This is a genomic window from Ruegeria sp. BF12 (genome assembly GCF_056538705.1).
The window spans coordinates 56,410-113,444 of the sequence record NZ_JBQFTP010000014.1; the positions used below are offsets into that span (position 1 = coordinate 56,410).

The following is a 57,035-nucleotide window of genomic DNA, read 5'->3' on the forward strand; positions in this document are numbered from 1 at the left end:
ATAGCGCCGGAGCGATCTTCCACGAGGCAGTCGCGGTCGGGAAGTTCCACGGGCTGATGATGGCAACCACGCCGACAGCCTCACGTCGCACGTCGATCTCCACGTTGGGGCGGACACTGTCGGCATTTTCACCGATCTGGCGCAGGCACTCGGCAGCGTAATAGGTGAAGAACTGACCGGCGCGATAGACCTCGCCTTTGCCTTCGGCCAGCGGCTTGCCCTCTTCGCGGGACAGCAGGGTGCCCAGCTCTTCGGCGCGCGACATCAACTCATTGCCGATGCTCATCAGGACAGCTTGCTTGCGCTCGGGCAAATAGGCTTCCCACTCCGCCTGCGCAATGCGCGCCTGATCCAGCGTTGCCTCGAGTTGATCGGCGCTTGCCTGAGCAAACATACCGACCAGATCGCTCAAGTCCGAAGGGTTGCGGTTTTCAATCTCGGATTCACCCGCCAGCCATTCGCCGGCGATCAGGTTCAGTTTGGTCACGATGCGCCCCAGAGTCATAAAATAGGTCTGGCGCAGGATGGCTTTATTTGATGATATCAGTCAAACTCAAATAAATTGAGCAAACTTCAGAAAAGGTGAAGCTTGGCGATCAAGATCGAGACATTGCGGTGTTTTTGCACCGTCGCCCAAACCGGCAATCTGGTCGAAGCTGCCGACAGGCTAGGCCGCACACAGTCGGCGGTATCAATGACCCTCAAGCAGTTTGAGGAACATCTGGGCAAGAAGTTGTTTGAAGGAGAGCGCAAAAACCAGCTGTCTCCGCTGGGTATGCAAGTCTTTGAGGCAGCACTGAAACAGGTGCGGCAGTTCGACCAGACTATTCTTGAGATTGAGGCGGCCGCCAAAGCCGAACACGGCCTGCTGCGCATCGTGTCGGTGCCATCGGTCGCCGCGTTAGTGTTCCCAAAAGTGTTGGCGCACATCACCCAACGCTTTCCCGGCGTGAAGGTCGAGCTGCGCGACACTGACACGCAGCAGGTTCTGGACGCGTTGGTCGAGGGCAAGGCGGATATCGGTATCGCATCGGGGCAGCACGCGCTAAACGGTGTCCGGTCGATTCCCCTGTTCCAGGACAGGTTCGGTCTTGTCTGCGCGTCCGATCACCCGCTGATGACGCAGCCGGTGCCTCCGACAATTCAACAAGTTCTGTCGACACCGTTCATCCGAAATGCGCTGTGTGAACATATCCAGTCGCCGCGGTTTCACGAGTCTGAAGCGCAGGCAGACGTAACCATTCACAACACCCATTCCTTGATCACGATGGTCCGGACTGGGGATTGGGTCACTGTTCTGCCGCAAACGGTTGCCGATTTCATTCCAGAGGCGACGGCGTTTCGCGAAATCGAGGACTTGCCTGATCAACGTCAAGTCTGTCTTTATGTAAACGAACGCGCGCGGTTCAAACATCTGACCCAAGAGACAGTTAGTTACATTCTGGAAAAGGGCACCGTTTAACAGCAAACTTCCTGCGCTGGTTCCTGATGTGACGCCTGCTCAGTCGCAGTTCCGGAAAAATCGAAATATTTCTACGATAATCTCGAATACAAGGGTCTGATGGACGTAACTCTTGATGGGTGGCGCGTCTGCGTGCTTCAGTTTTCTGGCCAGCTTGGCGCATCGCGCCGGTGGCCAATAACAGGGGAAGTATCGTCTTCCCGACTTGGTTTGCAAGGTGCACCAATGCCCACGGGTAGAACTTCAGCACCGCGGACGCCCAACATGGAGACACCAAATGAACAAACTAGCCACGTTACTGGGAGGCGCGTCCGTTGCGATCGCCGGACCAGCTCTTGCCGCTGATATTGTGATCGGTGTGCCGAACTGGCCTTCGGTAAACGCGACAGCGCATATTCTGAAGGTTGCGATTGAACAGAACCTCGGGCTTGAGGTTGAACTTCAGAACGGCACCAACCCGATCGTGTTCGAGGCGATGGACTCCGGTGCCATGCATGTTCACCCCGAAGTGTGGATGCCGAACCAGCAGAACCTGCACGACACTTACGTCACAGACAAAGGAACCGTCGCGTTCAACCCCAACGGCGTCGAAGCCTTTCAGGGGATGTGCGTGGACAAGGCGACTGCGGATGCCAATGATATCAGGTCAATTGACGATCTGACCAATCCGGACATCGCGGCGCTGTTCGACAGCAATGGTGATGGACAGGGTGAGCTGTGGATCGGCGCGCCGGGCTGGGCCTCGACCAATGTCGAGAAAATCCGGGCCAAATCCTATGGCTATGATCAGGTCTTTGAACTGACCGAGATCGATGAAACCGTTGCCTATGCCAACCTCGACAACGCGATCAAGGCTGGCGATGCGTGGGTTGGGTTCTGCTATACCCCGCATTACGTTTTTGAATTGCATGAGTTGCAGGTGCTGGAAGAGCCCGCCTATGACGCGGCGAAATGGAACGTGTTGCAACCGACCGATGATCCGGACTGGCTGGAAAAATCCGAGGCCGGTGTTGCCTGGGATCTGGCCTATTTGCATCTGCACTACGCAAAGTCCCTTGAGGAAGAGTACCCCGAAGTCGCCCGTATGCTGTCCAACATGAAACTGGATACCGATACGGTTTCGGCGATGACCTATGCTCTGGTGATCGACGGGAAGGAACCGGCGGCCTACGCAGAGGAATGGGTTGGCGCAAATGAAGATGCCGTTCTGGGTTGGATGTCCGAGTGATTGACGCCCTTCGGAACTGAAACTCGGACAGGCCGTCGGGAAAGCCCGGCGGCCTGTTTTGCATCAAAGGGATGAAAATGACCGAAACAGTCGTTAAACTGACGGATGTCTGGAAGGTCTTTGGCGCCCGAGCCGAAGAAGCCATGGAAGCCGTCCGGAACGAAGGCATTGGAAAGCCTGAAGTTCTGGAAAGATTCAATTGTGTGGTAGGCGTTCAGGGCGCGACCTTCGAAGTGCCAAGGGGCGAGATTTTCTGCATCATGGGCCTGTCGGGTTCAGGCAAATCTACGCTGGTGCGCCACGTCAATCGCCTGATCGAACCCACCGCCGGAAAGATCGAGATTCTCGGGCATGACGTGTCCAAGATTTCCGAGGCCGAACTGCGCCGCATCAGGGCCATGCAAATCGGGATGGTGTTTCAACATATGGCGCTGATGCCGCACCGCTCGGTTCGGGATAACGTGGCCTATCCGCTGGAAATTCGCAGAGTTTCCAAGTCCAAGCGCTGGGCGGTTTCTGACCACGCCTTGGGGCTGGTGGACCTGACCGGTTATGAGGACCGTTTGCCCAAGGAACTGTCGGGCGGTATGCAGCAACGGGTAGGGATTGCCCGTGCGCTGGCCTCGGACCCTGAAATTCTGCTGATGGATGAGCCATTCTCGGCGCTCGACCCATTGATCCGGCTGCAGCTGCAGGACCAGTTCAAAGCGCTGGTGGCGCAGTTGCAAAAGACCACGCTGTTCATCACGCATGATTTGGACGAGGCCATTCGCATTGGCCATCGCATCGCCATCATGAAAGACGGTGTAATCGTTCAGATCGGTACGCCCGAAGACATCGTTATGAACCCGGCAGACGACTATGTGCGTGAATTCGTTCAGGGTATTTCCAAGCTCAAACTGGTCAAGGCGCATTCGATTATGGAGCCGATCGAAAGCTACTCTGGCCCCACCGAAGGCGCGCCACGCGCAGATGAAGGCGCAGATCTGGACCAGTTGATCGATCTTGCCGTCAATACGGACCTGCCGGTCATCATAACCGATTCAGGCAGCGACGTGGGGGTCGTAACAAAGCCGCGTCTGCTGCGCGGTATTCAGGGGGGCAAAAATGACTGATGCAACAATGGAACTGAAAGTCACAGCCGCCTCGGACATCGAAGTCGACCGCGATGCGCTGGACCGCTCTATTCATGAGTTCGTCGGGCCGAACGGTGACTATTACGTCAAAGCGTTTCACAAAATTCACGATGCGACCAGCGGAGTGCCCAACACGTTCAATTTTTGGGCGGCTGTATTGGGGCCGTTCTGGTCCGCCTCACGTGCGATCTGGGGAATGTTTTGGACGTTCCTGATCCTGGAAATCATCGCCTGGGTTCAAATTGGACGCGGCGCCTGGGGAAATCCCGGTGCTGACCTAGCAGAACGCGCCGCGCGTCAACAAGCGCGCGCGGACGAGTTGTTGGCCCGCGCGGCGGACGCCACGGAAAAAGCGGATATCGACCGTTTCAACAAGCTGGCGGCGAACATCCAGAAAGCAGCGGATTCCAGTTTCGAGAAAGCGGCGGCGGCCCAGTCCGAAGCATTGGGCATCATGATCACCGGCCTGCTGATGCTGCTGGTTTTCAAGCTGGTGCAGGGGTTTTACGCGGACCGTGTATACGAAAAGCAGTACTCGAAGTGGCGTATCGATCCTAACAGTACTGAAAGCGGCCGTTCAACCCGCAACACGGTTCTGGGCGCGGTGCTGATAGCCGCCATTGGACCGTTGATCGTCTACAAGTTCACCGTAAACGCCTCACTGCCGTTGCTGGACGCATTCCCCGAGCAACAAGTATCCGAGATGATATTGGGCGAGGGCAACGGAACTTTGTTCTCAAGTCTCGCTAGCTGGATGGAGGCCCAGATCGACGCAGCGGCTGCGGCCGGGGGTGACGTATTCGACGGGATCGTTGCGGGCGTGCGTTCAGTTCTGGATGCGCTGACGGTCGCGCTGATCGGCTCTCCGTGGCCGGTTGTGATGCTTGTGATCTGCGTGACCGCATGGCGCGCGGCTGGACCGAGGGTGGCGATCTTCACAGCTTCGTCTTTGGCCTATATCGCGTTGCTGGGTTACTGGGACGTGGCGATGGAAACCGTGGCTCTGGTCGGGGCGGCGGTGTTGTTGTGCGTTGTGTTCGGTATCCCGTTGGGTATCTGGTTCGGTAAATCCAAACGGGCGTATCGCGCCGCCGAACCGGTTCTGGACCTGATGCAGACGCTTCCGGCCTTTGTTTACCTGATCCCGATTATCGCCTTCTTTGGCACGGGCAACCCGCCGGGCATTCTGGCCACGATCATCTTTGGCATGCCGCCGGTGATCCGCCTGACGGCCTTGGGGATGCAAGGCGTTCCTGAAAGTATCAAGGAGGCGGCGGTCGCATTCGGAGCTTCGAAATGGCAATTGCTGAAGGATGTCGAGATCCCGCTGGCGCTGCCATCGATCATGACAGGTGTGAACCAGACCATCCTGATGTGCCTGTCGATGGTGGTTATCATCTCGCTGATTGGCGGCGGCGGATTGGGCAAGGAAATCCTTGAAGCCCTGCAATACGCCGCCAAGGGGCCGGGCCTGTTGGGCGGGTTTGCAATCCTTTTCCTGGCCATGGTCATGGACCGGATCGTGCAAGGTGCCTTCCGGCGGGAAGACGAAAAAATCTGAACATTTGCGCCCCGGTTTAGATCGGGGCGTTTTCTTTGATCGAGGGAAATCATGACCGACCTTTACGAGCAATCCATGATGGACAATCTGTATTGGTGGGGTGTACCCACCTTGTTCCGTTGCCCCAATGTCGGACCTAAGGGACAGGATATCGCGCTGGTGGGGGTGCCGCATTCGACCGGTAATGGCACGACCGAAAGAGATCAGCATCTGGGTCCGCGCGCCTTGCGCCACGTCTCGGCCGTACAGCGGCGGGTGCATTCGGTATTCGAAATCGACCCGTGGAACAGCGCGCGGATCGCTGACGTGGGCGATGTCCCGTTTCCGAAGGCTAACGATAACGAGGACTGCATCGAACGCATCACCGAATTCTACAAGGATATCGATGCAGCCGGCGCGCGCCCCGTTTCCGTTGGCGGAGACCATTCCATCACCGGCGGGATCGTGCAGGCGCTGGGCCGAGGCCAGATTGCCGGTGGTCAGCCGGTCAGTTTTCTGCACCTTGACGCACATACGGATGTGTTCACAAAGGTCGACCATTTTCTGGGCGCCAAAAAGTCGGCGGCCCATTGGGGCGCGTATCTTGCCGATCAGGGGCAGGTTGATCCGACACGATCGATGCAGATCGGGTTGCGTGGCCATCCGCGCAGCCTGGACTGGCTGCAACCGTCTTACGACTATGGTTACAGCATCGTCACCATGCGCGAGTTCCGCCAGCGTGGGCTGGAGGACGTGGTTGCTCAGACCAAAGAAGTTTTGGGTGATCGTCCGGTCTATATCACGTTCGATCTGGACTGCCTCGACCCGACCGTAGCACCCGCTGTGTCCAATCTGGAGCCCGGCGAGAAGGGGTTCGATATTGATGAAGCTGTTGGCATCCTGCGCGCGGCGCGCGGGTTGAATATTGTGGGCGGCGATGTGGTCTGCATGATGCCGACCAAGGACAGTCCGAACAACATCACCGCGCTGACCGCAGCGGCGGTGATGTTCGAGATGATTTCGATGATCGCAGAGAACGTCGCCGCGAGTTAAGCTCGCCGAGCGTCGACGGCCTGTGCCAGAACGCAAAGCAATTCAAACATCAGCGAAATGCCCAGCCACGCGGTGCCTCCGTTCGGATCGAACGGGGGTGAGACCTCGACCAGATCGGCACCAATCAGGTTCACACCGGACATCTGGCGAATGACCTGCTGGGCCTGAAAGCTGTTGGGGCCGCCGATTTCCGGTGTGCCGGTGCCGGGCGCGTATGTCGGATCGACAAAGTCGATATCGTAGGTGCAATAGGTGGGGGCCGTTCCGACGATACCGCGCACCTCGGCCATCACGTCGTCGATGCCTCGATCAAACAGCTCTTCGATGCGGATGATGCGAATGCCCTGCGCCTCGCCCCACTCGATATCTTCGGTGTTGTAGGCAGTGCCGCGAATGCCGACCTGCACAAAGCGTTTGGGGTCGACGAGACCTTCTTCGACCGCGCGTCGGAACGGAGTGCCGTGAGTGAATTTATGGCCGCCGAAATAGGTGTCGAACAGATCTGTGTGGCTGTCGAACTGGATCAGGCCGACAGGGCCCGTGGCGGCCAATGCGCGCAGGACGGGCAGGGTGGTCAGGTGATCCCCGCCCGCGGTCAAAGGCGTGATGCCTTTGGTGTGCAGGGTCGAGTAATAGTCAGTGACCCGGTTTAGGGTGTCTTCGATATCGACCGGATTGGGCGCGACGTCCCCCAGATCAGCGCAATTGACCAACGAGAACGGCGCGACTCCGGTAACGGGGTTCATCGCCCGGATCATCGTGGAATAGTCTCGCATCTGCCGTGGACCATGCCGCGCGCCGGGGCGATTAGTGGTGCCGCCGTCCCAGGGAATACCGACAAGACCCAGTTCGACATCAGATATGCGTTCGTGGTCCAGATCCAGACTGGGCAGGCGCATGAAAGTGGGGATGCCGGCAAACCGGGCCAACTCCATCGCCGATACCGGCTGAAAAAATGAATCGGTCATGGGCCTATCCTCCGCAGGTTTCCTCGGGTGACCCTAGCGGGTCATCCACTAACTGGGAATGCCCTGTGGTTTTCAGATCAAAATGCGAAACCGTCTGCGAATTTCGGCGTCCTGTTCGGGCGTAAGATATTCTGGGTGATGGGTGGCCAGAACGTCCTTGGCGGCTTGATTTGCCGACGACCATGCATCCTTGGCGCCATCGTCTTGCCAGGTGCGCGGTTCCTGACGGTCCGCAAGTTCGGGATAAAAATAATCCCGTTCCATCGCAGCATAAGTGTGTTCGCTACCCAAAAAGTGCCCGTCACCCAGAACCGATTGGCAGATGGCGTCAAAGCCAAGGTTCTCTTCGGTAACTTCGATCCCGCGCAAGGCGCGATAGGTGTGCGAATGCATTTCGTTGTCCAGAACAAAAGCCTCGAAACTCGCGCCCAGCAGCGATGCGGTCATGCCCGAACTCTCGTAGATCAGATTGCCCCCGGCCAGCGCGGCGGCAAGTGACGTCATCCCCTTCTCAACCCCGTATTGCGCGTCAATGGCTTTGGCGTCCGTCATCGAGGCCGCGACGCCGGAAGGCAGCCCCATCCAATTGATGATCTGCGCGGATGCTGCGTTGAGAATCGCCGTTTCGCCGCTGCCTCCGGCGAATGACCCGGTTCTGAGATCCACGATGAAGGGCCAATTGGAAAACACCATAGGAAAGCCGGGTTTGATTGTGTTGACCATCACAAGGCTGGCCAGTGTCTCGGCCAGCGATTGCGCCAGAAATCCGGCCAATGTTGCCGGGGCCGTCGCCCCTGCCTGCGCGGCCGTGATACAGGACATCGGTATGTTGTGAGCAATGCATTCATAGACGACGTCCACCGCATCCTCGCCATATCTCAGCGGAGAAATGACCGGACTGATATGGGCTTTCAGAAAGGGTCTTTTGGCAAATTCACCTGGCCCTCCAGCCACGATATCCAGCATTTCAATGATTGGGCCAACGTGTTCGGCCAGTGTGAACGAGGTGGCCACCGGCTTGGTCGTGTTGCGCACCAGCGCGTAGACCGTGTTGACGTCCAGATCGACTACGTCGGGCACGTCGGTCGCCACGCAGCACCGGGTGAACCAGCTGACATTAGCCAACGTATCCTGCAGTCGCGTGAAGTCATGCAGATCGGCCAACGTGGACGGGCGGTAAACCCCGCTGTCGATGTCCAGCGTCTGAACCGCGGCGCCTCCGGTGCCGAAGAATACGCGGTCACCACCCACCTCGATCGAACGGCTTTCATCCCGACCGTGGAACACGAAATTTTTGGCGGCCGAATTGATCGCGCGCTGGACCATCGCGCGCGGAAACACCAGGCGGTCCTGCGCAACAGGTTGAGCACCGGCAACTAGGAGATCTGCAGCAAGCCGTTCCGGAACGCTCCCCATGCCCAGCTGCTCAAGCAGACGCAGGGCGGTGTCGTATATCTGCTCGATTTCCGCCGGGCTCAATGGCTTGAACGCGCCGCCTTTCTGACCGGGCGGGCAGGGATCGACAACCGGTTTGGCGGCACGCTGTGCATGGCGCGCTTTTCGACCGCTTCGTTTCGTACCCTCCGATGTCATCCGGCCCAATTCCCTTACTCTGTTTTCTGCACCGTAAGACGCAGAACGAGCCGACATCAAAGCGGAAACGCCATTTTCAGAATCCGAAATCGCAGTTTCGATTTTCCAGCACCGGCATTTGCGCGGTTGTCGCGGTAACCTGTAATTCCGCAAGACTTGTCCGGGACCTATGGGAGCAAAGCCAATGAAGTCACGGACCAGAGCCGTTGTGATCGGTGGCGGGATCGCAGGATGCTCGACACTGTATCACCTGACCCAAGAGGGGTGGAGCGATGTGGTGCTTGTCGAGCGGGATGAACTGACCTCAGGCACAACATGGCATTCTGCTGCGCAGGTTACCAATTTCGGCATGAACCAGACAATGGTGGGCCTGAAATCCCATTCGATCCGATTGTACAAAGAGCTGGCCGATGATCCGGACTATCCGATCAACTACCATCACGGGGACGGTGGGATACGTCTGGCCAATACCGAAGGACAGATGCAGGGCTATCGCCATTTCGCCTCAATGGCCCGGGGAATGGATGTGCATTTTGAGGTGATTGATGCCGATGAATGCGCACGCCGCCACCCATTGATATCGACCGACAACCTGATCGGCGGTTTGTGGGACCCACTGGACGGAGACATCGATCCTGCGCAATTGTGTCAGGCGCTGGCGCGCCGCGCGCGCAAGGCAGGGGCGGAGGTTTATCGAAACACGCCCGTAACCGGATTGACGCAGCACAGCGATGATACTTGGACCGTACATACTCAGCACGGGGATATTGACTGTGACGTCGTGGTCAACGCCTGCGGCTACAGGGTCAATGAAGTTGGCGCGATGATGGGGGTCCATCATCCCGTGTCGTCGATGGAGCATCAGTATTTCCTGACCGAAGAGATACCCGCCATACGCGATGCCGATCACCGGATGCCCCTGCTTCGGTGTCCGATCAGCGACTATTACTGTCGGCAGGAAAAGAATGGCCTGCTTGTTGGGTTTTACGAACAGGGCTGCAAAACTTGGGGGATGGACGGGATCGATCCGAATTTCGTCAACGCATTGTGCCCTGACGATCTGGACCGAGTGACGGATGTGTTGGAAGGCGCCTTCGCTCGTATGCCTGCGCTGATGGAGGTCGGCATTCACACGGTTGTTAATGGGCCGATCACCTACACAATCGACGGGGCGCCACTGGTCGGACCGATACCCGGCAAGCGCAACGCGTATTGCATTATCGGTTTGCGCGCGGGCCTTGGCGAAGGCGGGGGTCACGGTTGGCTGCTGGCCCAGCAAATCGTGCACGGAGAAGCGTGTTATGACACCTGGTGCCTCGACCCGCGGCGGTTCACGGGCCACGCCAATGTGGAACTGACAGCGCTCAAGGCGGTTGAGGATTACCAGAACGAATTCCGGTTTCACTTTCCCCATGAGCACCGTCCCGCCGGCCGGCCGGCCAAGACAACCCCTCTAACGCCTGTTCTGGCATCCGAAGGGGCAGAGTTCACTGTGGTCAACGGGTGGGAGAGGGTGGATTACATCAAACCTTCCCCTGAATTCTCACCAACACACAGTTTCGATTTTGACGAAACCTTCGATCTGATTGCTGCCGAGGTTCGGAATGTTCAGACCGGCGTTGGGTTGGCCGAAGTGAACGGATTCAACAGGATCGAAATCACAGGCTCGGATAGGCACGCGTTTCTGGACCGGATGTTTTGCGGTGCCGTGACCCGGCGCGAGGGGCGCGTCGGGCTGGGCTATCTGCTGAACCATCACGGAATGGTCAAGGCCGAGGCAACGGTGGCCAATCTTCCCCGCAGTGACCGGGGGCCGGGTCGTGTGTGGTATGGCTCGGCCGCCGCAAGCGAGTTTCACGACATGGACTGGTTGCGGACGCACTTGCAAAGCGGCGAAGACGTTCACCTGCGCAGTCTCACAAATGATCAAACTATTCTGGTATTGGCGGGCCCCAAGTCGCGAGAGGTATTATCGGGTTGTGCCAGAGGGGACTGGTCCGCCCATGCGTTCCCCTGGCTCAGCGTCCGTGAGTGTTTCGTCGGCATTGCTCCGGTTACTGTCATGAACCTCAGTTTCTCGGGTGAGTTGGCCTACGAAATCCACGTGCCCAACGCCTCGCTCTATGCGGCCTATCTGGCGCTGCGGCGGGCTGGCGAAGCGCACGGTTTGAAACTGTTTGGCGCGCGGGCCGTTGAGACGATGCGCATGGAGAAGAGCTTTTTGCATTGGAAAGCCGACCTGATCACTGAGTTTGACCCTTATGAAACAGGCCTGGAACGGTTTGTGCGACTCGATAAGGGCGACTTCGTCGGGCGCGAAGCGTTGCTGAAACGGCAGTCGGAGGGGCCGCGCAAAAAACTCGTTTCGCTGCAAGTTTCCTCGACCCGTGGTCCCGCGCATCCAGGTGCGTCGCTTATGCTGGGCGACAAGGTCGTTGGCACGATCACCTCAGGTGAATGGGGGCATCGAATCGGTCTGAACCTGGCGCATGGGTTTGTTGATCCTTCGGCAGCGGAGGTAGGCTGTGAAATGGAGCTGGACAGCTGCGGCCAACGCGTTCGCGCAAGTGTGATCCCGCCCTGTCCATACGACCCGGGTTTCGAGAGGATGCGGGCGTAGGCCCGGACCCGACCGCCAAATTCATCATTGCCGTAGAGGCAAATCTTTGCTTCGCTAGTTTCGAACAAATCGAAACAATGGTCGAATGCTGTGTCAAAGTCTTTAAGCCTGAGATGGCTGGAAGTTTTCCAGCTGATCGCCAAATCCGGATCAATCCAGCAGGTCGCGTCCGAAACGGGCTTGTCGATCAGTACGGTCTCGAACCATCTGCGCAGTTTGGAAAGTGCGCTGGGCATCGAACTGGTGGATCACGGTCGCAGACCAATGGGTCTTACACCGGCGGGCGAAGTGTTCGCGCGTTATGTCCGCGACGGCCTGACTGTTCTGAAGCGTGGTGAGGCGGAAATCCGCACGGGCAACTGGCAACATGCGACCGACCTGCGATTGGCGCTGATTGACGATTTCGATAACCAGATCGCACCTGACCTTGTTCGGTTTCTGGCGCAGGCCCTGCCGCGCTGCAATTTTCGGCATTTCACACGCCCAAGCCACGAAATCCTCGCCAAGCTGCAAGAGCACAAACTGGATGTCGGCGTCGCCACAAGACCACCGGGGCGTACCGAGGGGCTGATCGAGTATCCGCTTATGCGCGATCCGTTTGTAGTTGTGTTGCCCAACAGCTTTGAAGGCCGTCCCGAAGAGTTGTTTACTCCGGACGCGGATTTGCCATTGCTGCGCTACTCGCGCGATTACGTGATCGGAAAACAGATCGAGATACAATTGGCGCGCAGCAAGTTCAGCCTTCCGAACCGGTTCGAGTTGGAGTGCAATCAGTCCATCATCGGATTGGTCGCCCAAGGCAGTGGCTGGGCGATCACCACAGCGGCATGTTTTCACCGGACCCAGCGGTTCCATAACAGCGTCAAGGCCATGCCGTTTCCGGGCAGCAATTTTGTGCGGACCGTGTCGCTGTTCACTACCGAGGTGTACCCTGTCACGACCTCGGAATTGATTCAGAAGGTTATGGGGAAACTGATCCGGCAGCATTTCACGCGACCCATGTGCGCAAAGTACTCCTGGTTGAAAGACGAATTCCGCACCATGGAGTCAGAAGCCGCCTAGCTTTGGGGGGGGCTGCCCAGCGAAGGGCGATTCACGACGCGTGTCGCCAGCCGCTCACCAGTGCCAGTCGTTTGATTTTCGACCATCTCAATCAATTGCAGGGCTGCTTTGAGCCCCATTTCTCGATGCGGGACATGGACGGTCGTTAGTGCAGGGCTGACAATCCGGGCAAGTTCGATATCGTCGAAGCCTGTGATCGAAACATCGCCGGGTACGTTCAGCCCCAGCTCTTGTGCCTGCCGCAAGGCACCAGCGGCCAATACGTCGTTGCCACACAGGATTGCGGTCGGCGGTGTGTCCGTATTCATGAGATCGCGGAACGCGTTGGCACCATTTTCGATTTCATAGGGCGTTTCGATAATTTTCAGATTGCCGGTCTCGAGACCGCAGTTTCTGATCGCATCCCGAATGCCCTCAACCCTGAGGCGCGCACGATCATTGCCCTCGACGATGCCAGAGATCACTGCGATCTGTTCATGCCCTAGTGAGATAACGTGATTTGCCAATTCGAACATGGCCGCGCGGTTGTCAAATCCAATGGAGGGGAGCCTTGAACCGGGCAAAAAGGACCAGGCGATCAAGGCCGGGACTTTCTGTTGGTTCAAATAGTCATAGATCTTGGGATCGCGATCATGACCGATCAGCAGCAACCCATCGGCACCACGGGCAATCAGTGTCCGGATCTGCTCTTCTTCGATGTCGGGTTTGTACGCTGAGCTGGAAACCAAAAGCGTGTAGCCGCGGTGGTGCAACTCTTCCTGAAAGGCCTGAAGGCCGCGTGCAAAGATTGCGTTTTCCATGGTTGGAATGATTGCGCCAATGGTGAATGACCGCTTGGCTGCCATGACGCGAGCCGCAAAGTTCGGTGTATATCCAAGGGCGTCAACGGCGGATTGAACACGCTTACGCGTGGCTTCTACCACCCGGTCCGGATTGTTGAGGCAGCGTGACACGGTTGCCGTCGAAACGCCGGCCATTTTGGCCACATCATCCAGTGTCGGCGCGGACCGAAGTTTCGCCATTTTCAAACTCGCAATTTGCTTTTTTCAATAAGTGTAAACCTAACCGCACTCAGAGGAAAGCAGTTATGTAAGCGCTTGCATTTTGAATGTAAGCGCTTACAAATGACATCGAACCGATTCCAAAGGGAGTCCAAGAGATGTTTCTGGCTGCATCCATAATCGTGTTTGTCGTCTACTTTGCAAACGTGGCTTTGGGAGCATTTGCTGACAACGCCTTTCTTGGGGATGTCGGAGAGATGTTGGTTCTGTTCGCGGCCTCGATCCTGTTCGTTGTCGCAATTCTGAAAAAAGAGGCTGATCGCGACGCAGAAAGCGACGGCTGAATTTTTCCAATGGGAGGGCACTAAATGAAGAACGACAGAAACGAACTGGCGTCAGAAGAGCGCCGCAATTTCCTGAAGCTCAGCGCCAGCGGCGCATTCACGGCCGCTCTGGTTGCCGGTGCCGGGGGCGTCCTGTGGTCGTCCGAGGCTGCCGCGCAGACGGCAAAAGAAGAACGTGAGCGTGAGCAAGCGGCAGACCACGTGATGACCGTCGCTACTGCCTATGTGCTGGGTGCATCGCGCAGTTATCCGATCATGCAACTGGATCTCAAGGAGAACATCCAGAACGCAACGAACGGCAAGGTCTATGTAAAGCTGGCTCCGGGTGGTCAGTTGGGGGCCGGTGGGGCGCTGGTGCAAAAAGTGCAGGGCGGCACCATTCAGGCCGCGCAGCATTCGCTGTCCAATTTCGCACCGTTTGCTTCGACTGTGGACCTGATCAACATGCCGTACCTGTGCGGTTCGAACCAGAAGTTCACCAACCTCGTGCATTCGGGCACGTGGAAGAACGAGGTTCACCCGAAGGTCGAGGCCGCCGGGTTCAAGGCGTTGTTCTATGTGGTGATCGATCCGCGCGTTGTTGCGGTACGTCAGGGCGGTAACGCCATCGTAACGCCGGGTGACATGAGCGGTGTGAAGTTCCGCGTACCGGGATCAAAAATGCTGCAGCAATACTATCGTATGGTCGGCGCGAACCCGACGCCTGTTGCTTGGGGGGAGACCCCCTCGGCCATCAAGCAGGGGGTCGCAGATGCGCTCGATCCGTCGGTGGGTGCGCTGTATGTGTTCGGGTTCAAGGACATCCTAAGCCATGTGACCTTCACGCAGGCCGTGCCTGACAGTCAGGTCTATTCGTGCAACCTCGAATGGTTCAACTCGATGCCGCCGGACGTTCAGGAAGGCATCATGTGGGGCTCTGAAATGACCAGCCATCAGAACCTTGCCAAAGTTCCCTCGGCCCGTGCCTATGCCATGGCCGAGCTGAACAAGGCTGGTGTGGAGTTCCATTCGCTCAGCGCGGACCAACTGGCCGAATGGGAAAGTGTTGGCGGGTATCAGAATGCCGACTGGGATCCGTTCAAGACTGAATTGGCCGGGTCGATGGACGCCTTCGAGAAACTGGTCGAGGCGGCCGGTACGCAAGGCCAATACTACGTCCACGACGCCTGATGCCATCGCTGCGAGCGCTTCTCAGGCGCCCGCGGCACACTCAATCAGCCGGGCCGGAAAAAGCATAAATCCGAAGGCACTGGCTTGGCTGTCCATTCATCGAGGGAACCGATGACCTTACTGCAAAACATAGACCGCAACGCCGAGCGCTGGCTGCTGCTGGTGTTCTACGTGATGCTGGTCATCACAATGGCCATCGAGGTTCTGCGGCGTGAGATCTTTGCCTATTCCTCGATCTGGGGCGAAGAGATCGTCCGGTATTCGTTCATCTATTTGGCCTGGATCGGAGCCGCAGCGGCGGTCAAGGAACGCGCCCATATTCGCATCGACGTGATCATGCACTACCTTGGGCCGCGCCCCAAGGCGGTGCTGTATATCTTCGGCGATCTGGTGATGTTCTTGGTCGCGATCATCGCTCTCTATTGGTCGTATGAGGCGGTTCATGTCTCGGCCAAGTTCGGATCTGTCACCGACGGTTTGCGCGTTTCCAAGGTCTGGTTCTTGATGGCGGTTCCAACCGGCTTTGCGCTGATGATCTGGCGCCTGATCCAGTCATTCCTACGTGATCTTAAATCCCTTCGTGACGGCACTCCCGTCTTCGAAGGCGACAAGCTGTTTGACTGAGGGTGAGGCGGATGCTCTGGAACTCTCTCAATCAAACCGTGGAGCTGGGGTGGGATTTCTATGTCCCGGTGATCCTGTTCGTTGCACTGATTGCCATGGCGGTTCCGGTTTGGGCTGCGATTGGATCGGCGGCAATTGTCATGCTGGTCATGTCTGGCGATCTGCCTCTAAGTCTTGTGGGCGAGAGCCTGTTCACCGGCATTGACGCATTTGCCCTGACCGCTGTGCCCTTGTTCATCCTGACCGGTGACGTGCTGGTCCGCACCGGCCTGTCGCGCAAATTCTTGGATGTGGCCGAAGCTCTAACCTGTTTCGCTAAAGGCGGTTTCGGATCGGCCACGGTACTGGTCTGCGGCATGTTCGCGGCGATCTCGGGATCGGATGCGGCCGGCGCGGCGGCCGTGGGACGCATGACGATCAACCGATTGGTCGAAAGCGGCTACCCGCGTCCCTACGCCTGTGCACTGGTCGCGGCGGGGGCCTGTACTGGTATCCTGATTCCACCGTCGATTGCCTATATCATCATCGGCCTCGTGCTGGGAATATCTGCCTCGACTCTGTTCCTCGCCGCGCTGATCCCCGGTCTCGCCATTCTGGTTTCCATTCTTATCACCAACATCATCATGAACCGCCTCTACGCCTATGAGGGCGGCGGCATGATGACCATGGGCGAATGGCTGGCAAATTTAGGCAAAGCGCTGAAATCCGGCTGGTACGCTTTCATCGTACCCGGCATCATCTTCTATGGCATTTTCTCGGGCCGCTTGACACCGACCGAGGCCGGTGCGACCGCAGTGGTCGTCACCATCATCATGGGCTTCATCCTGCGCACGCTGACACTGGCCGATTTCCCGTCGATGCTGGTCAGTTCAGCCAAGGTGAACGGAGTTATCCTGCCGATCATCGCCTTTTCGGCCCCTTTGGCTGAGGCACTGGCGATCATGGGAGTGCCGCAGGGCTTTGTTGCTTCGGTCACGGCTATGACAGACGATCCGTACCTTTTGATCCTGCTGATGATCGGCATCCTGATCGCTGCGGGCTGCGTAATGGAAACGACGCCAAACATTGTTATCCTCGCCCCGATACTGAAGCCACTGGCCGACAATATCGGCATGAACGAGATTCAGTTCTGCATCATGATGATCACCGCGCTGGGTGTTGGGTTCATCACTCCACCGCTGGGCCTGAACCTGTTCGTCGTATCAGGCATTACGGGCGAGTCCATCCTCAAGATCGCAGCCCGTGCCGTGCCTTTTGTTTTGACAATGCTGATCGTGGTTCTTCTGATTGCGTATGTGCCCTCGGTTTCGACCACTCTGCTTCCTGAAATCTACCAATAGGACTTACCGAATATGCCGCGTGACTACCTGAAAAAGGCAACTTTGACACCGCAATCCCATGCCACGGAAGTGCATGACACGGTCAAGACCATCCTTGCCGACATCGAGGTCGGCGGCGATGCCAAAGCGCTGGAATACGCAGCCAAGTTCGACAAGTACGAAGGCAATGTCTTGATGAGCGCAGAGGAGATCGAAGCCGCCATCGCGTTGGTGCCGGAAAAGCTGAAAGCCGACATCCGCTTTGCACATGACAACGTACGCCGCTTTGCCGAAACGCAGAAAGCTACAGTTTCCGATGTTCAGATGGAGATCGTGCCGGGTTTCATCGCCGGCCAAAAGGCCATCCCGGTGGACGCGGCGGGGTGCTACGTGCCCGGAGGGCGCTATAGCCACATCGCCAGCGCGATTATGACCGTAACCACGGCCAAGGTCGCTGGATGTCGCCATATCACGGCCTGCTCTCCTCCGCGACCGAATGAAGGCGTGGCGCCCGCGATTGTCTATGCTGCGCATATCTGCGGGGCCGACAGCATCCTGGCGATGGGTGGCGTACAGGGCGTGGCCGCTATGACTTACGGCTTGTTCGATCTGCCGCGCGCGAACATCCTTGTGGGCCCCGGCAACCAGTTTGTGGCCGAAGCCAAACGTATTCTCTACGGCAAGGTTGGCATCGACATGATTGCGGGGCCGACCGACAGCCTGATCCTTGCGGATAGCTCGGCGGATGCGCATGTGGTTGCGACCGATTTGGTCAGTCAGGCGGAACATGGCTATAACTCGCCAGTTTGGCTGGTCACCGATGACCGCGACCTTGCACAAAAGGTAATGGATCTGGTGCCAGTGCTGATTGACGATCTGCCCGAGTTGAATCGGGAAAACGCCGCTGCTGCATGGCGCGATTATGCCGAGGTTATTGTGTGTTCTGATCGAGAAGAAATGGCGGCATGTTCGGATGAATACGCGCCTGAACACCTGACCGTTCAAGCCGAGGATCTGGATTGGTGGCTGGGTCGGTTGACCTGCTACGGCTCACTATTTCTGGGGGAAGAAACCACAGTTTCCTATGGTGACAAGGCAACCGGCACGAACCACGTGCTGCCAACGTCAGGCGCGGCCAGCTATACCGGCGGGCTGAGTGTCCACAAATACATGAAGATCGTCACCTGGCAGCGGGCAACACGCGAGGGTTCGAAATCCATCGCTGAAGCCACCGCGCGCATATCCCGCCTTGAAGGGATGGAGGGACATGCTCGTGCCGCGGATATTCGTTTGGCAAAATACTTCCCCGACGAACAGTTCGACTTAACCGCCGATGGATGACCCCCGCGCGTTGTTTGATCTGACTGGGCGGGTGGCCTGCGTGACCGGGGCCAGCTCCGGCCTTGGCCGGCGGGTGGCGCTGGTGTTGGCCGCCGCTGGTGCGCACGTGGTCGGCGTGGCGCGTCGGGCTGAGGCGTTAGCCAATTTGCAGGCGGAAAGCGGCGATAACATAGATACCGTCGTCGCAGACATAGCCGAACGGTCCCGGGTTGCGTCGTTGGCCAATCAGGTCGGCGCCAGATTTGGCCCGCCGGATATCGTGGTGCATGCAGCGGGGGTCAACACCCGCGAACCGGCCGACGAAGTGACTGCTGACGGCTGGGACCAGACCCTCGCCTTGAACCTGAGCGCGCCGTTCTTCCTGAGTCAGGCATTGGTGCCCGCGATGAAGGTCAAAGGGTGGGGACGGATCGTAAATTTTGCCTCGCTGCAGACAACGCGCGCCTTTCCCGGCGGGGTCGCTTACGGAGCCAGCAAAGCCGGTATCGGACAGTTGACGAGGGCCATGGCCGAAGCGTGGTCATCTCACGGTATTACCGCCAATGCCATCGGTCCGGGGTTTTTCCCGACCGAGCTGACACAGGCCGTGTTCGACGACCCTGAACGCGCTGCCCGTAACGCTGCACAGACCTGCATGCACCGAAACGGGCAGATGGCGGACATCGATGGACCGATCCTGTTCCTGTGCTCACCGGCGTCAGATTATGTCACCGGGCAGGTTTTGATGGTTGACGGAGGGTTCACAGCGAAATGAAAGCGCTTGTTTACCAAGGTGTTGAGCAATTGACCTATGAGGATGTTCCCGATGCCTCGCCCGATATCGGTGAACAACTGATCCGGGTTGAGGCTGTCGGAATCTGTGGCTCGGACATGCATGCTTATCTGGGTCACGATGCGCGCCGTCCAGCGCCTCTTATTCTGGGCCACGAGGCCGCGGGCATCATTGTTGGCGGGCCACGTGACGGTACGCGAGTGACGATCAATCCGTTGGTAAATTGTGGTGAATGCCCGGCTTGCCAGGCCGGGCGCGAAAACCTGTGTATTGACCGCCAGATCATCTCGATGCCTCCGCGCGAAGGGGCATTCGCGCAATACGTCGCTATGCCAGATTCCAACTTGGTAGAGGTTCCGGATCACGTGACTTTTCAGCAGGCGGCGCTGGCCGAACCACTTGCTGTCAGCTGGCACGCCGTCCGGTTGGGCCTTGAGGCGCTGCACCCTGCAATGGGACGGCAAGCGCTGGTGATCGGAGGCGGCGCAATTGGTGTGGCTGCCGCGTTGGCATTGAAGGCTGCAGGTATCACAGACGTGACTCTTGTCGAACCAAACGAGCCGAGGCGCGTGTACCTGCAGGAGCTTGATGCTTTCAAAACCCGCGCAGCCACGACTGATAACTACCCTTTGGTGATCGATGCCGTTGGCTTCACAGCAACCCGTGCTGCCGCTTCGCAGCTTGTTCAGCCGGGTGGCGTGGTAGTGCATGTTGGGCTGGGCGAAGACACAGGAGGTTTGGACATACGCCGTATGACCTTGCAGGAAATCACATTTATCGGCACCTATACGTATACGGTCGAGGATTTTCGAAAGACCGCGCAGGCGATTTTCGATGGTCGTCTGGGCGCGTTGGACTGGGTGGAGGAGCGGGCGTTGCCCGACGCTGCCGCCGCGTTTCGTGACCTGCGGAGTGGTGTGGTCGCCGCGCCAAAGATTATCCTCGCTCCCTGGGTCTAGGCCCGGCAGTAACGGAGGTATTCATGTATAAAAAAATTCTCGTACCAATGGCGTTGGATCACGGAATTTCCCAACACACTTTGGAAGTTGCCCGGGCGTTGTCGGCAGAGGGTGCCGAAATCGTGGCCTTGCATGTCTACGAAATGCCCCAAGGGTCCGTCAGCGCCTATCTCGACAAGGATGTCGTCTCCGAAGGGTTCCGCGCGGCGCGTAACCTGTTGAGAGACAAGGTTTCAGGGCTCGAAGGTGTACAGGCAGAAATCGTCAAGGGACACACGGCCCGTACGGTAATCGATTTTGCTACTCAAAACGACTTTGACTGCATTGTCATCGGTTCGCACAAACCCGGCATCAGCGACTATTTTCTTGGATCGACTGCGTCGCGCGTCGTCCGTCATGCGCCCTGCGCCGTGCATGTGCACCGCAGGCTTTAACCCGTAAATCGCGCCACGCGCGCCCCATACAGGACTGACAAAACGGATATGAACATAGACAAAAAAATCACCGACGATCTGGTGGCCAACGATATTTCGTTTGTCACCACCGTTCCGTGCAAGCAGCTGGCCGGGGTGATCGAAGAGATCGACGCGCGCGAAGGGATCTATCACATCCCTTCCAACAAGGAAGATGAAGGAATGGGCCTGTGTGCCGGTGCATGGATGGGGGGTAAACGCCCCGCCATAATCATGCAGAACACAGCGATCGGTGTGACGATCAACACGCTGGCGACGTTGATCCAGTATTACCGGATTCCTTTGCCAATGCTGATTTCTTATAGGGGCGAATTGCGTGAACCCATCGCCTGTCAGGTAGAAATGGCAGTGCATACCAAGGCGCTGTTGGCGCAACTTAACATCCCGACCTACCACTTCCATAACCAGTCAGATGTCGAGGAATTGGACGCGATCCTGAAATACACCTTCATGTGCAACAAGCCGGTCGCCATTCTGACTGACGCCAATTTCTGGGGAGGCTATGGCGACCAATGATCCGTTCTGAAATCCTGAAAGAAATCGCGCCGATCCTCCGGGATCAACTGGTCGTCTGCAATATCGGCATTCCCAGTCAGGAACTGCACGCCATCGACGACCAGCCCACCAATTTCTACATGCTGGGCACGATGGGTCTGGCCTCGTCCATCGGCCTGGGGTTGGCTTTGTCACAGCCGAAACCGGTGATCGTGATCGACGGCGACGGGTCGGTTCTGACCAATCTGGGCACCTTGCCGACCATCGCCAACAATGTGGCCGACAACTATATCCTTTTGATTGTCGACAACGGCTCTTACGGGTCGACCGGGGATCAGCCGACTTATGCCGGCCAAAAAACCTCTTTGTCCAAGATGGCGGAGGCGGCAGGGTGTGAGCGCGTAATCGAGTGTCGCGCCGAAGACACCGGTCGCGTTTTGCAAGAGGCTCTGGATGCCAAGAAAATGACGATCATCGTCAGTAAGTGTGAAAGCGGCAATGCCAAGATGCCGCCGATTACAATGGACCCCGTTGTTATCCGCGATCGCTTTATGAAAGCAGTGCAAGGCACTTAACGCATTCCGCCGAGTAAACCCCAAACAAACGCCGCCTGTCACAAGGCGGCGTTTTTCGTTGGCGGGCAAGGGTCGGTTTGGTGCAAAGAATGCGATGTGATATTACGTTGGGTAAGGTGCATTTCTAACCGCAGTTTTTCCGAAGTTTCATCACATGGGGGGAAGGCTATGAAACTCAGCAAAATTACTCAGATCACATTGACTGGCGCAGCCCTGATGGTCTGCGGGCTGTCGACGGCTGAGGCTCAGAACCGCGAGGAAAGTCAGGGTATGGTGCTGCTGCGCGGGCTGCCGACGCTGGATACCAAGCACAGTGTGGCAATTGTCGAGCTGGATCCGGAATCCGACCGTTTCGGAGAGATCCTCAGCGAGGTTGAACAACCCGACATGGAACACCCGCTGCATCACCTGTACTACAGCCCAAATGGGCGCCTGTATTCGACCGGGCTGGACCCGTCCTGCAGCCTGGCCGAGATTGGACTGTCCCGTGACGCCAGCGGGACGCCGGTGATTGAAGGTTTCACCTGCCTGGACACCAAGGGACAGGTCGTTGGCGAAGACATCATGTGGACGACCTCGAACGGGCAGGAGTACATGTTCGTGACCTTCATGGGCGGCACGGGCGGAGATGATGGCGGTTCGGTTGGTGTGTTCGACACGCAGACCAACGAAGTCGTCAAGATCATTGAAGCCCGCAAAAGCCAGATCGGCGAGGGCGAGCCTTACATCATGTACCCGCACGGTATTTCCGCGTTCGAAGACCGGATGGTGGTCACCTCGACGATACATCCGGACATGGCCACCGGGGTGGGAAACGTATTGACGATTATCGACCTCAATACGCTCGAACCCATCGAGAATATTCTGGTTGAAAACGAGAAGCCGTTGGATTTCCCATCTTCTCCGGTCGAGGTTCTGTTTGCGCGGCCCAGCATGCATGCGGACATCGAACCCGCCATTCTGGCTAATACGATGTTCGGGTTTGAAACCTGGAAAGTGCCTTATGACGCCAGCTCCAAGACTTTCGGAGAGGCTGAGGTCATCTACAGCGGTGTCTCCAATGAAACCGCAGTTCCGCTGGAGTTCTACGGCACCGAGGACGAACTGTTTATCTCGCACGCCCTGCCGGGCGTTGTGAAACGCTATGAATTGGCGGCACTGCCCGAGTTGGTTTCAAGCGGGCCGGATATCGTCGCCGACCCGGGTGCGCATCACATGATCTTTTTCACGTCCGCGTCCGGTAGGGATCTGATCGCCATTCAGAACAATCTGCTGAATCTGGGGAACGCGGCCGACGAGGACCCGACCGATGTGGATTTCATCGCCGATCTCAACGCCCACACGATCACGATTCATGATCTGGCCTCAGGTGAGCGCATTGCCGAGGTGAATTTCAAAGAACGCTACAACAAAGGCGTGGACAACGTCGAAGGGCTGTTCGGATCAGGTTTCGTGCACCACCATTAATGCTCTGGAGGCGCTATGCTTCGAGTGTTTTTGACAATTACCGCTGCCGCATTGATTGCGGCGGCGTGGGTAATGTGGGACCGCGCGCGTGGAACGGTGCCGACGCCCATCGCGGATTTCTCAGCACCCTTCGTATTTGGGCGCTTTGCCGTCCCGCCGGACAATCCGTTGACCGAGGAAGCCTTTGCCCTGGGCAGGCACCTATTCTACGATCCTATTCTGTCCGGCAACAATAAGGTCGCGTGCGCATCGTGCCATGTGCAGGCTTTGGCATTTACCGACGGGCTGGCAAAGTCACCTGCGTTGTCAGGTGGCGAACTGAACTTCAGTTCGATGAGCCTGGCCAACCTGCTTTGGGGGCAGGAGAGGTTCTTTTGGGATGGGCGCGCAGCATCGTTGGAGGAGCAGGCTTTATTGCCAATCCAGCACCCGGATGAGATGGGTCAGGACCTGGACGCGTTGATTGGCGAATTACAGACGTCAAGCACGTATCGAAAGATGTTTCGCCAGGCATATGGCGAGGTCAGCGCCGAAAATGTCGCACGCGCGCTGTCGACATTCATGCGCATGTTGATCTCGTCAGACTCGAAGTATGACAAGTACCTGCGGGGTGAGGCGCGATTGACTGCGCAGGAAGAACACGGGCGCAAACTGTTCATGGCGCATCCGGATACAAAAATTTCCTTGCGCGGTGGGAACTGCATCGACTGTCACAGCCAGTTTCTGACGTCCGGGTTCCGCGATGCGCTGGACGGGTTTTCAAACAATGGGCTGGATTCAGACGAAGACCTGCCTGATGGCCTGATGGCCGTAACGGGTAACCCGGCGCACAAAGGCTTCTTCAAGGTTCCAACACTACGCAACATCGCGGTGACTGCGCCGTACATGCACGACGGGCGATTTGAGACGTTGGAAGATGTCATGGTGCACTACAATGACGGTATTGTCGTCAGCGATACGCTCAGCCCATTGATCCTTGAGGCAGACAATGCTCCGGAAGCCGGACAGCAAACTGTCGGCCTGCGCATGACGCCCGAAGAAATTGAGGCAATCATCGCCTTTCTGCATACGCTGACCGATGATGCCTTTCTGACAAACCCACGGTTTTCCGACCCGTTCGAAGGAGACACCTGATGCGACGTTCTCGGGTTTTTTGGGGGATTGCGGTGCTGCTGATCCTGATCGTTGGAGGCGCATTGCATGTCGCGCTCAAGCCTGAAGGCAGGACTTCGATCACTCTTAGCTTTCATGCCAAAATGGGCGATACCCCTCTGGTATATGACGAATTTGTCTATGAGAATCCCGGCGGGTCCGGCACATTCAGGGTTCGCGATTTTCGGTTCTATCTTAGCAATTTGACCTTATCGCAAGAAGGAACGCCGTTCGCCCAGCCCGATAGTTATCATCTGCTTCGGTTCGACAATCCCAACAAGTCGCATTTGATTACATTAAATGATGTGCCTCTTGGCGCCATTGATCACGTGCGCTTCCTGATCGGCGTGGACCCTGATGCCAATGGCTCGATTGAGGCGCGGGGCGATCTGGACCCCAACAGCCAAATGGCTTGGAATTGGGAAGTCGGTTACAAGTTCGTCGTTTTCGAGGGCGCGTTACGTGTCGGCGATAACGTGTCGCCGCTGGTCTACCATGTGGGTTTTTCCGAAAACGCGCGCGAGGTTGCGTTTGCTTTACCGCCGGGTCTTTCGGCCAATGATGGCACTGCGGTGCATCTGACCGTCGATCTGGCGAAACTGTTCGACGGTCCAGTGCAAATCGACATGGAGGCGCTGTCATCGGTCAAGTTCAACCGCGCCGACGCCAAGATACTGGCTGATAACTATGCGACCATGATCGACCCTGCGTTCTAGCAGGATCAGATCATGCCGGGCGCGGCGGAGTTCTTAGAACCGGTAGGTCGCGCCTATCATGGGCCCTGACTGGGAGAACTTGAAATCATTGCCGTTGATCTCATGATCGAATGAGATGTAGCGATAGCCGCCTCTGATCAGCCACCTTTCATTGATTTCGTAATCCGCGGTCAACAACACCTGCCATGTCTCGCTGTCACTGCTGAACCCGCCATAGTCGAAGAATCCTGTGCCTGACCATCTGTCATTGAATGCGACGCGGGCTCTGAAACCGATGACCGGGTCTGTCCAGCTTTCATCAACATTGATGGACCGGCCCGGTGCCGTCCCCGGCAGAACGATGAAGTCCGTCTGAGTGCGGAACCAGCGGAAGCCACCAACCAAATCCACGAAACTCGTGTCAGTTGTGTAGGCCCTGTATCCGACATAGCCGCTGAAAAACTGAGTGGTGAGAGAGGTTTCCAGCCCTGAACTTGCTTCGCCCGGTGTGTCTGTGCCGAAAGAAACATCTGTGTAATTGTAGTCCGCGAGTAGGGACCAGCGCCCGTTGGTGGCCCCAAAGGCGCCCATGAAGGCGAGATCAAGGTTTGAAAGCGCGTCCGAGAAACTGAGCGTCCCCTCCACTGTTCCACGGGCCGTTTCTTGGGAAACCTCGGTCTCTGGCATAAACAAATATACTGTCGCTTCGTAAGACCAATCGGATTGCTGTGCAGAAGCAATCGGCGCCCATGACGCCAATGTCAGCGCGGCGGTTGCTATCGCCCTCTTAAAACCCATAGTAACTCTCCCTTTAATCCAAAATGGCAGTTCGATCCGACCACCCTTGTTATTCTGCGGCTTCACCAGCCTGAACCGAGCGCTGTCCCACGCGGTTGATATCCGTTTCCGGAAAGAACTCGGACCAGACGTGCCAGAACACACCAGCGCGCAGGGTTTCAACCCTTTGCAGTTTGCCCTGATCCGACATTCCCCAGAAATCGCAGCGGGTTATAGGCTGGCCGCTGTCATTGTACCAGACGCCAAGACTTTCATATTTCGGGTCGAGGCTCACAACAACATCTCGCCCGCCTACATTGGCGTTTACAATCCAATTGTTCTCGACCACGAAGTCATCGGTCCAGCATGTGGCGTCGTCGCCGATCGTGATCCCCCAGACATAGGTCTTGTTGGGCAATCGCCCGTCCGACCTGTCCATGTTGTCCATGACTGGCGCGTTTTCCTGATGTTGGCGCGCGATCCCCCAGCCAAACGTGATCTCTGTCACCATATCCAACAGGCGCAGGATAGGGTTGGTGGAGGGTTTGTTCAGATACACTTCGCCGTCCGGAAAGGCCTTTTGAAATCCGCGGAATGTCATTCGGTATGTCGGCCACGGCTGCATCCGTGCTTCGGGGCGCAGCGGGCAGGCGGGGCCGTTCGCGTCGGGGTCCCGATCCGCCTCGCGAAATCCGTAGATCTGCTGGATCGGTTCGCCGGATTCATTGTCTCGCAGGATCAGGTTGTTCCCATGTTGCGCCAACACCTCCAGATTCAGCCGGTGACCTTCGATGCGGGGTGCGTAGCCCTGTCCAAGATTTGCCATCGCACAAAAGGTCATGACGATGTCTTCCCCGCCCAAGCCGTCGGCGTTGCCTGCCAAATGGGGGCGCATGATCTGGGCATCCGGGTGCGCACGGGCGTGGCCGTTGTTCTCTATCACAATGACGGGCGCGGTTGGGCCGATGTATTTTTGCGCCTCGGAAATGGGAAAGAACGCGGCATCGTTGAGTTGATTTCTCAGCCCCAGATGGACCCAAACATACGGAAACCCATACAGCAGCAACACCAGAAATGCTGCGACAAGCCACAGCCAGAACGGACCGACACCCAGAATGAAATGCGCAAGCGTCGCGACTGCGAAACCGCCCAGTCCGACAGCGATCAGACGGTATTCGTGCCGGATAAAACGCACCATATTTTTTCGCTTTACCTTCAGCACCATCTGCGAAATGTCGCCAAGATCGCGAAAGTATACGAAGCCGATGCCAAGCGAAACAGCCAAGCCGAGTATGAATATTAGGGTTCCTGCCATTTGGACCACCTGATGTTGGAACGCGAGCGGCGCGCCCGAAGTTGGCTATTGCTGGGGCGAGGCACGTTTTGTCAAAAACGCATCGACGGCGAGTTGGGTTTCGGGTCGGATATTCTCGATCCCTTCGTAGGGCACGCCATAGGCGGGTGCGGTGTCGGGGAATTTCTCTTTGCGGGCCATGTGGCGGCCAAGGATGCGCGCGAATTCCTGCCCGCCCCAGGCACCAACCTCTGTTGAGACCGAATATTCTTCGCGCGTGTCCCGGTAGAGATCAAAGAACTTCGCCAGAATAGCGCTTTCCCCCGGTCCCGGCAGTTTCAGCTTTAGCTGGTCTTTCACGACCGCCTCGGGCTTGTTCACCGAATAGACGATGACGTGATCGCGACGGGCCTTGGATTCGTCGGAAAACAGTAGGGCAGCAGACTGGTCCACCCCATCCACCAGCCTATCCCGCGGAATGTACTGATCTGCCCCGGCAAAGCGCGACAGCGTCGTGTAGAGGTCGGAGACATGGATGATGCTGTTGAGCAATCCGTCTGCCTCGATCATGCCGGGCCAGCGGATGAAGGCATCGACACGGATTCCGCCCTCGGTCGTGTCACCTTTGCCGCCAGCATAGATCAGCGGGGTGAATCCGGATTGCGGCGCGTATTTGGTGAAATGGCCGTTGTCGCCCATGACTACAACCACGGTGTTTTCCGTCAGGCCCAGCTCTTCCAGCCGCGCAAACAAGTCGCCCAGCCACTGATCGAGCAACTGCATTTTGTCCACATATAGACCGCCATTCACGCTCTCTGGTCCCGACCGTCCGGCGCGGGTGTTGTCCAGCGGGATCATCGGCCAGTATTGCAGGAAAAACGGGTCTTCCCCACTTGCAAGACGATCCAGTTCTTCCATTGTCTTGTCCTGAAACGCCTGGTTCATCTCATCGTATTTCGCAGCGTTCCAGCGCTCGCCCGGTTCCATGCGGATTTCGCGTATCGGCCCACCGGTTTCACCTTCGATTACGGTCATCATCGCGGCAGCGTCCGGTCGGAACCAACCGTCCAGCGTGTATTTGTCGTCATAGTCCTGGATCGCGACCGAGACCTGCTCTTTGATCGCGTCGTCGTTGAAGATGGTCAACTGTCCCTGCTGGTGGATGGCGTGCTGGGCATAGTCAAATCCCTGATTCATCGCCCAGCTTTCTGCGATATCGCCCATGTGCCATTTGCCGACATGACTGGTAGCGTAGCCTGCCTGTTTCAACACCTCGGCCAGCGTTACCTCATCGCTGGGCAAACCAAAGCCCGCGATATCCACGGTCGTATCGCCCATGCCCATTCGCACAGGCAAACGCCCGGTCATCTGCGCAACGCGGGTCGGTGTGCACGAAGGCTCGGTGTACATCCGCACCATCCGCAGTGCCTGATCTGAGAAATCGTTGATGTTCGGAGTCTCATATCCCCGAACGGCGTTGAGCTCGGGAATTCCCATGTCGCCAAAGCCCATATCATCGATCAAGACACTGATGATGTTCGGGGGATTTCCTCCGTTGCTTTCCCGAAACGCGGCCAGCGCGTCATCGACGGCGGCATCATCCTGCGCCCATTGCTCGCCATGCTGTGCTTGCAGGATGTAAAACTCCGCATCGTGTTGAATCGGGTTTTCCTGCGCATGTACCGATAAAGCGGTAAAACTCATCGACACAAGCATCAAAAAAGGCAACTTCATTCCAATTTCTCCCCAAGTATTCTGAGACCGAAGTCTCAAAACCCCATCATATTGAAACATTACTATGTTTGTTTGGAAATTTCTACGCGCCAACACCGTGCCGCTCGGGTTAAGTCAAAGCCTGGTGTGAGAAATACGTGAGTGCCCGCAGAGGACTTGCGACATGTTGCGGTCATTTCAGCCAATCATCGACAGCAATTACACATCAGTATGGTTCAGAACTTTGGGGAAAGAACAGATGGGCACAAGCAATATCGCGACTTGTTCTGACCGTGGCAGCAGGCCTAAAAAGCCGCCGGAATGGAAGCCAAACTCATGACGCGTTCTGAAACCAAAGACCCCGCCACCACGCCCCGAACCCGAGCGAAAGCGCGGCACATTCTGGACAATTACTACATCGGACCTTGCCGTGACGATGGAGTGTTGGAGATCTGGGGGTACACTGATCGCATGACCTATGCGCCGGGCGATCAGGTGGAGTTGCGGGTTTCAACGACGGCTGAAAGCTGGGATCTCGAAATTGGCCGGGACGGTTTGCGGTACGAACCGGTTCTGCACGAAGTTGGGTTGGAAGGGGTGCACCAAACGACACCCGAAGATTGCTCGGTCGTCGGATGCGGTTGGGATGTCACCTATGCGTTTACCATCCCCAAAGACTGGCAGGAGGGGGGTATCTGGTCACCCTCAGCGCTGGACGGGACGGCGACCGGGTCGAAGAGCATCATCTGTTTCTACTGCGCCGCTCAGCGGACAAACCGCCTGCGCCCTATATTCTGATCTGTGCCACCGGGACTTGGCTGGCCTACAACTGTTGGGGTGGGTCCAACCACTATGAAGGGATCACGGGCCCGGACAGAAATGCGTTCTCGCCCGTCGTATCCACCCAGCGGCCCTGGACGCGAGGATTCTGCAAACTGCCCGAAGGCGCACCGCGCGCAGTTCCGGAAGTGCCGCACGTGCCAGGAACCATGGTGCGGTACCCGTACATGGAATGGGCCTATGCCTACGGCTATTCCAAGAAATACGCGTCGGCAGGATGGGCCAGCTACGAGCGCCATTTTGCGCGCTGGGCTGAGGCACAGGGGTTCGAGTTCGACTTTGCCACCCAGCACGATCTGGACGCAGACCTGGACCTTTTGGCATGCTACAAGTGTGCGGTATTCGTTGGGCACGATGAATACTGGAGCGCAAACATGCGCCATGCCGTCGACCGCTATGTCACCCAAGGCGGAAGGGTAGCTCGGTTCGGCGGCAATTTTCTGTGGCAAACTCGGATCGAAGACGAAGGTCGTACGCAGGTTTGCTATAAGTATGCGACCGGTTCCGATCCCCTTGTGGGCACAGATCAACAGCATCTTGTGACCACCGCTTGGGAGGTTGCTCCGGTCAGTTGGCCTGGCACCGAGACATTTGGGGTCAATGGGCTGAAAGGTGTGTACGCGGGTCTGGGCCGGTGCGTCGGGCAGGGCGGCGGTGGATTTACTGTTTATCGACCCGGCCATTGGGCGTTGGACGGCACGCAACTGGGGTACGGCGATCAGTTGGGAGCTGGTTCGCGGATTTTCGGCTATGAGGTCGATGGGCTGGATTACCAGATGGAAGATGGCCTGCCCTTTCCAACCGGCACGGACGGAGCCGACCCGGCAATTCAGATATTGGCATTGGGGCTGGCTACGAATGTCGAACCGACGCACGGCGTCTGGGGCGAGACGGCCTATATCGGCGACGCGGATGCAGCCTTCAAAGCTCAGAGCCTATTCGGAGAAGTCACCGAGGAGACGTTGGATCGAAGTACCCGTGGGAATGGCGCAATCGTGCACCGGCAGCGCGGGCAAGGAGAGGTGTTCACCGCCGGAACATGCGAGTGGGTCATGGGGCTGACACGCTCCGATCCACAAGTGGAGCGGATCACTCGCAACGTGCTGCGCAGGTTTGGCTCAACAGATTGAGGAATTGCTTCGGCACCTCCAGGCTCTAGCGGTTGGGTCCGAAAACCGACCATCCGGTTGCGCGCACCAATTCCTGAAATGCGATCGTTGCCAGATGAGAGTTGCCTTTTGGGTCCAGCCCGGGGCTCCATGCAGTGACTGCGGCAATGCCGGGCACAATGCAAAGGATACCGCCGCCGACGCCGCTTTTGGCCGGAAGGCCTACGCGGAAGGCGAACTCGCCGGAGGCATCGTACGAACCGCACATCATCATCAACGCGGTGACCCTTCGGGCGCGCTGGGCCGACAGCACGGTAGAACCATCCGCCGGATTTTGGCCTGCGGCGGCAAGGTAACGGCCGGCTACGGCCAATTGATGACAGGACATGGCGATGCTGCATTGGCGAAAGTACAGTGACAGAACCTCTTCGACCGGTGCCCTGAGGTTTCCTTCGGCCTCCATAAAATGCGCAAGTGCCCGGTTTCGTGAACCGGTCCGCATCTCAGAATCCGCAACCGCATCGTCCACCTGAATGGAACTGTCTTCTGCGAGATCCCGGCAAAGCGCCAACACATCTTCGACGGCTTCGTCGGCCGTTTTGCCTTCCAGCAGAACGTCAGCCACAACAATTGCCCCGGGATTAATGAACGGGTTTCTGGGGATTCCGCGCTCGTGCTCAAGCTGGACAATCGAATTGAACGGATCGCCCGAGGGTTCACGGCCTACTCTTTGCCACAATGTTGCGCCGACGCGTTTGAGGGCGACGGTGAGCGAGAATACCTTGGAAATGCTCTGAATGGAAAAAAGCGTGTCTGCGTTCCCGGCCGATACCGGGGTGCCGTCTACAGGCGCAACTGCAATGCCAAACTGGTTCAGATCAACGGTGGCAAGTTCCGGAATATACTGCGCGACCTTCCCTCGGTCGGACATACCGGCCACTCGGTCGGCGATGTCATCCAGAATTACCTGAAGCTCTCCGCTTTCAATCACGCTGGGGTTCGGCATATTCTTCCTCCGACCAGACGTCATGATCCACACCTTTACCGAATTCCGGGAACTTGCTTGCTATAAAGCGGGGCTCAAGATTTTGCCGTCGTTGAGAAAAGTAATCCGCAGTTAATTTGTACACAGTGCCGGACAACAGCAGTATTGCGACCAGGTTGATTGTAGCCATTATTCCCATGGCAGCGTCCGCAAAATTGAACACCGTACTGACAGCCTGCATCGCGCCCCAGACGACCATGGCAAGGCACCCGAGGCGCAAAATGTAGATGGGCACTTTGCCTTCCAGCTTCAGAAACGTCATCGCGTTTTCCGCGTACGAGTAATTGCCGAGAATTGACGTGAAACCGAAAAAGACGATTGCGATTGCGATAAAGTGGCGGCCAATCTCACCCAGGTGAACCGCCGCCGCATCCTGTGTCAGGCGCATTCCAGTTGGGCCATCCAACTCGATTGCGCCGGAAAGAAGGATCAGCAAGGCGGTCGCCGTGGCGACCAAAATTGTGTCGACGAAGCAGCCAAAGGCCTGAACGAAACCCTGGCTCGACGGGTGGTGGGGATCGGGTGTGGCCACGGCCGCGATGTTCGGGGCCGAACCCATTCCCGCCTCGTTGGAAAACAGCCCGCGTTTGATACCGTTCAACGCTGCCGCCATAATACCCCCGGTAACGCCCCCGGCGGCTTCTTGAAGGCCAAACGCTCCGGCGACGATGGACCATAACATGGCTGGCACCTGAGGCAGGTTAAGTACGACAACGACGCAGGCCAGCAGCAAATACAGCCCGGCCATCAGCGGAACGACGATTTCGGCAAATCTGGCAATGGTTCGGATGCCGCCAAAGATGACCACCGCCGCTGCGGCCGCCAGTGCCAGACCCGCAATCAGCTTGTTTAGCCCAAACGCACCTTCGAATGCTTCTGCAATCGAATTGGATTGCACCGCAACGAATACCAGGCCGAAACTGACGATCAGGCAGATCGAGAAGATCACACCGGCCCAGGGCGCATTCAGGGCGTTGGCCATGTAGAAAGCCGGACCTCCTCGGAACCGGCCATTAGAGGACGTCACCTTATAAAGCTGCGCCAGCGTACTTTCGGAATAAGCGGTGGCCATGCCAACCAAAGCCACGATCCACATCCAGAAGATTGCCCCGGGACCACCCAGGGTCAAAGCCACCGCAACGCCCGCCAAGTTGCCGGTTCCAACGCGCGAGGCAAGGCTGACTGTCAGCGCCTGAAAAGGTGAAATACCCCGTTTGTCTGTGGATTTGGCCGACGTCAGAACGCGGATCATTTCACCAAAGTGAAGGAACTGCAGCGCGCCGAGACGAATGGTGAAAAACACTCCCGTCCCCAATAATCCGTAAATCAGGACGTAGTTCCAAAGAATCGAATTAATGCCGTTAACAAGTGCTTCCATTGTCCGCCTCCTGAGAAATCAGACAGTTCGCGACAGCAACTAGAATACGTTGCGCATTCTCATCATGCACGAAAGGCGGGTAATCGAGTCAAGCTTCAAACCCGAATTTGCACCGAATTTACTGGCATATGCGATTGATTTACCGTCAGGAATCTGAGCCACGGACCGTTCGAAGCGGAATTTAGGTCTGTGAATGTCCGGAGTTCTGCGCTTCAAATGGACTTGAATGGAGGCGGCGCTCAATCAGGTTATTGGGGGCGAAACGCCGCCCCCTTTTGATCAAGAAGTGCCCGTGTTTTCGTCAGGCGTGCCAGCAAAAACAGACTGCGCCACACTATTCGTCGATCACTCGGCGGCCATTTGTGCCGAGGGTGTAGACATCGAAATCGCGCGCTCTTCTTCCGTCATATCCTCTTCAATTCCATCAAAGAGTGGTGTCGAAAGGTAACGCTCACCTGTATCAGGCAACATCACCAGCAAGACAGCACCCTGCGGTGCCTGTTCAGCCACTTTCATCGCCACAGCAAAGGTCGATCCGCCGGAAATTCCGGTAAATATACCTTCTTCTGAGGCGAGGCGTCGTGACCATTCAATTCCTTCGCTTCCCGGGACAGGGATCATTTCGTCATAATATTTATTGTCGATCGCTTCTTGCAGAACCCACGGAATAAAGTCGGGTGTCCAGCCCTGGATCGGATGTGGCTCGAAATTCGGGTGGCTTTCGGTCGGCTGATGACTTTCGTTGCGTGTGTTTACGTAGCCGGACGAAACAATTGCCGCGTTGGAAGGTTCCGTCAGAATGATCGTCGTGTCGGGGCGTTCTTTGCGAAGAACGCGTGCCACGCCTGAGACGGTTCCCCCCGTCCCATAACCGGTGACCCAATAGTCCAGCCGCTCATTTTCGAAATCCCCAAGGATTTCGCGCGCGGTTGTATTCTCATGAATATCCGCGTTGGCAGCAGTCTCGAACTGGCTGGCCAAAAACCAGCCATTCTGTTCGGCCAGCTCCTTGGCTTTGGTGTACATACCAAAGCCCTTTTGCGCCCTCGGCGTCAGCACAACCTTTGCACCCAGAAACCGCATCAACCTACGCCGCTCGACCGAGAAACTATCGGCCATCGTAACCACAAGCGGATACCCTTTGGCGGCACATACCATCGCAAGGCCGATCCCGGTATTGCCGGACGTGGCTTCGACAACGGTTTGGCCGGGTTTCAACCGCCCGTCGCGTTCAGCTGCTTCGATAATGTTAAGCGCCAACCGGTCCTTGACCGAGCCCGCAGGATTGAAAGCTTCGAACTTCACATAGACCTTCACATGCGACGGGGCGATCCTGTTTATGCGAATGCAGGGCGTATCACCCACGGTGTCGAGAACACTGTCGTAGAGGCGTTTGCGCCCCTCGGTCTGCCGAATTCCCATGGCGATAATCCTCTCTCTGCTGACAACGTCTGATGCAATGTAAATCACGTTGGTAACTGTTTGGCGATCTGTGTTTTTGATGGCGCCCATACGCTGCGAGGGCGGGTTTACGCAGGCGAGTATTTGCGTGCGCTTCTGTCGATGAGGTTTCAAATTGAAATTCAAATGGGAAAACGGCGGCTGCGGGGCGGAAAATTTTGTGTTTGGCCGGAGTTGCGCTTGACAGCGGCTTTAATTAGTCGACTAAAAAGATCAGATTATTAAGTCCGATAAAAATTATTAATAATAAACGCAAGGGACATCCCATGCAAAAGCCCAATCTCAAACTCACCACGGCACTTGTCGCTGCAACATTGTTCAGCGGGGCAGCGCTCGCGGATCAGGCATTTGGCCCGTTTCCGGTCACCGTGAAAGGGTATGAGGGCGACAAGACCAACTCTGTTTCCTACTCTGGTCAGATTGCGCGGCACGTCCTGCATGACAGCCTGAAAAAGATGGCGGGCAAAGGCGACCGCGGGAACAACGCGGCCGAAGTCGAAGCGCTCATGCTGCCGTACTTCAATGGGACCGGAGAAGATCTGGCAATCATTGCTCCGGCGTCGAAAGACGGCTTCCCGGTCAAGCAATCGACCGTGAACGAGATTTCCAAAGGCGTGAATATCTCGGGCAAGTTCGACAACGGTGCGATGCCGGCATGGCCGGGGAACCAATCCGGTGTGGACGTCGCGCTGCAAATGATCAAACTGGCAGCCGCGTCTGAACAGGGTTACGATCCGGTCAACGGTATGGACCGGGGTCAGCTGATCTCGAAATTCACGCTGGGCGAAATGGCGTACAACCAGGCGGTCGACAACTACCTCGACGAGAAATTGGACGCCGATAACAAACCTAATGACAAGCCATATCAAGAAGGCGCGCATTACACCGGCAAAGAGCATGTCTGGGATGAGGTGTTTGGCTATTTCGGTGCAGCGGCGCATTCCGCGACCCTGACGCCCGAGCAGAACTATGCCGTGTCCAAACAAAAGGACCAGGCCGCTGCGGACGCCAACGGTGATGGTGTCATCGACCTTAAAACCGAGGGGGGGGTTGGTCCGGCATACTATGCCGCCGGTGCAGAAAAGGGCGGCAACAATAACACCCAGTACATGGCGACCATTTTCAACGCTTTCCGGGATGGTCGCGCCCTGATCGCATCGCAAAAGGCGAAGGTCTGACAGACGACCAGCGCGCCGAAGTGAAGAACTATGCCGATATCATTGAGGCCAACTGGGAAAAAACGCTGGCAGAAGCCACGTTCAAATATGCCGGATCTGTCTACAAAGACATCGACAAGATCAGATCGGGTGAGGACTCCGACAAAGCGCTGCGCAACTACGTCAAGCATTGGGGTGAGTTGAAAGGCTTCTCGATGGCCCTGCCGTCCGGCAGGAACAACCTGGGCGCAATGGCGATCGACCTGAATTGGCTGATCGGGTTTGGCCCAGCGATGCCCGATGGCAAGATGGTGTCTGACATCGACGCGGCGGCAACTTTGTTCGTGGCCGCGAAATGACGCTGGGCGACTATCAGGTCAACATGCTGAAGGTTCAGAAACTGTTGATCGACACGTTCGACATTGAATCGCGCGCCAATGACGCAACCGCTGAACTGGCCGCGCTGGCTGAAAAGCTGGGCGAAATTGCCTCGGCGGAAAACGACTAATGGTCCTTTGATCCTGTTCCGGCGGTGCGTTATTTAGTGCGGCCGGTTATCAAGCCGAATGGCAATCCTTGGATATACTCGAGCACAGAGACGCTGTCCTTGCAGATTTCTCCAACCCCAAGAAGCGCGTCTTTTTGGGGTATTTGTTTCTGACGGTCCTGATTGCGCTGGTCTGGCTTGTGGCGGTGCGCAGGCCCTCGCTTAAGCGGGCTCTGCATCAGGTATTTGACCGCGAGGTTTTGTTCTCGGCTTCCGCTAAGGCGGATTACAAGAATTTTGTGATAAATCGCGTATTCACGCTGTTCGTTTCACCGCTGCTGGTGTCCCAACTGGCGATTGCAACGGATGTTGTTTTATGCGTTGCACGACGTGGATTTTCTGCAAAAAGGCATGTTTTCCGCCGCTCCAACTGGCGTGATTGTCGCACTGTTCACGATCACCATCTTTATTGTCGATGATTTCACAAAGTACCTTTTGCACCGCTGGATGCATCACTGGCCGTTGTTATGGGCGATCCAAAAAACCACCACTCGGCCGAGACGATGACGCCGATCACGGTGTACCGCACGCATCCGTTGGAAGGAATTCTTTTCAGCTTGCGCAGCGCTATCGTGCAGGGAACGACGATGGCCGTCTGTCTGTTCCTGTTTGGCAACGCGGTGGACCTTTATGCAGTTTTGGGTGTGAACGTCATGTCATTCATCTTTCACGTGACAGGCTCGAACCTGCGGCATTCTCACATCTCGATCCGCTATTGGCCCTGGTTGGAGCATATCCTTATCTCACCTGCGCAACATCAGGTGCACCATTCGATCGCGCGAGCATCACGACAAGAAATTCGGTGTTGCGCTTGCGGTTTGGGTCTGGCTGTTTGGCTCGCTGCACTTGTCCGAGCGGGACGCGGATCTGAGATTCGGTTTGCAACCGCCCGTAGCGCATCCATCTCGCCTATCGGACGTCTGCCTTCGCCCCTTTGCGGACATGGCCCGGATCGTGAGGCGGAGACTGGGAAAAAAGCGAAACAGCATTGCGCGCCCCCTGTCCGTCATCGTTAACTGGCCTGACCGCCAGTTTCCCACCGGTTATCCGCGTTAGCCAGCGACGGTACGTTTCCAAATCAAACGGGAATCGTCAGAAACTCATTCAACGCATTGTTATTAATAATTTTTCGATCCCATTTGGGTTTTGCGGAACAAGTGATACCATTGTGTCGCAAGGCACTCTTTTCAAACCAAATTCGCGACCAAGCCAGGGAGATTTCAGATGAAGGGTGACAAGAAGGTAATTGAATATTTGAACAAGGCTCTTCGGCATGAATTGACGGCTGTCAGCCAATACTGGCTGCATTACCGCCTGCAGGACGATTGGGGTCTTGGGAGCATGGCCAAGAAAAGCCGCGAAGAGTCCATCGAAGAGATGGGGCACGCGGACAAACTGATTGAGCGGATCATTTTTTTGGAAGGGCACCCCAACCTGCAAAAGCTTGATCCGTTGAAGATCGGCGAAAACCCTCGTGAGACCCTTGAATGCGATCTTGCGGCAGAGCGCAGTGCCCGCGCCTTGTACAAAGAGGCAAGGGATGTGTGTAAAGCCGCTGGTGACTATGTCTCGATGGGATTGTTCGAAAAACTCATGTCGGACGAAGAAGGGCATATCGACTTTCTTGAGACACAACTTGATCTGTATGATCGTGTTGGGCCCGAGCTCTTTGCGCAACTTAATGCGACAAAAATGGAAGATGCCGACTGATTTGCCTGCGGCGATCTTATTGATCGCCGCGCGGTCAACGTGATGCAAAATTCAGCCACGACATCCGCTCCGGTGTTCAGGGCTCGAAACCCTATATGGAACCTAAGCCGACCTGCGGCGGTCTTCGCGGATCAAGTCGCTGCACTTTTCTCCGATCATGATGGCCGGTGCGTTGGTGTTACCGCTGACGATGTCCGGCATGATCGAGGCGTCTGCGACGCGAAGGCCGCGGATGCCGTGAACCCGAAGTTGCGGATCGACGACGGCTCGATCATCCACGCCCATTTTGCAGGTCGAGGTCGGGTGATAGATCGTCTGCGCCATGTTTCGGGCGGCTTCGAGGTGATCTTCGTCGGTCTCAACCGTACCCGACGGGACATGCTCGCGCACGATGAATGGGGCCAGAGCATTCGTCTTCGTCATCGCGCGCGCAAACTTCACAGCGCGGATGGCGCAAAGCTGGTCGCCGGTCGTCGACAGATAGTTGGGCACGATCTTTGGGTACACTTTCGCGTTGGGCGACGAGATATGTATGTGCCCGCGGCTTTCCGGCCGTAGCTGACAGACCGAGGAGGTAAAGCCCGAGAACGAATGCATCTCGATCCCCGGTTTATCGGCAGACAGCGGCTGAAAGTGGAACTGGATGTCGGGCGTTTCCAGTCCTTCCATCGATTTGGCGAAGATTGCGACCTGACTGGCCCCAAGGCTCATTGGGCCGGTGCGGCGCAGGGCGTATTCGATGCCGATTCCGGCACGGTGCATGACGTTGTTGATCGCGTCGTTTAGTGTGGGAACGGTGACCTCATACACAAGGCGGATTTGCAGGTGATCCTGAAGGTGTTCACCCACGCCCGGCAAGTCGTGGCGTACTGCTACACCTGCTGCGCACAGAATGTCCGGGTTGCCAATGCCCGAAAGTTCAAGCAATTGCGGCGAACCGATTGCACCGGCAGACAGTATCACCTCGCCGCCGGGGTTCAGCATGGCCTTTTGGGGCGAGCCCTTGCGGTCATAGGCGACACCAGTCACTTGTTTCGGCGCGTCGGAGGCGAACACAAGCCCGGTTGTGTGCGCATGCGTGATGATGTCCAGGTTTTGACGCTTTCCTTTGATCGACGTCAGGAATGCCTTAGCCGAAGAACAGCGGAACCCTTTGCGCGCGGTTTGGTGGAAATAGCCGGCACCTTCCTGATCTGTGCCGTTGTAGTCGTCGGTCCGCGGAACGCCCATTTCGACGGCGGCTTCGATGAACGCCTCAGAGATGGGGGATTTTGCGCGGATCAATGACACGGCTAGCTCGCCATCTTTCCCATGCAACTCGGGGTCTGCGTCTTCATGACATTCGGACCGCTTGAACAGGGGCAGCACGTCCTCCCATGACCAACCGGTATTCCCAAGTTGCGCCCAGCGGTCGTAATCCTCTTTCTGGCCGCGCACATAGAGCAACCCGTTTATAGAAGACGACCCGCCAAGCGTCTTGCCGCGCGGCCAGTCCAGTGCACGCCCGTTCAGGCCGGGGTCGGGCTCGGCCTTATAGCACCAATCTGTTTTCGGGTTGTGCAGGGTCTTGAAGTAACCAACCGGAATGTGAATCCACGGATTGGTATCCTTGCCGCCAGCCTCTAGCAGCAGCACGCGGATTTTCGGGTCGGCGGACAACCGGTTTGCGATGACGCAGCCAGCAGAGCCTGCGCCTACGATAATGTAATCAAATGACATATTCATACCAGATCAGGCTTGGCCGGAGCCACATAGGGAAGCCGCGCACGGGCCTTGGTGTCTGCAGCACCCGCGTTACGGATGTACCTTTCGTTGTCATCCTTGCGAACCGTGTAGACGTAAGTGGGGTCGCCCTCGGTCACCTTGTGAATGGCAAGGCGACGCACTTGGCTGGCGCGGATCGTTTCGTACAGCTCATCAGGGTTCCAGCCTTCGAACAGGATCTCCTCTAGCTCAGCCCGTATGATGGCGCAGTCGGGATCAGACACGCGGTTATTCACCTCGTTAGGGTCCTCCTCTACATTGTAAAGCAGCGTATCGACCCCTTCGAGCCACATCAGTTTCCATGGTCCTTTCTTGACCATGCGGCTGGGGCCGGTGGACCCATCCGCGGCAAACTCCGAGATTACGACATCGGACATATCCGATGTGTCGCCGTTCAGGGCAGGGACCAGAGATCGCCCGTCGATGGGCGCCGCATAATCCCCGAACGAACCGCCAGCGGCGAGGTCCGTGAGTGTGGGCAAAAGATCAATGAGTGAGATATTCTCCCTCACCCGCGCCGGTTTGAAACGATCCGGCGCGTAGACGATGAAGGGCACGCTCGAGGCCCATTCGAAGAAGTGTTGTTTGAACCACATTCCACGCTCGCCCATCATCTCGCCGTGGTCGGCGGTCAGGATGACGATGGTGTTGCCGATCTGGCCTGTCTTTTCCAGAACGTCCACAAGGCGACCGACCTTTTCGTCGATATACGAGATCATCCCGTAGTAGCCGTGGCGGGCTTTGCGGCGATCTTCGGCCGAAACTGTGAACTCGTGCCGGGACTGACAATAGTGCAGGTTGCGGCTGAGATGATCTATCTCGTTCAGCTCTAGTGGTGCAACCGCCGGGTATTCGATTTCGTCATGATCATAGAGGTCCCAATACTCCTGTCCGATCACGAAGGGCGAGTGCGGAGACGTGAAGGACACTGTCAGCATAAACGGGCGATCGTCGCCTTTTCGGGCCAGATCATACAGGGCCTGAACACCGTGGTATTCGACCTCGTCATCGTAATCCATCTGCATGGTGCGGATCGCTGGGCCGCTTTCCAGAATCGGGGCCATTGTCAGGTTGGTGGGCTTGTATTCGCGCCCCTTGGACCAGTCGACAGTCCAGGCGAAGTTGGCCGGGTAGATTTCGGTCGTGTGACGTTTGTCATAGCCGTGCAATTGATCCGGGCCGACAAAGTGCATCTTGCCGGACATCTCGACCCGGTAATCCATGCTGCGCAGGTAGTGTGCGAATGTCGGAATGTCGGCGTGGAATTCGCTGGCGTTGTCATACATGCCGATAGAGAAAGGCAGCTTTCCTGCGTGCATCGACGCACGGGACGGTCCGCACATGGGCAGGTTGCAATAGCAGTTCTCAAACACCACTCCATTCTCCGCAAGCCGGTCAATGTTGGGTGCTTTGACGGTCTTGTTGCCATAGGTTTTCAGCGCATTTGCTGCGAGCTGGTCCGCCTGAATGAATAGGATGTTTGGACGTGCCATATTCGTTTCCTGAAAACTAAGAGGATTAGTCCCGGGCGGCAAAAGAGGGGAGGGCCGCCCGGGATGCCGAGGTTGTTACTGGATTACCATTCCCAACTTTTCGGCAGTGTCGCTGAAGGTCTGAACCTGACCTTCGACGAATGTCTTGGTTTCATCTGGTGACAGGACCGTGGGGACCGAGCCCAGTTTTTCGGTGGTTTCTACCCAGCTTTCATCAGCCGAGATCGCGCCAAGAACTTCGACCCACTTCGCCACGACGTCTTCGGGCAGGTCTTTGGGTCCCCAGACGCCAGTCCAGCCGACCACGTTTTCAAGGTTCGGATGGCCAAGCTCTTGTGCGGTTGGCGTATCCGGGATCGCGGCAAAGCGTTCAGGTGTGGTGGTTAGCAAGGGGCGGATCTGGTCGGATTCGATGGCTCCGGACAGGCCCGAAAGGTTGTGGAAGATCAGGTCCGCATGGCCGCCGACAACCGCTGCGGTGGCCTTGCCGCCGCCTTTGAATGGGACATGGATCAACGCTTCGGAATCGACGCCCAGATCGTCTAGCATGATCAGCATCGCCATATGCAGAAGAGTGCCAACACCGGCGGACGCATAAGAAAGGCGCTCGCCATTGGCGATTGCTTCTTTCAGTTCATCAAAGCTCTGATAGGGCGAGTCCGCGCTGACGCCCAACACAAACGGGTTCATTTCGATCAGACCCAGAAAGGTGAAGTCGTCCCACTTGTAGGGGATTGTGCGGTTGATCGCCGGAACGGTGGCCTGAGAGCCAACGCGCGCCATCAACAGGGTGTAACCATCGGGGCGTGATTTGGCGACCTGAGTCGAACCGACGACTCCACCTGCACCTGTCTTGTTTACGACCAGAATGTTCTCACCCAGATAGTCCGGTGCTTCTGTGCTGAGGGTGCGTGCGGCCAGATCAGCAGCGCCTCCGGGGCCGTAAGGCACCACTAAAGTCACTGGTTTGTTTGGATAATCTTGCGCTGACGCTCCCGCCGGGATCGCGAGCAGGGCAAGGCTGCTGAGCGCGGCGGTTACTGTGGTTCTTAGTGTCATTTGTTGCGTCTCCCTGAATCGAGTGGGACTCATCATAATAAAATACTTGCAGTAAGTAAATAATTAAGCAAAAATACATTCAGGAGGTGCAAAATGGCAGGTTGGTCACAGGAAGAGATTGGTCGCGGGAACCGGCAGAGGGTTCTTGGAGAGATTTTGGGGTCAGGAACCATTTCTCGAACGCAGATCGCAGATAACCTCGCGCTGAATGCTGCGAGCGTTTCAAGGATCACGCGCGAACTGATCGAAGCGCGTCTGGTTCAAGAGGTCGGCGTGTCTCAGCCCGAAGGGCGCAGGGGGCCAAGAACCAAAAAGCTGACCATGGACCGGTCTGGTGGTTATGTGATCGGTATCGGCATCAACGCGTACCAGCAGGTGGTCACACTTGCTGATCTTTCGAACAATCGTATTGCATCATGGGATGCGGGCGGGGCCGGGCTGACCGATGGCGCTAGCTTCATCAGGGCGTGCTGCAAACAAGCCAAAGCCCTGATTGAAGGGCATGTCCCGGATAAGGATCGACTTTTCGGGGTTGGGCTGACCGTCGCCGGCAATCTGGACAAAGCCCGCGGAATTGTCATTTCTGCGCCCACGCTCGGTTGGGTCGACGAGACCAATGTTTGCGGGATCGTGAGAGAGGAGCTTGGAGTTCCTGTTGTGCTGGAGACGCCAAGCGCTGCGATCTGCCAATCGGAAGCTACCTTTGGGGCGGCGCGGAATATTGAAAATGTCGCCGTGATCTATTGCGCGATGGGGTTTGGTATTGGTCTGCAGGTCAATGGCGAGCCTTACAGCGGGATTGGCCGGGTTGGCGGTGTTCTGACCGAAGCAAAAACCACCGAAGGTGTGGGGTCCAACATGCCTGTTGCCCTGTCCGACCTGTGCGGGGGAAAGGCGTTGTTGCGTCAGGTTCTGGCTCCAAAAGTGTTTAATGCGCTGTCCGATCAGGAAAAAGCCCAGAAAATCTGGGATATTGTCTCTTCTGCAAATGAGGCGGACGGGGAATACCGGTCGGCCTTGCAGGATTTTGGCGCCAGTGCGGCAAACTGCTTTTCGCTCAGCCTGACGGTTCTGCAGCCCGAATTGGTATTGCTAGCCGGTCCGCTGGCGCAGTCGCCTATCTATGTAGATGCGTTTCGAAAGCAGATCGACAACCTGAAAGCCGATCTGCAGCAGCCGATCAGAATCAAGTCCACTGCAATGACACACATGGGTGCGGCGAGGTTGATGTCTCTCAATGAAAACATCGCAAACGCCGAACTTGATCTGAACGTGCTCAAGGGAGGGGGCAGGTAATGGACCAATCAAAGAAAAGAGACATTTTTTCCGGGGCGCTGTTTCTTGTCCTTGGTATTATTACCTTGATCATCCTTATCCCGGCAGGTGTCGATTCACCGGGTTCGGTGGAGATTTCGGCGTTATCGCCAGAGTTCTGGCCCCGCGTGATATCGATTGCCGTAGTTCTGGTCGCACTGTGCTTGCTGGCCGAATCCTTTTTTTTGACAACGCCGCAAATTGATCCGGACGAGGATGCCGAAGCTGACGCTGTTTACAAACTGGACACGCTTCCCGGAACCCTGCGTACCGTCATTCTGATATTTGCACTGTTCGCGTTCTACTTTGCTTTGACAACTTTGGGCGTCGTCGCCAGTTCCATCGTTCTGATGCTCTCTATGATGCTCTTTTTCGGCGAGAGGAAATGGTACTACATCGTACCGATCAGCATCGTTCTTCCCATTCTTTTGTATCTGTTCTTCTTGCACGTCGCAGGCGTGCCAATGCCCCTTGGCATTTTCGAAACGCTAGGCTGAGGAGAACCTGAGCATGATCGAGAATATTTCCACAGCTTTCCAGCTATTCCTCAGCTTCGAGAACATTCTGGTCATCGGCATCGGCGTTCTGATCGGCACGATCATCGGTGCGATACCGGGGATGACGACGCCGATGGGTGTGGCTCTGGCCCTTCCTTTTACGTTTACGATGCCGCCTGTGACCGGCATCCTTTTGTTGCTGGGTGTCTACAAGGGCGGGTTGTATGGTGGGTCCCTTACGGCAATTCTGATCAAAACACCCGGGACACCAGCGGCGTCATGTACCATTCTAGACGGCTACCCGCTGGCCCAGAAAGGGCAGGCGAGAAAAGCGCTGGATATCGCGCTCTATGCATCCTGTGTGGCTGACCTGATCTCGAACATCGCGCTGATCCTGTTCGCCGGGTTCCTTGCAACATTTGCATTGCGCTTTGGGCCGCCGGAGTTCTTCACTCTGATCGTCTTTTCTCTGACGATCATCGCCGGTGTTGCGGGCCCGAGCCTGACCAAAGGCATCCTGTCTGCTTGCCTCGGGTTGATGCTGGCCACCGTTGGGCTTGACCTGATCTACGGCACGAACCGGTTCATTTTTGGCAATTACGAACTGATGTCCGGGCTGAACTTTATTCCGGTGCTCATCGGCCTGTTCGCCATCCCCGAAATCCTCGACCGTGCAACACGCCGCCCGCGTCCTCCGGGAGCGCAGCGTCAGGAACTGGGTAAAGGTGCAAGCTTTGCTGATTTCCGCAAAACCCTGAAATCGGTCATCCGTGGCAGCTTCATCGGTGTTATTCTCGGTGCCATCCCCGGCATCGGCGGCGCTCCGGCGGCCTTCCTGAGCTACAGCGAGGCGCGCAGAAATTCGAAACATCCCGAAAACTTCGGCAAGGGTGAGCCCGAGGGCGTTGCCGCAGCCGAGGCGGGGAACAACGGCGTCGCCGGGGCGACGATGATCCCGTTGTTGGCGCTGGGTGTTCCCGGTGATGTGATCACGGCAGTGATCCTGGGTGCGTTCATGATCCACGGGTTGCGCCCAGGCCCCATCCTCTTCGCGGAAAACCTGCCGATGATCTATGCGCTGTTCATGGGTATCCTGCTCAGCTCGGCCTATCTGTTCATCGTAGGCAAGGCCGCCATCAAAACCTTTAGCCGTGTGGCCCTGATCCCGAACCGCATCCTTTACCCGATCGTCTTCACGCTGTGCGTCTACGGCGCCTATGCAGTGAACAACAACCTGTTCGACATTCTGGTTATGCTGTGCATGGGACTCGTTGGTTTCGCGATGCTGCGATTGGATGTCCCGGTCGCACCATTCCTGATCGCCTTCGTTCTTGGGCCACTTCTTGAGGATAACTTCCGCCAATCATTGCTGTTGTCTGACGGCAGCCTGTCAATCTTTGTTAGAAACGCGATTTGCTGGCTGTTCTGGCTGCTCACCGCTGTGTCGATATTCGTGCTGATCCGGTCCCGTATTCGCGCCTCGCGCACAGGGCAGGCGTCTGTGCTGACGACTGGCGGATAATCTGAAAGACAAGGACAAGACCATGGTTAATGCAGACAACGCTGGTCTGGGGCGCTTTGCATACAGCTTTGCGGTGATTTCGGATACGCATGTCAATCCGGATGAAGACGCATGCAACTCGCCATTTCCGGTAAATGCCCGCGCCAATCGACGCTTTCGCTATGTTGTCGCGGATATCAATCGCAGAGTGGTTGATTTTGTCATCCACCTCGGAGATCTGCTTCATCCGGTGCCCGAAACGGGCGTGCTGTATGCGCAGGCCGCTGAAGTCTACCGCGAGATTGTCTCCGACCTGAACGTGCCGATCCACGTGTTGCCGGGCAATCACGACATCGGTGACACTCCGATCAGTGGCGGGCCGGCAATCCCGACCACTCCCGCAATGATCAGTGCATGGGAAGGGGAGTTCGGCGCTCATTATCAAAGTTTCGAAAAAGGTGGGGTGCGCTTCATTCTTCTGAATGCGCAGTTGATCAACTCCGGACTGCAGGCAGAAGCGGATCAAAGAAACTGGGTCGAGGCCGAACTGGCGACGGCGCAAGGTCAGCGCGTAATGCTGATGCTGCACCACCCGGCCTATCTGTGTTACCCGGATGAGCTGGACCATTATGACAACACGGATCAGCCGGGGCGGGGTTGGCTGTTGGGATTGCTCAAAAAACATGGGATCGAGGCCATGTTCTCGGGTCATGCCCATAATTTCTGGTATGATCGCTATGGCGAGACGGATTTCTACTTGGCTCCAGCGACCAGTTTTGTCCGGCAGGATTATTCGGAAATGCTGCGCGCCACCCCGCGCGAAGGCAGCGAGTTCGGCCGCAATGACGCTGCCAAGCTGGGGTACTTCGTGGTGAATGTTTACGAGAGTGGCCATGTCGCGAAATTCGTGCGGACGAACGGGGTTGAGCTTGAACCGGGAGAAAAGCCAGCAGGCGAGATACTGGAACTGGCCCCAGAACCAAGGGAAAAGGCCAATCCACTGATCGGGTTCGATCTAAGGCAGAACTGGGCCGAAATCTCGGAGGTGCCACCCAGCGGTGGGTTGGACGAGTTCGACCGAAAGCCTGTGCGAAACGATTATCACCTGTTGGCACTGCAAGAGATGGGCGTCAGGGATATTCGCATTCCGCTGCATGATCTGCTGGACCCTGCGCGACGTGCGCGATTGGCCGTGCTCAAACATCTGGGATTTCGCACCACGCTGTTCGGTTGGAGTGTCAATGAAACCGTGCTGGACATGATCGCGGCCGAAGCAAGCAATCTGGCGGATTGGGAGATTTCGCTGAATTGGTGCGATGTCGAGGCCTCTTCTGACCTGTTGACCAGGGCGCATCAGACGACCGGCCTGCCGATCTATGTCTCACGAATGCGAACCAAGGATGACATTAAGGCCGAGGGCACTTATTTCCATGTCATTAACCACGGGTTCAATGCGACGGATTCCGACCAATTGGCAGCGCTGGCTGCGATGCAGAAATCTTGCGGGATCGTGGGTGCGGTGTTCCGATTGGGAAATACCGATCCGGTGGCCGAACGGCTTACCGCAATGGACCACGCGACTGCCGTCCACGGGCTGAAAGCATCGGTGCATCTACGCGTCGCCGGAGATAACCCCGCCGTGCCGCATACCGACGATGATGCGACCGCTGCACGGGTTATTGAGGCGATGGATACCCGGCCAAGGCTCAGAAACACGCGCGTGTTTTGCGATACTCTGGTCGATGTGGACCGGGGCTATTTCGTGCGAAACGGTGCCATCGATCGCTGTAACAACCCACGGCCGCTGCTGAATGCTATTCGCGCGCGGCACGCCCGGACCGACTGAACTCCCTAAGACTTGGCCCTCGCCAGCACTTCCGGTGGGGGTTTCTTTTTTGGGCACGATTATTCTGGTCCCAAGCTATCGGATCAGTCCAATACAAAAGCCAAGGACGTACATGATGGAAACACTCGGGCTTACGACGGAAATGATCATAGTGTTGATCCTGCTGGGCGTGACCGTGTTTCTCTTCGTCTCTGAAATTGTCCGGGTCGATGTGGCGGCCATGCTGATCATGGTCACATTGGGGGTGCTTTCGGCCATACCCGGGCTGCAGGGCCTTGCCGATCCGCGACATCTGTTTGACGGCTTTGCAAGCAACGCGGTGATCTCGATCATTGCCGTCATGATTATTGGCGCCGGGCGAGACCGTACCGGTGTTCTTTCGCACGTTGCGTGCTGGATCATGCGCGTGGGTGGCACGACCGACACCCGGATCATGTTGCTGATTTCTTCGATCGTGGGCGTCATCTCGTCCTTTATGCAAAACGTGGGCGCAGCTGCTTTGTTTCTGCCGGTTGTGTCGCGCATTTCCGTGCGAACTGACCTGTCGATGTCGCTTCTACTGATGCCGATGGGTTTCTGCGCCATTCTGGGCGGCACAATGACAATGGTGGGATCTTCGCCCCTGATCCTGCTCAACGATCTGATACTGACCATCAACGGCACTCTGCCCGCCGAACAGCAGATGTGGGTGTACGCGAAGTAAACAGAATGGTTGTCTTTAAACAAAGACTGCTATTCGTCCCTAAGCAGCCATCTGACAGAAAGACTCAGATGACCGCACCGAGCCCAACCTGTACCCTGGATTTTATTGCTGCATGCGTTTGCAGCAGTAACAACACTGCAACTGCCGAATATCTTGTGCGGCCAAGCAGCGGAAAGAACTGTCATTCATGCAAATAGCAGCGATGCTCGCGGCGGCAGCTCACAGTTTGCTCAACAAAGCCGTCCTTCACTTCATCCGCAACAGCTATCGCCTAGCTGAATTGGTGGACACGGGACCGTGGCATATGAACAGTAAACACAACAGTCGCCTTCCAACGGCTTCAAAACTGTTTTGCACGACTTGCATTCATAGAACCACTGGCAAGCATCCGTTGGCATTTGCTCGGTTTCGCTGTGGCCGCACTTCGGGCAAATCAGGGTGCTTTCTAGGACTACAGTTTGTTTTGTCATAGTCTCACATCTGCATGATCAGGTAATCGTTAATCCGTGCCTCGTTAAACACAACGACCCAAGCCACGCCGGTGATTAGAGTTGTTCCTGCAAGCCGCCATTTTAACGTCGGTAAGGAACCGCGCCGATAAGATACCAGCCACGATATCGCGACGAGCGCCGTTGAAATCGTCAGCACATAGTAACTCGCTGCCGCAACCTTCCCAAAGATTGCCAACCAACTGCCGCCCAGCCCCAGTAACATCATCATCACGGGCAAAACGCAGCAAGTCGCGACGCCAAGCGCTGATAGCGATCCCAAATAGCTGAGGCTAAGGTACTTCTGCATTCTGTTTCCCTGATGGACTACGTCGCGCGGAGTTGTAGAGACAACAACCTCTCGTATAACTTCTGTAGCCACTACAGGATCAAGACAGGAAATCTCACATGTTTGCGATTGGGGAGGCATCCCGGCAAAGCGGTGTCGGAATTGAAACTATCCGCTACTACGAACGCGAAGGGATCGTGCCGAAACCAGAAAGGGCATCGAATAATCGACGCATGTACTCTGCGCACGATGTGGGACGGCTTTGTTTTCTAAGGAAGTGCCGAGACTTGGGTTTTTCGCTTGCCGATGCAAAGGTGCTTCTCAACCTGTCCGAAGGTGATAGCGAGGATTGCCAATCCGTTAAGGAACTGGCCGAGCTTCATATCTCCAATGTGCGTATGAAGATAATCGAACTTAAGCGATTGGAGGCCGCCCTGAATGAACTTACGGCCAACTGTAACATCGGGAACGTTTCTTGCCCGATGCTTACGCAGATACGGACCTACTAATGGCACTTTGAGGCTCGCAGTCGCCCTATGCCAACGCAGCATGACCCAAGATTCGGGCCGCGCAGAATCTACCGTTCGTTAGAGAGGTCAACTCGTTGATTTAGCAATGTTTCCATCAATCAATGAACATTTGTGCATCGCCACGGTGTTCTTGTAGCGCGCGGTGAATTCGGACAGACAGCCCTACCTGCCGTTCCTGAGCAATCAATTTGCTGCATACGCACTCGGCAGGCTTTATCAGAAGCCGACCTTTGAATTCCGAACCACAGAGCAATGGTTCTGCTTATCCTTGTCCTAACTTGGGCTAGGCGGACTCAGATCTTCTGTTGCTTTCTATTGTATCAAGGCTTGTATCGTGCGTACTCGAAGTCCATATACACAAGGCTAACGTTTTTCTTTTTCGACCTGCTGTCTCCCAAATTCGGCGTTCAGTCTTTCGATTCAGACCGACCACGCCGAGTCGCCGCAATGATGCGGGCGGCAAGTATTAGGAGACTTCCACCATGGCAAATGGCACAGTAAAATGGTTCAACTCGACCAAAGGGTTTGGCTTTATCGAACCTGAAGATGGCAAGCGCGATGTGTTCGTGCATATCTCAGCACTTGAGCGTTCCGGCATCAGCGAATTGAAGGACGGCCAGAAGGTTACCTTCGACGTCGAAGCTGGCCGTGACGGGCGCGACAGCGCCGCCAATCTGGCACTGGCCTGACCTTTTACGGGCACCCTTATGGGGTGCCCGTTTGCACAATGGGCTGCTAAAAGCCCTTGGAGAACAAGTCAGTTGCAACAGCAGGAATTGACCCGGGCGCTCGCGCAATACCGTGTGCCCGATACGAAGCGTAGCGTTTTTGAACTGACAATCACTGTCATCCCCTTTTTCGCGCTATGGGGCGCAGCGTGGTTTGCGCTATCCCTTAGTATCTGGGTCGCTGCTCTACTGGCCATCCTGAACGCCGCATTTCTGGTGCGTATCTTCATCATCATGCATGATTGTGGTCACGGATCATTCTTTAGAAACCGTACCGTTTGCAATTGGACAGGCCGGGTCCTGGGTGTTCTCGCCCTCACACCTTATGACGTCTGGCGGCAAAGCCATGCGATTCACCACGCCTCAACCGGCAACCTTGATCGGCGCGGGATGGGCGATATCCCTACGTTGACTGTAGAGGAATACCTGAAGCGCAAGTGGTCCGGTCGTGCCGCTTACAGGTTAATCCGGAACCCCTTCTTCCTGTTCTGTATCGTACCGGTCTACACGTTCTTTCTTCAAAATCGTTTGCCTTTTGGTTTCATGCGGTCAGGCTGGCTGTATTGGGCAAGTGCTATGGGAACAAACGCCGCGATTGCGGTGATCCTGGCTCTGATTTTTTGGACCGGAGGCCTGGATGTACTGGTTTTTGTATTCCTTCCAACCATGATCGTCGCCGCGTCGATTGGTATTTGGCTATTCTATATTCAACACCAGTTTGAACACACGACTTGGGAGCGGGAAGAAGTGTGGAATCTTCAGAACGCCGCATTCTATGGAAGTTCTCACTATGCCCTGCCAGGCATCCTGCGGTGGTTCTCTGCCAATATCGGTGTGCACCATGTTCACCACCTTGCCAGCCGCATACCGTTTTATAGGCTAAACGAGGTTTTGCGTGACCATTCCGAGTTGGAAAATTGCCAGCGTATTACTCTATATGAGAGCCTTCATTGCGCACGATTGCATCTTTGGGATGAAGAAAGTCAGCGCCTGCTGACGTTTTCTCAGGCTTTGTCGAACGCCAATCCCAACAAGAGTTTAGTGTAATCTGGCGCGCACCAAAAAGGCTTCGACAGTATCACCGCCCAGGGCGCGAATGGCCTCCAGTCGGTGAAGGCCTTCAATCAGCACGAACCTCTTGTTGTCCGCGCGTATCTGGATCGGGGTCTTCTGGCCGTTCTTCAGGATATCTTCGGCCAGCGTCAGGACTTTTTGCTGATCAAGTGTTTTTGCACGCTTCACAGGTACATAGATCAGGTCGAGCGGGTATGGTTTCTTCTCCAGCATAAGCTACGTGTGCAACCTTTCGTGCATTTGGAACGGTCAGGAACTCTCTTCGGAATCAGGTGCTTGATTTTGCGTCATAGAACGGAACGGACGGCGACGCGCAGTTCCTGATGCATAATCCAAGTTGCTGGCTCATCGTCACTTTCGATGTGAGAAAATGCCAGGACCTGAGCGGCGCCATCATTCTGTACCGATCCGGCTTCGGGTAGGTCCAGTTCCAGATATTCTGCGATCAATAGTCCGATTTTCTTGAAAACCTTGATGGAGGCCTCGCGTGATTTGTAACCGGCTGCCTGAGACAAGTGACCAATGGTCAGACCTTCCCTACCTGCGATAGTAAGTGCTTTGAGCATTGTGACCTGCGCAGGGGTGAGCCTGATCTGGCGCAATGCCTCTGCATATTCTCTTTCACTGGGAACGAAGGTGCCGGAGTTTCCCTCCAAACGGCGTTGACCGCTACGTTTCCTGTCTCGTTCTTCGAGAATTTCTTTCAATGCTTCAATGGCCAATGCTGGTGTTTCGCCGACTGCATCAGCAATCATTGCCTGCGTTTTGGCTGGTGGCTTGGGGAATGCGCGCGCAACGCTGTTACCGCTCAGAATGCCAGCCTTAATCAAGTACTTGCCAAACTCTTCCTCAATCACACCGGCTACGTCAGCGTTCCGCGACTTACGAACACTGCGTTCCTGAAATTCTCTTTGATCTAGGTCGCGAATTGCCGATTTTGGGTGCCGGAGGCTAACCTGAGGGGTGCTTTTACGCATCAGAGAAACACCACCACAATTATGGCCGCAACAAACACCGCCAACGCGACAAACATCTTTATGCTGTAGGACCAGCGTTGCGCCTTTTCGGCCTTGAGTATTTTGCCCAGGTTTTCGTCAATCGAGTTATGGTTCACGGATTCGTCCTTCCGGATTTGTCAGGAGGTATTGGTTCCCACCAACCTATTGTCGCGGCACATTTTCGGTGCACTTATCGTTCTGTCGTGTAAACGGCCGATTGCATTCCCAACCGTCACCTCTCCGATTCAAGTGAGCATTTGAAGGGACACGGATCGCAATGCATCTGTCCCGGTTTGCGCGAAAACCTCGTTTGCATTTCCATCCAGAAAAGGTTTCAGGCGCAAGATATGCATGCTGTGGAATTGCCACAGGTTCACAGCTACTCTCCGCTGCCCTGTAACCTCTGAGGCACACCCAACCATCCGCGCTGTTTTTGTCAGTCAGGCGGCCGTTGCTCGGGACATTAATCGCAACACAATCTTGGTCCTCCTTACGAAATCCCCAGTTGCAGTGTATTTCTTGTGCGCCAAACCTAGTTTCGACGTACCCATTTTGAGGTGAAATCACCTCTTCACACTCGTCCCCGATACGCTGGAACAACCGGTTACATTCCCACCGATCTCCGGTTGAGGCAAGATAGGCATTTTCCGGAACTCTTATTTCCTCACAGAGTTCTCCAACGTTTTGAAAACCATGATTGCATTCCCAGCCGCTGCCATAGGAGCTACCCGTCAAATATGCGTTTTTTGGTACGTCTGTTCTTTGACACGATCCGTTCTTGTTTTCGAAGCCTTCGTCACAGACCGATCCATCAGCATTGCCTGCGACTTGGGCAGGAAGCTGCGTTCCTGAGAGCAACACCAAGAGTGCCGGGATCAAACAAAGAATGCAGCGCGTAAACACGATTAATGACTGATTGAAACGGAGCCTGAGACCTGATCTATCGGGCATCAAGCACGCAATTTATGAGCCATGTGCTGTTCATACGGCGCCTTCTTTCCTGGGTCACGCGATAACTGGTGTATGGCGGGTGACAGTTGCGAATGCTTGCGAGGAACGAGCTCATAGCGAAGACCCCAGCGAAACCCGTTCCTATGCTGGGGCACATGCTACAGTTATTCTGAAGGCCATTGGATCATCGAAGCCGGCAGCATCGCGGCGACGAGTAACTTTCACCAATGCACTTTTGTGGTCCTTAGCCAGAATAGAGTCAAGGAAGTTTCCCTTGTCGCAATGCAAGTACCGCCAGGGCAGGTAGTTTTTGAAACTGCCGGTGACCAAGATCCTTGGTGAACTACCGAAAGAAATTGTCTGGCCTGAGTGCGGCGAAAGAGGAGTATGTGATCAAGGCTTCCCCGTGACTATGAATGACTGGCCTGATAACATTGGCTGCAACGCAGCGATTTTCGCGCCGCTTCTGCACAAGTACTCGCGGCGTGATCAAATGGCCGCTCGGTCCCGCACCCTGTAAATTGCGCCTGAGCCGAGAAAACTGTGCTGCGAGCGTACGCAACAAGATTTTGACACTTCCGCTCAGGGCACGCTACGTCCCACTCCTGCGTAAAAGAACTAGAACCACTATGGATTGGCGACCGACAGCGCCGCTCGCCAAACTGTCTCAGATGTCTATGCGCTCTGCAATGCTTAGCGCGTCTTCCAATTCAACGCCCAGGTATCGCACGGTGCTATCGACCTTTGTGTGCCCAAGCAGAAGTTGGACCGCGCGGAGATTTCCTGTCTTGCGGTAGATCTCAGCTACTTTGGTTCGGCGAAGCGAATGCGTGCCATATCCGCTCGGTTCCAATCCGATTGCGGTCACCCAGTCTCGAACCAGCCTGCCATACTGGCGCGTCGAGATGTGTGGTCGATCATGGAATCGGCTTGGAAACATGAACCGGCTAGCAAACATTTCCGGTGATTTTACCCATACCAATACAGTTTCTCGCGTGTTTTCCGTCAGTTCGAATTGAACAGATCGCTTGGTTTTGCTCTGGATCACCGAAACACGCTCACGGACGCGATCGTCATTGACAAGATCGGTCACAGCGAGTTTGACCAGATCGCAGCCGCGTAGCTTGCTATCAATCGCGACGTTGAACATTGTGAGATCACGCAGATTTCCAGAAAGTTCGAGCCGGGCACGGATCGCCCAGACCTGTTTTGGGAGTAGCGGTCGTTTCTGACCGATGATCCGCCCCTTGTTCCAAGCTCTGGGTTTTGGGGTGACTGCAGGTAGTTGGACTCTTGGCATATTTTGCACTCCGATCCACCCTCCGCACCCAAGCAACAGCACCGCGCTGACCACCGAATAGTACAAGCGGCGTGAATGCCTGCTGTCCGATTATGAATACTGGCATGGTTTAAGTGTGTGCATTAGGCGGCTTGAGCCCATATCACTACGCATAAGAACGGTTCGAGTCCAAACCGCGCGTACGCTTCGTCTTCAGCACCGATTACCGATCGGGTTCCACGTTAAAAGGCCCGGGTCAGCACCAATAAGATAAAATGAGATATGATCAGAAAAGCTGGTAAGACCGGCGTCAGGTTATCAGCGACGCCGAGCTAACCCAGGGCTTACTGATACGCCATTTCGCCACGCGCTCAACCCCTTGCAGCGTCGACAAATCCGCTCTCCGAACCCTTCGCTCCAGAATGGCGTTCTGCAACGAAGACACGGGCGTTCTTGCGGCACGTCATTGTGGGCGCGAGCCATGATCGTATCTGCGTCGTTGTCGAAGTCTTCCATCAGTTCTTAACCTCGATTTCTGTTTTGGTTTATACAGCGACTGGAAAAGAAAGTTCCGAGCCCTAAGCCTTGAGATTGAAGGAGCTGCCTGGTTCAGACTGTCCGATGGGACGGCCTGTTATCCGAGGGGTTTTAATAGGACGAACTGGCATTCCTTCGTTCTCAGCAGCTTGGACAGCGAAAGCATACCGAGAACCGCTTGCGCATCCTCGTGGTATGGCTCGTTGATCTGATGATCCGTCGTCTGCCTCAGAAATGAGCGACTCCGAGTAGAGGTGCCGAAGTTGAGTCTCAGACACACCATCCGCTTCCATAATCAATTGCACCATGGGATCGGCCAAAAGTTGGTCGAGCAAGAACTGCGACAACTGCTTTGAAGACAATTTATCCTTTGCGCGGGCTCTCTCCAAATCAGTAAGAGAAACGGTCAAGGTTCGCGCCAGACCGGGGTGAGATTTCCGTGGAAGCAGAAAGATTAGCACTGATGCTTTCCAGGCTTCTGGATCCAAATAATCTGGTGGTGCGGAAAGCTCAGTTTCTATGTCGTATTCGCCCGCCGGGAGTAATTCGTCAAAGCCAGGGAAAGTAAACGGCCTGGAAAAGACTGCGATTGTCTTGCTGATTAGTTGGTTCATTTGGGTAGTTCTCCTTTGCTGATACCGCTCGCTCGGAGATGTAAACAAGAACAAGCCACCCGCTCCCGGCAGGGTATTATCAGTTTTGAGGTTTAGGCTTTGATTTTTCGGGGACGGCGTCCTGCCCTTTCGACGTCACTTCTTTTTTTGACGCGTCCGCATCGTTTTCCTTCAGTGCGGCAGCCGCTCTGGTCGTCAGGTCTTTGAAAGACATCATTTTGATCCTTTGATTGTCCGCAACACCCACGAGCCCAGATAGGGTGTGAAAAGTGAATGCGGCTACATCCAATATAGGGATTGGGTGCCTCATTTACTACGTAAAGCCGTAGAATAAGACGGGTGGCTGAAGCAGAACCGAGGCGGCGGCAACCCTGGCGCGCTACTTTCGCTTCGAATATGGGCGATCAGTGTTCGCTGGGGTGCAGTCAACCAATACGCCATCACCATGGAAGACTTTTGCTACATCAGGTGCAGCCATGCCGCGCGAGAGCGCGCTATAGTTCAATTTCAGCTTCACCTCGCCACCAGGGCGAAGCAGACAACTGGTGTTTTCAACAACGATATGATCACTGGTGGCTCCGACGAACGTGACGCCAGCAGGGAATATTAGACCCGCCGCATCGGTGTCCTGGAGTCCAATGCCAAGGATCGACCGAGTTTTCGAAGGACTGTCTAAAGTCACACACTGCATTGAAGGTATAGGATAATTCATTTGCAAGGGATTTGGATTTGATTTGGCTTTCGTTTCGATCACTTCCGCCCAAAGCGTAAAAGCATCTGTGTAAAGCCCGCCGATCGCGTGCCCCGATACGGGATCGGTACCCAACAGGATAGCCTCACCCAGACGCAGGTTGTTGATCTTTCCGGTCGCACCCTTGCCAAGCGCCCATGGCAAACTGGCGGAGCCGCCGCCTGACACTGTTTCAAGAGCGGGTCCAAACGCGCGCTCGGTGTCGATGGCAAGCGATGAAAGCAATGCCATTGCTTCTGCAGAGGGTGCCACATGACCAAGACAGGCAAAATTTGCGCCAATCCCCTTCAGAGAAGTCCCTTCCATTCTTAGAATTTGAGACACAGTGCTTTCAAGGTGTTCAGGCAAGATGCCTTCCCGCATATCCCCCATTTCCACCATCAGGATAATGTTGTGAGTAATGTTCTTTCCCAGCGCATTGATGGCCAGGCAGGCGATAATGTCCATCTCTGTGTTGTAGCTGACATCGCAGTTATCAACGACTTGCGCGACCTGGCTCAGCATGGGCGTTCGGATCAAGGATATGGAGCACGAGATTC

Annotated in this window: 56 protein-coding genes and 1 pseudogene (2 of these 57 only partly in view); 36 read left to right on the plus strand and 21 right to left on the minus strand. The window is 56.1% G+C overall.

All coding sequences use genetic code 11. The features are described 5' to 3' along the window. Positions 1–505, minus strand: the 5' portion of a protein-coding gene (locus ACR0J0_RS18935) for an aldehyde dehydrogenase family protein (RefSeq protein WP_480665582.1). Its footprint begins 959 nt before the window's first position; 505 of the gene's 1,464 nt are visible here — the first part of the coding sequence; its start codon is at positions 503–505; its stop codon lies off the left edge, out of view. Between the two features lie 84 nt (positions 506–589). Between ACR0J0_RS18935 and ACR0J0_RS18940 the strand changes: the two genes are divergently transcribed. The 5 genes from ACR0J0_RS18940 to ACR0J0_RS18960 all read left to right on the plus strand — a co-directional run bounded on the left by ACR0J0_RS18940 (position 590) and on the right by ACR0J0_RS18960 (position 6,419). Next, positions 590–1,462, plus strand: coding sequence for a LysR family transcriptional regulator (locus ACR0J0_RS18940; protein ID WP_480665583.1), 873 nt, complete (start codon positions 590–592; stop codon positions 1,460–1,462). Positions 1,463–1,739: 277 nt separating this feature from the next. Then, positions 1,740–2,690: an ABC transporter substrate-binding protein gene (locus ACR0J0_RS18945; protein WP_480665584.1), complete on the plus strand. Its 951-nt coding sequence runs from the start codon at positions 1,740–1,742 to the stop codon at positions 2,688–2,690. Between the two features lie 77 nt (positions 2,691–2,767). Further along, entirely contained in the window at positions 2,768–3,805 is a 1,038-nt protein-coding gene (locus tag ACR0J0_RS18950) for a quaternary amine ABC transporter ATP-binding protein (RefSeq protein WP_480665585.1), read from the plus strand. Continuing rightward, on the plus strand, positions 3,798–5,387 hold the full coding sequence (locus ACR0J0_RS18955) for an ABC transporter permease (protein ID WP_480665586.1): 1,590 nt from the start codon (positions 3,798–3,800) through the stop codon (positions 5,385–5,387). The genes ACR0J0_RS18950 and ACR0J0_RS18955 overlap by 8 nt, the downstream gene beginning before the upstream one ends. A gap of 51 nt (positions 5,388–5,438) precedes the next feature. Continuing rightward, the gene (locus ACR0J0_RS18960; protein ID WP_480665587.1) at positions 5,439–6,419 is read left to right on the plus strand and encodes an arginase family protein; all 981 of its coding nucleotides are present in this window, start codon (positions 5,439–5,441) and stop codon (positions 6,417–6,419) included. Here the strand turns inward: ACR0J0_RS18960 and ACR0J0_RS18965 are convergent. Together ACR0J0_RS18965 and ACR0J0_RS18970 are read right to left on the minus strand one after the other, a co-directional pair. After that, positions 6,416–7,387 carry an agmatinase gene (locus ACR0J0_RS18965; RefSeq protein WP_480665588.1) on the minus strand — a complete coding sequence of 324 codons (972 nt, stop codon included), beginning with the start codon at positions 7,385–7,387 and terminating at the stop codon, positions 6,416–6,418. The genes ACR0J0_RS18960 and ACR0J0_RS18965 overlap by 4 nt on opposite strands. 72 nt (positions 7,388–7,459) lie before the next feature. Beyond that, positions 7,460–8,980: a trimethylamine methyltransferase family protein gene (locus tag ACR0J0_RS18970; protein ID WP_480665589.1), complete on the minus strand. Its 1,521-nt coding sequence runs from the start codon at positions 8,978–8,980 to the stop codon at positions 7,460–7,462. 184 nt (positions 8,981–9,164) lie between these two features. On the opposite strand from ACR0J0_RS18970, the gene ACR0J0_RS18975 reads away from it, so the two are divergent. Both ACR0J0_RS18975 and ACR0J0_RS18980 read left to right on the plus strand, forming a co-directional pair. After that, on the plus strand, positions 9,165–11,600 hold the full coding sequence (locus ACR0J0_RS18975) for a GcvT family protein (RefSeq protein WP_480665590.1): 2,436 nt from the start codon (positions 9,165–9,167) through the stop codon (positions 11,598–11,600). Between the two features lie 90 nt (positions 11,601–11,690). Beyond that, entirely contained in the window at positions 11,691–12,662 is a 972-nt protein-coding gene (locus ACR0J0_RS18980; protein WP_480665591.1) for a LysR family transcriptional regulator, read from the plus strand. Here ACR0J0_RS18980 and ACR0J0_RS18985 read toward each other — a convergent pair. Beyond that, a complete protein-coding gene (locus ACR0J0_RS18985; RefSeq protein WP_480665592.1) occupies positions 12,659–13,684 on the minus strand; it encodes a LacI family DNA-binding transcriptional regulator in 1,026 nt (341 codons plus the stop codon). The genes ACR0J0_RS18980 and ACR0J0_RS18985 overlap by 4 nt on opposite strands. 137 nt (positions 13,685–13,821) lie before the next feature. On the opposite strand from ACR0J0_RS18985, the gene ACR0J0_RS18990 reads away from it, so the two are divergent. The 13 genes from ACR0J0_RS18990 to ACR0J0_RS19050 all read left to right on the plus strand — a co-directional run bounded on the left by ACR0J0_RS18990 (position 13,822) and on the right by ACR0J0_RS19050 (position 25,070). Further along, complete coding sequence (locus tag ACR0J0_RS18990; protein ID WP_480665593.1) at positions 13,822–14,007, plus strand: hypothetical protein; 186 nt, start codon at positions 13,822–13,824, stop codon at positions 14,005–14,007. A 24-nt stretch (positions 14,008–14,031) separates the two neighbouring features. After that, positions 14,032–15,177, plus strand: a complete 1,146-nt coding sequence (locus tag ACR0J0_RS18995) for a TRAP transporter substrate-binding protein (RefSeq protein WP_480665594.1) — start codon at positions 14,032–14,034, stop codon at positions 15,175–15,177. Between the two features lie 111 nt (positions 15,178–15,288). Beyond that, positions 15,289–15,801, plus strand: a complete 513-nt coding sequence (locus ACR0J0_RS19000; protein ID WP_480665595.1) for a TRAP transporter small permease — start codon at positions 15,289–15,291, stop codon at positions 15,799–15,801. A gap of 11 nt (positions 15,802–15,812) precedes the next feature. Beyond that, on the plus strand, positions 15,813–17,141 hold the full coding sequence (locus tag ACR0J0_RS19005; protein ID WP_480665596.1) for a TRAP transporter large permease: 1,329 nt from the start codon (positions 15,813–15,815) through the stop codon (positions 17,139–17,141). A gap of 12 nt (positions 17,142–17,153) precedes the next feature. Next, positions 17,154–18,461: a histidinol dehydrogenase gene (gene hisD / locus ACR0J0_RS19010; protein WP_480665597.1), complete on the plus strand. Its 1,308-nt coding sequence runs from the start codon at positions 17,154–17,156 to the stop codon at positions 18,459–18,461. Continuing rightward, positions 18,454–19,215, plus strand: coding sequence for an SDR family NAD(P)-dependent oxidoreductase (locus tag ACR0J0_RS19015; protein ID WP_480665599.1), 762 nt, complete (start codon positions 18,454–18,456; stop codon positions 19,213–19,215). The genes hisD and ACR0J0_RS19015 overlap by 8 nt, the downstream gene beginning before the upstream one ends. Next, a complete protein-coding gene (locus ACR0J0_RS19020; protein ID WP_480665600.1) occupies positions 19,212–20,192 on the plus strand; it encodes an alcohol dehydrogenase catalytic domain-containing protein in 981 nt (326 codons plus the stop codon). The genes ACR0J0_RS19015 and ACR0J0_RS19020 overlap by 4 nt, the downstream gene beginning before the upstream one ends. Positions 20,193–20,215: 23 nt before the next feature. Further along, positions 20,216–20,626 (plus strand): universal stress protein, encoded by a 411-nt coding sequence (locus ACR0J0_RS19025; RefSeq protein WP_480665601.1) that lies wholly within the window; start codon positions 20,216–20,218, stop codon positions 20,624–20,626. A 48-nt stretch (positions 20,627–20,674) separates the two neighbouring features. Further along, positions 20,675–21,181: a sulfopyruvate decarboxylase subunit alpha gene (gene comD, locus ACR0J0_RS19030; protein ID WP_480665602.1), complete on the plus strand. Its 507-nt coding sequence runs from the start codon at positions 20,675–20,677 to the stop codon at positions 21,179–21,181. Continuing rightward, entirely contained in the window at positions 21,178–21,735 is a 558-nt protein-coding gene (gene comE, locus ACR0J0_RS19035; protein ID WP_480665603.1) for a sulfopyruvate decarboxylase subunit beta, read from the plus strand. The genes comD and comE overlap by 4 nt, the downstream gene beginning before the upstream one ends. Before the next feature lie 168 nt (positions 21,736–21,903). Next, positions 21,904–23,202 carry a hypothetical protein gene (locus ACR0J0_RS19040; RefSeq protein ID WP_480665604.1) on the plus strand — a complete coding sequence of 433 codons (1,299 nt, stop codon included), beginning with the start codon at positions 21,904–21,906 and terminating at the stop codon, positions 23,200–23,202. Between the two features lie 15 nt (positions 23,203–23,217). Next, a complete protein-coding gene (locus ACR0J0_RS19045) occupies positions 23,218–24,336 on the plus strand; it encodes a cytochrome-c peroxidase (RefSeq protein WP_480665605.1) in 1,119 nt (372 codons plus the stop codon). Continuing rightward, entirely contained in the window at positions 24,336–25,070 is a 735-nt protein-coding gene (locus ACR0J0_RS19050; RefSeq protein WP_480665606.1) for an MbnP family protein, read from the plus strand. The genes ACR0J0_RS19045 and ACR0J0_RS19050 overlap by 1 nt, the downstream gene beginning before the upstream one ends. 33 nt (positions 25,071–25,103) lie before the next feature. Here ACR0J0_RS19050 and ACR0J0_RS19055 read toward each other — a convergent pair whose 3' ends face one another. Genes ACR0J0_RS19055 through ACR0J0_RS19065 form a run of 3 tightly spaced genes read right to left on the minus strand, consistent with a single transcriptional unit; the run spans position 25,104 to position 28,854 of the window. Continuing rightward, complete coding sequence (locus ACR0J0_RS19055) at positions 25,104–25,847, minus strand: outer membrane protein (protein ID WP_480665607.1); 744 nt, start codon at positions 25,845–25,847, stop codon at positions 25,104–25,106. A 49-nt stretch (positions 25,848–25,896) separates the two neighbouring features. Next, positions 25,897–27,141, minus strand: coding sequence for a DUF3179 domain-containing (seleno)protein (locus tag ACR0J0_RS19060; RefSeq protein WP_480665608.1), 1,245 nt, complete (start codon positions 27,139–27,141; stop codon positions 25,897–25,899). A gap of 45 nt (positions 27,142–27,186) precedes the next feature. After that, a complete protein-coding gene (locus ACR0J0_RS19065) occupies positions 27,187–28,854 on the minus strand; it encodes a sulfatase-like hydrolase/transferase (protein ID WP_480665609.1) in 1,668 nt (555 codons plus the stop codon). Positions 28,855–29,169: 315 nt separating this feature from the next. On the opposite strand from ACR0J0_RS19065, the gene ACR0J0_RS19070 reads away from it, so the two are divergent. Both ACR0J0_RS19070 and ACR0J0_RS19075 read left to right on the plus strand, forming a co-directional pair. Then, on the plus strand, positions 29,170–29,631 hold the full coding sequence (locus tag ACR0J0_RS19070) for a hypothetical protein (RefSeq protein WP_480665610.1): 462 nt from the start codon (positions 29,170–29,172) through the stop codon (positions 29,629–29,631). Next, the gene (locus tag ACR0J0_RS19075) at positions 29,529–30,803 is read left to right on the plus strand and encodes a N,N-dimethylformamidase beta subunit family domain-containing protein (RefSeq protein WP_480665647.1); all 1,275 of its coding nucleotides are present in this window, start codon (positions 29,529–29,531) and stop codon (positions 30,801–30,803) included. The genes ACR0J0_RS19070 and ACR0J0_RS19075 overlap by 103 nt, the downstream gene beginning before the upstream one ends. A gap of 25 nt (positions 30,804–30,828) precedes the next feature. Here ACR0J0_RS19075 and ACR0J0_RS19080 read toward each other — a convergent pair whose 3' ends face one another. The 3 genes from ACR0J0_RS19080 to cysK form a co-directional block, all read right to left on the minus strand. Further along, positions 30,829–31,788: a glutaminase gene (locus ACR0J0_RS19080; RefSeq protein ID WP_480665611.1), complete on the minus strand. Its 960-nt coding sequence runs from the start codon at positions 31,786–31,788 to the stop codon at positions 30,829–30,831. Beyond that, positions 31,766–33,205, minus strand: a complete 1,440-nt coding sequence (locus ACR0J0_RS19085; RefSeq protein ID WP_480665612.1) for an alanine/glycine:cation symporter family protein — start codon at positions 33,203–33,205, stop codon at positions 31,766–31,768. The genes ACR0J0_RS19080 and ACR0J0_RS19085 overlap by 23 nt, the downstream gene beginning before the upstream one ends. A 345-nt stretch (positions 33,206–33,550) precedes the next feature. After that, entirely contained in the window at positions 33,551–34,636 is a 1,086-nt protein-coding gene (gene cysK / locus ACR0J0_RS19090) for a cysteine synthase A (protein ID WP_480665648.1), read from the minus strand. Positions 34,637–34,932: 296 nt separating this feature from the next. Between cysK and ACR0J0_RS19095 the strand changes: the two genes are divergently transcribed. From ACR0J0_RS19095 to bfr, 6 genes are all read left to right on the plus strand, one after another. Beyond that, the gene (locus ACR0J0_RS19095) at positions 34,933–35,844 is read left to right on the plus strand and encodes a DUF4856 domain-containing protein (protein WP_480665613.1); all 912 of its coding nucleotides are present in this window, start codon (positions 34,933–34,935) and stop codon (positions 35,842–35,844) included. 20 nt (positions 35,845–35,864) lie between these two features. Then, the gene (locus tag ACR0J0_RS19100; RefSeq protein WP_480665614.1) at positions 35,865–36,182 is read left to right on the plus strand and encodes a hypothetical protein; all 318 of its coding nucleotides are present in this window, start codon (positions 35,865–35,867) and stop codon (positions 36,180–36,182) included. Then, positions 36,179–36,331: a hypothetical protein gene (locus ACR0J0_RS19105; RefSeq protein ID WP_480665615.1), complete on the plus strand. Its 153-nt coding sequence runs from the start codon at positions 36,179–36,181 to the stop codon at positions 36,329–36,331. Before ACR0J0_RS19100 ends, ACR0J0_RS19105 begins: the two co-directional genes overlap by 4 nt. A 68-nt stretch (positions 36,332–36,399) precedes the next feature. Further along, positions 36,400–36,789, plus strand: coding sequence for a hypothetical protein (locus tag ACR0J0_RS19110; protein ID WP_480665616.1), 390 nt, complete (start codon positions 36,400–36,402; stop codon positions 36,787–36,789). Between the two features lie 48 nt (positions 36,790–36,837). Beyond that, entirely contained in the window at positions 36,838–37,386 is a 549-nt protein-coding gene (locus ACR0J0_RS19115) for a sterol desaturase family protein (RefSeq protein WP_480665617.1), read from the plus strand. A gap of 208 nt (positions 37,387–37,594) precedes the next feature. Beyond that, the gene (bfr, locus tag ACR0J0_RS19120; RefSeq protein ID WP_480665618.1) at positions 37,595–38,080 is read left to right on the plus strand and encodes a bacterioferritin; all 486 of its coding nucleotides are present in this window, start codon (positions 37,595–37,597) and stop codon (positions 38,078–38,080) included. A 102-nt stretch (positions 38,081–38,182) separates the two neighbouring features. On the opposite strand, the gene ACR0J0_RS19125 is transcribed toward bfr, so the two are convergent. The 3 genes from ACR0J0_RS19125 to ACR0J0_RS19135 form a co-directional block, all read right to left on the minus strand. Further along, a complete protein-coding gene (locus ACR0J0_RS19125) occupies positions 38,183–39,799 on the minus strand; it encodes a GMC family oxidoreductase (RefSeq protein WP_480665649.1) in 1,617 nt (538 codons plus the stop codon). A 2-nt stretch (positions 39,800–39,801) separates the two neighbouring features. Continuing rightward, on the minus strand, positions 39,802–41,337 hold the full coding sequence (betC, locus tag ACR0J0_RS19130; protein ID WP_480665619.1) for a choline-sulfatase: 1,536 nt from the start codon (positions 41,335–41,337) through the stop codon (positions 39,802–39,804). A gap of 75 nt (positions 41,338–41,412) precedes the next feature. Beyond that, on the minus strand, positions 41,413–42,396 hold the full coding sequence (locus ACR0J0_RS19135) for a Bug family tripartite tricarboxylate transporter substrate binding protein (protein WP_480665620.1): 984 nt from the start codon (positions 42,394–42,396) through the stop codon (positions 41,413–41,415). Between the two features lie 93 nt (positions 42,397–42,489). Here ACR0J0_RS19135 and ACR0J0_RS19140 point away from each other — a divergent pair, with 93 nt between their 5' ends. The 5 genes and pseudogenes from ACR0J0_RS19140 to ACR0J0_RS19160 form a co-directional block, all read left to right on the plus strand. Next, positions 42,490–43,692 (plus strand): ROK family transcriptional regulator, encoded by a 1,203-nt coding sequence (locus ACR0J0_RS19140; RefSeq protein ID WP_480665621.1) that lies wholly within the window; start codon positions 42,490–42,492, stop codon positions 43,690–43,692. Further along, a complete protein-coding gene (locus ACR0J0_RS19145; protein WP_480665622.1) occupies positions 43,692–44,207 on the plus strand; it encodes a tripartite tricarboxylate transporter TctB family protein in 516 nt (171 codons plus the stop codon). Before ACR0J0_RS19140 ends, ACR0J0_RS19145 begins: the two co-directional genes overlap by 1 nt. A gap of 13 nt (positions 44,208–44,220) precedes the next feature. Continuing rightward, on the plus strand, positions 44,221–45,729 hold the full coding sequence (locus ACR0J0_RS19150; RefSeq protein WP_480665623.1) for a tripartite tricarboxylate transporter permease: 1,509 nt from the start codon (positions 44,221–44,223) through the stop codon (positions 45,727–45,729). Positions 45,730–45,751: 22 nt separating this feature from the next. Continuing rightward, positions 45,752–47,554 (plus strand): metallophosphoesterase family protein, encoded by a 1,803-nt coding sequence (locus ACR0J0_RS19155; protein WP_480665624.1) that lies wholly within the window; start codon positions 45,752–45,754, stop codon positions 47,552–47,554. A gap of 115 nt (positions 47,555–47,669) precedes the next feature. After that, positions 47,670–48,248: pseudogene (locus ACR0J0_RS19160) on the plus strand (SLC13 family permease); the annotation flags it as partial. 260 nt (positions 48,249–48,508) lie between these two features. Here ACR0J0_RS19160 and ACR0J0_RS19165 read toward each other — a convergent pair. Together ACR0J0_RS19165 and ACR0J0_RS19170 are read right to left on the minus strand one after the other, a co-directional pair. Further along, positions 48,509–48,727, minus strand: coding sequence for a GDCCVxC domain-containing (seleno)protein (locus ACR0J0_RS19165; protein ID WP_237217120.1), 219 nt, complete (start codon positions 48,725–48,727; stop codon positions 48,509–48,511). 4 nt (positions 48,728–48,731) lie between these two features. Next, the gene (locus ACR0J0_RS19170; RefSeq protein ID WP_480665625.1) at positions 48,732–49,055 is read right to left on the minus strand and encodes a hypothetical protein; all 324 of its coding nucleotides are present in this window, start codon (positions 49,053–49,055) and stop codon (positions 48,732–48,734) included. Positions 49,056–49,153: 98 nt separating this feature from the next. On the opposite strand from ACR0J0_RS19170, the gene ACR0J0_RS19175 reads away from it, so the two are divergent. From ACR0J0_RS19175 to ACR0J0_RS19185, 3 genes are all read left to right on the plus strand, one after another. Further along, the gene (locus ACR0J0_RS19175) at positions 49,154–49,543 is read left to right on the plus strand and encodes a MerR family transcriptional regulator (RefSeq protein WP_480665626.1); all 390 of its coding nucleotides are present in this window, start codon (positions 49,154–49,156) and stop codon (positions 49,541–49,543) included. A 503-nt stretch (positions 49,544–50,046) separates the two neighbouring features. Beyond that, positions 50,047–50,253, plus strand: coding sequence for a cold-shock protein (locus ACR0J0_RS19180; RefSeq protein ID WP_170430361.1), 207 nt, complete (start codon positions 50,047–50,049; stop codon positions 50,251–50,253). Between the two features lie 72 nt (positions 50,254–50,325). Then, complete coding sequence (locus tag ACR0J0_RS19185; protein ID WP_480665627.1) at positions 50,326–51,339, plus strand: fatty acid desaturase; 1,014 nt, start codon at positions 50,326–50,328, stop codon at positions 51,337–51,339. Here the strand turns inward: ACR0J0_RS19185 and ACR0J0_RS19190 are convergent. From ACR0J0_RS19190 to ACR0J0_RS19215, 6 genes are all read right to left on the minus strand, one after another. Beyond that, positions 51,331–51,579 (minus strand): ParB N-terminal domain-containing protein, encoded by a 249-nt coding sequence (locus ACR0J0_RS19190; RefSeq protein WP_170452343.1) that lies wholly within the window; start codon positions 51,577–51,579, stop codon positions 51,331–51,333. The genes ACR0J0_RS19185 and ACR0J0_RS19190 overlap by 9 nt on opposite strands. 74 nt (positions 51,580–51,653) lie before the next feature. Continuing rightward, a complete protein-coding gene (locus ACR0J0_RS19195) occupies positions 51,654–52,223 on the minus strand; it encodes a hypothetical protein (RefSeq protein WP_480665628.1) in 570 nt (189 codons plus the stop codon). A 119-nt stretch (positions 52,224–52,342) separates the two neighbouring features. Beyond that, positions 52,343–52,480, minus strand: coding sequence for a hypothetical protein (locus tag ACR0J0_RS19200; RefSeq protein WP_480659044.1), 138 nt, complete (start codon positions 52,478–52,480; stop codon positions 52,343–52,345). A 1,502-nt stretch (positions 52,481–53,982) separates the two neighbouring features. Next, positions 53,983–54,615, minus strand: a complete 633-nt coding sequence (locus ACR0J0_RS19205; protein WP_480665629.1) for a tyrosine-type recombinase/integrase — start codon at positions 54,613–54,615, stop codon at positions 53,983–53,985. 557 nt (positions 54,616–55,172) lie between these two features. After that, on the minus strand, positions 55,173–55,745 hold the full coding sequence (locus ACR0J0_RS19210; RefSeq protein ID WP_170743321.1) for a hypothetical protein: 573 nt from the start codon (positions 55,743–55,745) through the stop codon (positions 55,173–55,175). A gap of 379 nt (positions 55,746–56,124) precedes the next feature. Beyond that, positions 56,125–57,035, minus strand: partial view of an alanine/ornithine racemase family PLP-dependent enzyme gene (locus ACR0J0_RS19215; protein WP_480665630.1) — the 3' portion only. 211 nt of this gene lie beyond the right edge of the window; only the last 911 of its 1,122 coding nucleotides appear in the window; its start codon lies off the right edge, out of view — the gene reads right to left on this strand; it ends in the stop codon at positions 56,125–56,127.

Bases quoted from the DNA above. Each gene is read 5' to 3' on its own strand.
- ACR0J0_RS18945 (WP_480665584.1), top strand. From the start codon at position 1,740: ATGAACAAACTAGCCACGTTACTGGGAGGCGCGTCCGTTGCGATCGCC.
- ACR0J0_RS18950 (WP_480665585.1), top strand. From the start codon at position 2,768: ATGACCGAAACAGTCGTTAAACTGACGGATGTCTGGAAGGTCTTTGGC.
- ACR0J0_RS18955 (WP_480665586.1), top strand. From the start codon at position 3,798: ATGACTGATGCAACAATGGAACTGAAAGTCACAGCCGCCTCGGACATC.
- ACR0J0_RS18960 (WP_480665587.1), top strand. From the start codon at position 5,439: ATGACCGACCTTTACGAGCAATCCATGATGGACAATCTGTATTGGTGG.
- ACR0J0_RS18965 (WP_480665588.1), bottom strand. From the start codon at position 7,387: ATGACCGATTCATTTTTTCAGCCGGTATCGGCGATGGAGTTGGCCCGG.
- ACR0J0_RS18970 (WP_480665589.1), bottom strand. From the start codon at position 8,980: ATGACATCGGAGGGTACGAAACGAAGCGGTCGAAAAGCGCGCCATGCA.
- ACR0J0_RS18975 (WP_480665590.1), top strand. From the start codon at position 9,165: ATGAAGTCACGGACCAGAGCCGTTGTGATCGGTGGCGGGATCGCAGGA.
- ACR0J0_RS18985 (WP_480665592.1), bottom strand. From the start codon at position 13,684: ATGGCGAAACTTCGGTCCGCGCCGACACTGGATGATGTGGCCAAAATG.
- ACR0J0_RS18990 (WP_480665593.1), top strand. From the start codon at position 13,822: ATGTTTCTGGCTGCATCCATAATCGTGTTTGTCGTCTACTTTGCAAAC.
- ACR0J0_RS18995 (WP_480665594.1), top strand. From the start codon at position 14,032: ATGAAGAACGACAGAAACGAACTGGCGTCAGAAGAGCGCCGCAATTTC.
- ACR0J0_RS19000 (WP_480665595.1), top strand. From the start codon at position 15,289: ATGACCTTACTGCAAAACATAGACCGCAACGCCGAGCGCTGGCTGCTG.
- ACR0J0_RS19005 (WP_480665596.1), top strand. From the start codon at position 15,813: ATGCTCTGGAACTCTCTCAATCAAACCGTGGAGCTGGGGTGGGATTTC.
- hisD (WP_480665597.1), top strand. From the start codon at position 17,154: ATGCCGCGTGACTACCTGAAAAAGGCAACTTTGACACCGCAATCCCAT.
- ACR0J0_RS19015 (WP_480665599.1), top strand. From the start codon at position 18,454: ATGGATGACCCCCGCGCGTTGTTTGATCTGACTGGGCGGGTGGCCTGC.
- ACR0J0_RS19020 (WP_480665600.1), top strand. From the start codon at position 19,212: ATGAAAGCGCTTGTTTACCAAGGTGTTGAGCAATTGACCTATGAGGAT.
- ACR0J0_RS19025 (WP_480665601.1), top strand. From the start codon at position 20,216: ATGTATAAAAAAATTCTCGTACCAATGGCGTTGGATCACGGAATTTCC.
- comD (WP_480665602.1), top strand. From the start codon at position 20,675: ATGAACATAGACAAAAAAATCACCGACGATCTGGTGGCCAACGATATT.
- comE (WP_480665603.1), top strand. From the start codon at position 21,178: ATGATCCGTTCTGAAATCCTGAAAGAAATCGCGCCGATCCTCCGGGAT.
- ACR0J0_RS19040 (WP_480665604.1), top strand. From the start codon at position 21,904: ATGAAACTCAGCAAAATTACTCAGATCACATTGACTGGCGCAGCCCTG.
- ACR0J0_RS19045 (WP_480665605.1), top strand. From the start codon at position 23,218: ATGCTTCGAGTGTTTTTGACAATTACCGCTGCCGCATTGATTGCGGCG.
- ACR0J0_RS19050 (WP_480665606.1), top strand. From the start codon at position 24,336: ATGCGACGTTCTCGGGTTTTTTGGGGGATTGCGGTGCTGCTGATCCTG.
- ACR0J0_RS19055 (WP_480665607.1), bottom strand. From the start codon at position 25,847: ATGGGTTTTAAGAGGGCGATAGCAACCGCCGCGCTGACATTGGCGTCA.
- ACR0J0_RS19060 (WP_480665608.1), bottom strand. From the start codon at position 27,141: ATGGCAGGAACCCTAATATTCATACTCGGCTTGGCTGTTTCGCTTGGC.
- ACR0J0_RS19065 (WP_480665609.1), bottom strand. From the start codon at position 28,854: ATGAAGTTGCCTTTTTTGATGCTTGTGTCGATGAGTTTTACCGCTTTA.
- ACR0J0_RS19070 (WP_480665610.1), top strand. From the start codon at position 29,170: ATGACGCGTTCTGAAACCAAAGACCCCGCCACCACGCCCCGAACCCGA.
- ACR0J0_RS19080 (WP_480665611.1), bottom strand. From the start codon at position 31,788: ATGCCGAACCCCAGCGTGATTGAAAGCGGAGAGCTTCAGGTAATTCTG.
- ACR0J0_RS19085 (WP_480665612.1), bottom strand. From the start codon at position 33,205: ATGGAAGCACTTGTTAACGGCATTAATTCGATTCTTTGGAACTACGTC.
- ACR0J0_RS19095 (WP_480665613.1), top strand. From the start codon at position 34,933: ATGCAAAAGCCCAATCTCAAACTCACCACGGCACTTGTCGCTGCAACA.
- ACR0J0_RS19105 (WP_480665615.1), top strand. From the start codon at position 36,179: ATGACGCTGGGCGACTATCAGGTCAACATGCTGAAGGTTCAGAAACTG.
- ACR0J0_RS19115 (WP_480665617.1), top strand. From the start codon at position 36,838: ATGGGCGATCCAAAAAACCACCACTCGGCCGAGACGATGACGCCGATC.
- bfr (WP_480665618.1), top strand. From the start codon at position 37,595: ATGAAGGGTGACAAGAAGGTAATTGAATATTTGAACAAGGCTCTTCGG.
- ACR0J0_RS19125 (WP_480665649.1), bottom strand. From the start codon at position 39,799: ATGTCATTTGATTACATTATCGTAGGCGCAGGCTCTGCTGGCTGCGTC.
- betC (WP_480665619.1), bottom strand. From the start codon at position 41,337: ATGGCACGTCCAAACATCCTATTCATTCAGGCGGACCAGCTCGCAGCA.
- ACR0J0_RS19135 (WP_480665620.1), bottom strand. From the start codon at position 42,396: ATGACACTAAGAACCACAGTAACCGCCGCGCTCAGCAGCCTTGCCCTG.
- ACR0J0_RS19140 (WP_480665621.1), top strand. From the start codon at position 42,490: ATGGCAGGTTGGTCACAGGAAGAGATTGGTCGCGGGAACCGGCAGAGG.
- ACR0J0_RS19145 (WP_480665622.1), top strand. From the start codon at position 43,692: ATGGACCAATCAAAGAAAAGAGACATTTTTTCCGGGGCGCTGTTTCTT.
- ACR0J0_RS19150 (WP_480665623.1), top strand. From the start codon at position 44,221: ATGATCGAGAATATTTCCACAGCTTTCCAGCTATTCCTCAGCTTCGAG.
- ACR0J0_RS19155 (WP_480665624.1), top strand. From the start codon at position 45,752: ATGGTTAATGCAGACAACGCTGGTCTGGGGCGCTTTGCATACAGCTTT.
- ACR0J0_RS19165 (WP_237217120.1), bottom strand. From the start codon at position 48,727: ATGACAAAACAAACTGTAGTCCTAGAAAGCACCCTGATTTGCCCGAAG.
- ACR0J0_RS19170 (WP_480665625.1), bottom strand. From the start codon at position 49,055: ATGCAGAAGTACCTTAGCCTCAGCTATTTGGGATCGCTATCAGCGCTT.
- ACR0J0_RS19175 (WP_480665626.1), top strand. From the start codon at position 49,154: ATGTTTGCGATTGGGGAGGCATCCCGGCAAAGCGGTGTCGGAATTGAA.
- ACR0J0_RS19180 (WP_170430361.1), top strand. From the start codon at position 50,047: ATGGCAAATGGCACAGTAAAATGGTTCAACTCGACCAAAGGGTTTGGC.
- ACR0J0_RS19190 (WP_170452343.1), bottom strand. From the start codon at position 51,579: ATGCTGGAGAAGAAACCATACCCGCTCGACCTGATCTATGTACCTGTG.
- ACR0J0_RS19205 (WP_480665629.1), bottom strand. From the start codon at position 54,615: ATGCCAAGAGTCCAACTACCTGCAGTCACCCCAAAACCCAGAGCTTGG.
- ACR0J0_RS19210 (WP_170743321.1), bottom strand. From the start codon at position 55,745: ATGAACCAACTAATCAGCAAGACAATCGCAGTCTTTTCCAGGCCGTTT.